Source organism: Marinimicrobium hydrolyticum, assembly GCF_030848505.1.
GTDB lineage: Bacteria > Pseudomonadota > Gammaproteobacteria > Pseudomonadales > Cellvibrionaceae > JAVDDU01.
This window is the reverse complement of the sequence record NZ_JAVDDU010000002.1, coordinates 403,701-461,371: the sequence shown is the minus strand read 5'-3', so window position 1 is coordinate 461,371 and position 57,671 is coordinate 403,701. Positions and strand designations below refer to the sequence as shown.

The 57,671-nt window shown below is 54.5% G+C and carries 47 protein-coding genes and 1 tRNA gene (2 of these 48 cut by a window edge); 35 read left to right on the top strand and 13 right to left on the bottom strand.

Going from position 1 to position 57,671, the window contains the following annotated elements; all coding sequences use genetic code 11:
• The 6 genes from RBH33_RS05220 to RBH33_RS05195 form a co-directional block, all read left to right on the top strand.
• Positions 1-171 carry the 3' portion of an oxidative damage protection protein gene (locus tag RBH33_RS05220; protein WP_306731084.1) on the top strand. The gene continues 102 nt to the left of window position 1, outside the view, so 171 of the gene's 273 nt are visible here — the last part of the coding sequence; its start codon lies off the left edge, out of view; the stop codon is at positions 169-171.
• A gap of 92 nt (positions 172-263) precedes the next feature.
• Positions 264-339: transfer RNA gene (locus RBH33_RS05215), tRNA-Phe, on the top strand.
• A gap of 196 nt (positions 340-535) precedes the next feature.
• Positions 536-1,783 (top strand): tyrosine-type recombinase/integrase, encoded by a 1,248-nt coding sequence (locus tag RBH33_RS05210; RefSeq protein WP_306731083.1) that lies wholly within the window; start codon positions 536-538, stop codon positions 1,781-1,783.
• Positions 1,784-2,084: 301 nt separating this feature from the next.
• Entirely contained in the window at positions 2,085-2,924 is an 840-nt protein-coding gene (locus RBH33_RS05205) for a hypothetical protein (RefSeq protein ID WP_306731082.1), read from the top strand.
• Positions 2,925-3,269: 345 nt separating this feature from the next.
• Positions 3,270-3,569, top strand: coding sequence for a hypothetical protein (locus RBH33_RS05200; protein ID WP_306731081.1), 300 nt, complete (start codon positions 3,270-3,272; stop codon positions 3,567-3,569).
• A gap of 438 nt (positions 3,570-4,007) precedes the next feature.
• Entirely contained in the window at positions 4,008-6,920 is a 2,913-nt protein-coding gene (locus RBH33_RS05195) for a DUF927 domain-containing protein (protein ID WP_306731080.1), read from the top strand.
• A 24-nt stretch (positions 6,921-6,944) separates the two neighbouring features.
• Here RBH33_RS05195 and RBH33_RS05190 read toward each other — a convergent pair whose 3' ends face one another.
• Positions 6,945-7,277 carry a hypothetical protein gene (locus RBH33_RS05190; protein WP_306731079.1) on the bottom strand — a complete coding sequence of 111 codons (333 nt, stop codon included), beginning with the start codon at positions 7,275-7,277 and terminating at the stop codon, positions 6,945-6,947.
• 61 nt (positions 7,278-7,338) lie between these two features.
• The gene (locus RBH33_RS05185; RefSeq protein WP_306731078.1) at positions 7,339-7,662 is read right to left on the bottom strand and encodes a hypothetical protein; all 324 of its coding nucleotides are present in this window, start codon (positions 7,660-7,662) and stop codon (positions 7,339-7,341) included.
• Between the two features lie 297 nt (positions 7,663-7,959).
• Here RBH33_RS05185 and RBH33_RS05180 point away from each other — a divergent pair, with 297 nt between their 5' ends.
• From RBH33_RS05180 to RBH33_RS05150, 7 genes are all read left to right on the top strand, one after another.
• Entirely contained in the window at positions 7,960-8,112 is a 153-nt protein-coding gene (locus RBH33_RS05180) for a hypothetical protein (RefSeq protein WP_306731077.1), read from the top strand.
• 9 nt (positions 8,113-8,121) lie between these two features.
• Positions 8,122-8,748: a hypothetical protein gene (locus RBH33_RS05175; protein WP_306731076.1), complete on the top strand. Its 627-nt coding sequence runs from the start codon at positions 8,122-8,124 to the stop codon at positions 8,746-8,748.
• A 1,268-nt stretch (positions 8,749-10,016) separates the two neighbouring features.
• Positions 10,017-10,691 (top strand): signal peptidase II, encoded by a 675-nt coding sequence (gene lspA / locus RBH33_RS05170; RefSeq protein WP_306731075.1) that lies wholly within the window; start codon positions 10,017-10,019, stop codon positions 10,689-10,691.
• A gap of 136 nt (positions 10,692-10,827) precedes the next feature.
• On the top strand, positions 10,828-11,751 hold the full coding sequence (gene pbpG, locus RBH33_RS05165; protein WP_306731074.1) for a D-alanyl-D-alanine endopeptidase: 924 nt from the start codon (positions 10,828-10,830) through the stop codon (positions 11,749-11,751).
• A gap of 240 nt (positions 11,752-11,991) precedes the next feature.
• Positions 11,992-12,198 carry a cold-shock protein gene (locus RBH33_RS05160; RefSeq protein ID WP_306731073.1) on the top strand — a complete coding sequence of 69 codons (207 nt, stop codon included), beginning with the start codon at positions 11,992-11,994 and terminating at the stop codon, positions 12,196-12,198.
• A 114-nt stretch (positions 12,199-12,312) separates the two neighbouring features.
• Positions 12,313-13,701, top strand: coding sequence for an ATP-dependent RNA helicase DbpA (dbpA, locus tag RBH33_RS05155; protein ID WP_306731072.1), 1,389 nt, complete (start codon positions 12,313-12,315; stop codon positions 13,699-13,701).
• Between the two features lie 69 nt (positions 13,702-13,770).
• Entirely contained in the window at positions 13,771-13,971 is a 201-nt protein-coding gene (locus RBH33_RS05150; RefSeq protein ID WP_306731071.1) for a DUF2905 domain-containing protein, read from the top strand.
• Positions 13,972-14,630: 659 nt separating this feature from the next.
• On the opposite strand, the gene nirD is transcribed toward RBH33_RS05150, so the two are convergent.
• Genes nirD through cobA form a run of 3 tightly spaced genes read right to left on the bottom strand, consistent with a single transcriptional unit; the run spans position 14,631 to position 18,399 of the window.
• A complete protein-coding gene (nirD, locus tag RBH33_RS05145; RefSeq protein ID WP_306731070.1) occupies positions 14,631-14,999 on the bottom strand; it encodes a nitrite reductase small subunit NirD in 369 nt (122 codons plus the stop codon).
• A 30-nt stretch (positions 15,000-15,029) separates the two neighbouring features.
• Positions 15,030-17,567, bottom strand: coding sequence for a nitrite reductase large subunit NirB (nirB, locus tag RBH33_RS05140; protein WP_373568228.1), 2,538 nt, complete (start codon positions 17,565-17,567; stop codon positions 15,030-15,032).
• 10 nt (positions 17,568-17,577) lie between these two features.
• Positions 17,578-18,399 carry a uroporphyrinogen-III C-methyltransferase gene (gene cobA, locus RBH33_RS05135; protein ID WP_306731069.1) on the bottom strand — a complete coding sequence of 274 codons (822 nt, stop codon included), beginning with the start codon at positions 18,397-18,399 and terminating at the stop codon, positions 17,578-17,580.
• Positions 18,400-18,844: 445 nt separating this feature from the next.
• Between cobA and RBH33_RS05130 the strand changes: the two genes are divergently transcribed.
• The 3 genes from RBH33_RS05130 (at position 18,845) to moaB (ending at position 23,259) form a co-directional block, all read left to right on the top strand.
• Positions 18,845-21,568, top strand: coding sequence for a nitrate reductase (locus RBH33_RS05130; RefSeq protein WP_306731068.1), 2,724 nt, complete (start codon positions 18,845-18,847; stop codon positions 21,566-21,568).
• A gap of 129 nt (positions 21,569-21,697) precedes the next feature.
• The gene (gene moaA / locus RBH33_RS05125; RefSeq protein WP_306731067.1) at positions 21,698-22,723 is read left to right on the top strand and encodes a GTP 3',8-cyclase MoaA; all 1,026 of its coding nucleotides are present in this window, start codon (positions 21,698-21,700) and stop codon (positions 22,721-22,723) included.
• Positions 22,724-22,752: 29 nt separating this feature from the next.
• Entirely contained in the window at positions 22,753-23,259 is a 507-nt protein-coding gene (gene moaB / locus RBH33_RS05120) for a molybdenum cofactor biosynthesis protein B (RefSeq protein ID WP_306731066.1), read from the top strand.
• 8 nt (positions 23,260-23,267) lie between these two features.
• On the opposite strand, the gene RBH33_RS05115 is transcribed toward moaB, so the two are convergent.
• The 3 genes from RBH33_RS05115 to nudE form a co-directional block, all read right to left on the bottom strand.
• Positions 23,268-23,477, bottom strand: coding sequence for a hypothetical protein (locus RBH33_RS05115; RefSeq protein WP_306731065.1), 210 nt, complete (start codon positions 23,475-23,477; stop codon positions 23,268-23,270).
• Between the two features lie 154 nt (positions 23,478-23,631).
• On the bottom strand, positions 23,632-24,459 hold the full coding sequence (gene cysQ, locus RBH33_RS05110; protein ID WP_306731064.1) for a 3'(2'),5'-bisphosphate nucleotidase CysQ: 828 nt from the start codon (positions 24,457-24,459) through the stop codon (positions 23,632-23,634).
• Positions 24,452-25,000 (bottom strand): ADP compounds hydrolase NudE, encoded by a 549-nt coding sequence (gene nudE, locus RBH33_RS05105; protein WP_306731063.1) that lies wholly within the window; start codon positions 24,998-25,000, stop codon positions 24,452-24,454. The genes cysQ and nudE overlap by 8 nt, the downstream gene beginning before the upstream one ends.
• 36 nt (positions 25,001-25,036) lie before the next feature.
• Between nudE and yrfG the strand changes: the two genes are divergently transcribed.
• The 3 genes from yrfG to hslO all read left to right on the top strand — a co-directional run bounded on the left by yrfG (position 25,037) and on the right by hslO (position 27,077).
• Complete coding sequence (gene yrfG, locus RBH33_RS05100; protein ID WP_306731062.1) at positions 25,037-25,702, top strand: GMP/IMP nucleotidase; 666 nt, start codon at positions 25,037-25,039, stop codon at positions 25,700-25,702.
• Positions 25,703-25,710: 8 nt separating this feature from the next.
• The gene (locus RBH33_RS05095) at positions 25,711-26,100 is read left to right on the top strand and encodes an RNA-binding S4 domain-containing protein (protein ID WP_306731061.1); all 390 of its coding nucleotides are present in this window, start codon (positions 25,711-25,713) and stop codon (positions 26,098-26,100) included.
• A gap of 98 nt (positions 26,101-26,198) precedes the next feature.
• On the top strand, positions 26,199-27,077 hold the full coding sequence (gene hslO, locus RBH33_RS05090; RefSeq protein WP_306731060.1) for an Hsp33 family molecular chaperone HslO: 879 nt from the start codon (positions 26,199-26,201) through the stop codon (positions 27,075-27,077).
• A 326-nt stretch (positions 27,078-27,403) separates the two neighbouring features.
• Here hslO and RBH33_RS05085 read toward each other — a convergent pair whose 3' ends face one another.
• Positions 27,404-27,679, bottom strand: coding sequence for a hypothetical protein (locus RBH33_RS05085; protein WP_306731059.1), 276 nt, complete (start codon positions 27,677-27,679; stop codon positions 27,404-27,406).
• 372 nt (positions 27,680-28,051) lie between these two features.
• Here RBH33_RS05085 and RBH33_RS05080 point away from each other — a divergent pair, with 372 nt between their 5' ends.
• Positions 28,052-29,191, top strand: a complete 1,140-nt coding sequence (locus tag RBH33_RS05080; protein WP_306731057.1) for an AGE family epimerase/isomerase — start codon at positions 28,052-28,054, stop codon at positions 29,189-29,191.
• 8 nt (positions 29,192-29,199) lie between these two features.
• On the opposite strand, the gene RBH33_RS05075 is transcribed toward RBH33_RS05080, so the two are convergent.
• Both RBH33_RS05075 and RBH33_RS05070 read right to left on the bottom strand, forming a co-directional pair.
• Positions 29,200-30,198, bottom strand: a complete 999-nt coding sequence (locus RBH33_RS05075) for a LacI family DNA-binding transcriptional regulator (RefSeq protein WP_306731056.1) — start codon at positions 30,196-30,198, stop codon at positions 29,200-29,202.
• A 193-nt stretch (positions 30,199-30,391) separates the two neighbouring features.
• Entirely contained in the window at positions 30,392-31,978 is a 1,587-nt protein-coding gene (locus RBH33_RS05070) for an MFS transporter (RefSeq protein WP_306731055.1), read from the bottom strand.
• 383 nt (positions 31,979-32,361) lie between these two features.
• Between RBH33_RS05070 and RBH33_RS05065 the strand changes: the two genes are divergently transcribed.
• The 4 genes from RBH33_RS05065 (at position 32,362) to RBH33_RS05050 (ending at position 37,987) form a co-directional block, all read left to right on the top strand.
• Positions 32,362-34,233, top strand: a complete 1,872-nt coding sequence (locus tag RBH33_RS05065) for a sodium:solute symporter family protein (protein ID WP_306731054.1) — start codon at positions 32,362-32,364, stop codon at positions 34,231-34,233.
• 69 nt (positions 34,234-34,302) lie between these two features.
• Positions 34,303-35,484: a 4-O-beta-d-mannosyl-d-glucose phosphorylase Mgp130 gene (mgp130, locus tag RBH33_RS05060; protein WP_306731053.1), complete on the top strand. Its 1,182-nt coding sequence runs from the start codon at positions 34,303-34,305 to the stop codon at positions 35,482-35,484.
• Positions 35,484-36,698, top strand: a complete 1,215-nt coding sequence (locus tag RBH33_RS05055; RefSeq protein WP_306731052.1) for an AGE family epimerase/isomerase — start codon at positions 35,484-35,486, stop codon at positions 36,696-36,698. The genes mgp130 and RBH33_RS05055 overlap by 1 nt, the downstream gene beginning before the upstream one ends.
• A 137-nt stretch (positions 36,699-36,835) precedes the next feature.
• The gene (locus RBH33_RS05050; protein WP_306731051.1) at positions 36,836-37,987 is read left to right on the top strand and encodes a glycoside hydrolase family 5 protein; all 1,152 of its coding nucleotides are present in this window, start codon (positions 36,836-36,838) and stop codon (positions 37,985-37,987) included.
• A gap of 348 nt (positions 37,988-38,335) precedes the next feature.
• Here RBH33_RS05050 and RBH33_RS05045 read toward each other — a convergent pair whose 3' ends face one another.
• Positions 38,336-40,057, bottom strand: a complete 1,722-nt coding sequence (locus RBH33_RS05045) for a bifunctional protein-serine/threonine kinase/phosphatase (protein ID WP_306731050.1) — start codon at positions 40,055-40,057, stop codon at positions 38,336-38,338.
• Positions 40,058-40,118: 61 nt separating this feature from the next.
• Positions 40,119-41,594, bottom strand: a complete 1,476-nt coding sequence (locus tag RBH33_RS05040; RefSeq protein WP_306731049.1) for a NarK family nitrate/nitrite MFS transporter — start codon at positions 41,592-41,594, stop codon at positions 40,119-40,121.
• A 513-nt stretch (positions 41,595-42,107) separates the two neighbouring features.
• Between RBH33_RS05040 and RBH33_RS05035 the strand changes: the two genes are divergently transcribed.
• The 11 genes from RBH33_RS05035 to RBH33_RS04985 all read left to right on the top strand — a co-directional run.
• A complete protein-coding gene (locus RBH33_RS05035) occupies positions 42,108-43,880 on the top strand; it encodes an SLC13 family permease (protein ID WP_306731048.1) in 1,773 nt (590 codons plus the stop codon).
• A 398-nt stretch (positions 43,881-44,278) separates the two neighbouring features.
• Positions 44,279-47,749 (top strand): TonB-dependent receptor, encoded by a 3,471-nt coding sequence (locus tag RBH33_RS05030; RefSeq protein ID WP_306731047.1) that lies wholly within the window; start codon positions 44,279-44,281, stop codon positions 47,747-47,749.
• Positions 47,750-47,937: 188 nt separating this feature from the next.
• A complete protein-coding gene (locus RBH33_RS05025) occupies positions 47,938-49,479 on the top strand; it encodes a tryptophan halogenase family protein (RefSeq protein WP_306731046.1) in 1,542 nt (513 codons plus the stop codon).
• Entirely contained in the window at positions 49,476-50,930 is a 1,455-nt protein-coding gene (locus RBH33_RS05020; protein WP_306731045.1) for a tryptophan 7-halogenase, read from the top strand. The genes RBH33_RS05025 and RBH33_RS05020 overlap by 4 nt, the downstream gene beginning before the upstream one ends.
• A gap of 24 nt (positions 50,931-50,954) precedes the next feature.
• Positions 50,955-52,472, top strand: coding sequence for a tryptophan halogenase family protein (locus tag RBH33_RS05015; RefSeq protein ID WP_306731044.1), 1,518 nt, complete (start codon positions 50,955-50,957; stop codon positions 52,470-52,472).
• A gap of 244 nt (positions 52,473-52,716) precedes the next feature.
• Positions 52,717-53,877: a Re/Si-specific NAD(P)(+) transhydrogenase subunit alpha gene (locus tag RBH33_RS05010; RefSeq protein ID WP_306731043.1), complete on the top strand. Its 1,161-nt coding sequence runs from the start codon at positions 52,717-52,719 to the stop codon at positions 53,875-53,877.
• 14 nt (positions 53,878-53,891) lie between these two features.
• Positions 53,892-54,176, top strand: coding sequence for an NAD(P) transhydrogenase subunit alpha part 2 (locus tag RBH33_RS05005; protein WP_306731042.1), 285 nt, complete (start codon positions 53,892-53,894; stop codon positions 54,174-54,176).
• A gap of 12 nt (positions 54,177-54,188) precedes the next feature.
• On the top strand, positions 54,189-55,595 hold the full coding sequence (locus RBH33_RS05000; protein ID WP_306731041.1) for an NAD(P)(+) transhydrogenase (Re/Si-specific) subunit beta: 1,407 nt from the start codon (positions 54,189-54,191) through the stop codon (positions 55,593-55,595).
• A 140-nt stretch (positions 55,596-55,735) separates the two neighbouring features.
• A complete protein-coding gene (locus RBH33_RS04995; protein ID WP_373568227.1) occupies positions 55,736-56,734 on the top strand; it encodes a TRAP transporter substrate-binding protein in 999 nt (332 codons plus the stop codon).
• A gap of 8 nt (positions 56,735-56,742) precedes the next feature.
• On the top strand, positions 56,743-57,255 hold the full coding sequence (locus RBH33_RS04990; RefSeq protein ID WP_306731040.1) for a TRAP transporter small permease: 513 nt from the start codon (positions 56,743-56,745) through the stop codon (positions 57,253-57,255).
• 60 nt (positions 57,256-57,315) lie between these two features.
• Positions 57,316-57,671: the 5' end (the start) of a TRAP transporter large permease gene (locus RBH33_RS04985; protein WP_306731039.1), read on the top strand. Its footprint extends 946 nt past the window's final position; the window shows 356 of its 1,302 coding nt (coding positions 1-356); it begins with the start codon at positions 57,316-57,318; its stop codon lies off the right edge, out of view.

The following is a 57,671-nucleotide window of genomic DNA, read 5'->3' as shown; positions in this document are numbered from 1 at the left end:
TCCAAAAAAGCTTGGGAAGAATGGCTGGCTCACCAAACCATGCTCATCAACGAAAAACACTTGAACATGATGGATATGGGCGCCCGCACCTATTTGGGAGAGCAGATGACCAAGTTCCTCTCCGGCGAGGATTACGACCAGGCCGAAGGCTACGTACCGCCCAAAGACTAGCCCCAGCGCGGCCTGCAGGAATTTCCGCCCCGGTCTTGACTCCCAGGGCTTGAGCAGGTTTAATACGCGCCTCTTGCGCCCCAGGTGCAAAAGCCCAGATAGCTCAGTCGGTAGAGCAGTGGATTGAAAATCCTCGTGTCGGTGGTTCGATTCCGCCTCTGGGCACCACATTCCAAAACGATACAATCCTATATCGTCCTGAAGCCCGCGTAACAGCGGGCTTTTTCGTTTATACTTCGTCTAAATCAATCCTATGTAGCCCCTCCAAATCGGGGGTACTTGTGGGGTACTTTTGGGGGTACTTTCTAAAAGCGTCGCTCTGGCGCCCTGTTTGTACCCCCAGCCAGGCTGAGAGGTAGACACCATGCCGCTTGCAGACACTCGGGTTAAGAAGGCCAAACCGGCAGAGAAGGATTACAAGCTCTCTGACGAGAAGGGGCTTTACCTCTTGGTGAAGGCCAACGGGCGAAAGTATTGGCGCCTCAAGTACCGGCTAGGCGGCAAAGAAAAGCTTTTGGCTATCGGTGTCTACCCTGATGTGTCTTTAAAGGCAGCTCGGGACGCTCGGGACAAAGCTCGGGAAATGGTAGCTCAGGGCCTGGACCCTAATCAGGCAAAGAAAGAGCGCAAGGCCGCTACCTCTGCTGGCAACCTCTTTGAAGCCATAGCCCGCGAATGGTACGCCAACCAGTTCCCCACCTGGGCAGATGCCACAGCCAAGAAACGCTTGGCGTTGCTCGAAAATGATTTATTCCCTTGGTTGGGTGCACGCTCTGTTAGTGATATCACGTCCTTGGATCTGCTGACCTGCCTTCGCCGTATCGAAGCGAGAGGTGCTAACGACACCGCCCACAATGCCCGTCAGGTGTTTAACCAAATATTCCGCTATGCCCGCATTACCCAGCGCACCACCAATGAACCAGAGCGAGACTTGCAGGGCGCTCTGGCTCCCAAGGGGGTGAAGCATAGGCCGGCCATTACCGATCCGGAAAAGTTCGCTCGGCTACTTCTCGCTATAGATAACTATCGCGGTAGCTTAGTGGTGCGTTCCCTGCTGGCGCTTTGTCCCCTGCTGTTCCAGCGCCCTGGTGAAATGATCGCTATGGAGTGGGAGCAACTCGACCTAGAGGCAGGGGAATGGCGATACACACCCCCAAAAACTATTCATAAAGTGAAGTGCCCCGATGGCATCCCCCATATAGTGCCGCTGAGCACTCAAGCCGTGGCTATCCTGACGGACCTTTATCCGTTGTCCGGTCATGGCCGCTTTGTGTTCCCCAGCCAGAGGCGCGAGGGCGGACACGCCAGCGCTGGCACTATCAACAAGGCATTGCAAAACATGGGGTATGACACGGCAGTCGAGCACTGCGCGCATGGCTTCAGATCCAGCGCCCGAACCATGCTTGATGAAGTGCTGGGCTTGCGAGTGGAGTTGATAGAACACCAGTTGGCACACGCTGTTAGGGATGCCCTAGGCCGTGCTTACAATCGCACCAGCCACTTGCCGCAGCGGCGGGAAATGATGCAGCAATGGGCCGATTATTTGGACGTGTTAAAGCTTCAAGCGCAATCGCCAAAGGTGGTAACTGGTACGTTTCGCAAAGCCAAATGAGGGGCCGCTCAGCGGCGCTTGTCCGCCATCGGACAGGTGCATTTTTGAGTGTGGCGTCCAGGTTCACAGTTTGGCGGTGGGAACACTGGGAATACTGGGAAGAGGAATAAAAAGTCCCTTATATTCAGATGGTTACAGATCCGGAAACTGTTCCCAGTAGCGGTTGGGCTACTGGGAACACTGGGAATGCTGAGCGGCTTCCCTGGGGCGATAAATTGAGAATAATGAGACGCATTATTAACGAATCGCCCCTTGATGTAACTGCTTTCAAATCACTAACAGAAGCTGGGAATCTAGAATTGTGTTCAGCAATATCAATGAGTTCGCCACACTGAGCGGCCTGGAAAAAGATCCCGTTATCATCCTTGAGCCAGAAGGTATTGAGGTTCAGGCTAGAGAAGCATGGGATTGGATTCGCAATTCTGAAGAGTGGGAGGAGGTGTGTTCGTCTCTCAGTGAGATAGGTTTGGGAAACGATTTTCGTTCATTTCTGAAATATTGGGAGGTGCCTGCTTCGGAAGGCACTACAAGGATACTTGGGGAGGCGGTTCGAAGCGCCGCTTTAGCAATAAGTGGCCCTGATTTATTTGGTCCCTACCTTCACTTCTTTAAGTCTAAGCTCGTTGCGGCCCGGTTAAATGGTGACTTTGCTTGGCTTGAGGGTCACTTGAGGATTGTCGAGGAGCTGCTAAATTCACGGCTTGAAAGAACCTGTTTGGATGAATACTACATGCAGAAGCTCCCCCCAGATTTTATTTTAGGGGTGCTTGTGGGCCAGCTTCAGTTGGTGATAGATGAAAAGGGCAAGGAGAGCAGTTCATATAGACCACTGGCAATTCTGACAGAATTCGCCAAGCACGGAATAAAGCAATCGGTTTCGCGTGAACGGGGCAGACAGCGGCATAAATGGGCAGAGGGGCTGCGGTCTTGGCTGGAAGGCAAAGTTTGGACAGAGTGCATCGGAGCGGACGGAAAACTAAAACGATCTATTCGTGAAACCGCCTCGAGAATAAAAATTGAAGCTATGGAGTACAGGAAAGCCAACTACGAAAGCGTATGGCCGACAGAGCAGGCCGCTTTTGAATGGCTACAAAAGGCAATAAGCAAAATAATAAAAAGTGAGCGGCAAGATACGCTCTAGCTGCTAAAGCATACCCCAGCAGCTAAGCATCTATTTTCACCTGTGTCCTATACGGCACGATGATGACCATCTAAACACAGCCCTAAGGAGGCGTCAGATGGTCGCACACTCCCAGTCCGAAAGTCGAACAAGTGAAATTGGCTTTTATCGTGTCCCCCAAATTACCCAGCTGTTGAGTATTTCCCCCAGTACCTGGTGGCTCCGGGTGCAGAAAGGCCGTGCACCAAGGGGCCACAAGCTGTCCCCCGGCGTCACAGTTTGGAAACGCTCCGATATTCACGCATTTATTGAACAGCTCGCGTCCGAATCGGAAGGCGAAGACACTCCCACACCGCCGGGGGCCGCATGATGACTACTCGCCAATATGCCTTTTACTCAGATCGAGAAATTGTAGCGCTTTGCCAGCCGGTAACGTTGGGCGAGCTGCTTGCGCGTGGTGTTGACTCTAATGATCTGATTTACCGGGAGTTCGAAGAAGCCCACAAAAGCCACGCTGGTGCGCTGGTGCTGGAATGGCCTGATGGTGTGCTGGTGTGTGTTGTTGCCGCTGATCCGGTGGAGTTTGAGCAACTGGCGCCGGGGCACAAGATCGGTGCCTATCACCAGCGGGCAACCAACAAAGAGCTTTTCTATTGCCTCGATTAATGGGGGTGCCATGCAAAAGGCTTTTGATTTTGGGGCGCCCCCACCAGTAACCAGCAGCCAGCGAAAGCGGCCGCTCCTGGTGTCGGAATTGGCCGGCCTGTCACAAGCCGGAGTTGCTTTGAATTCATCGGCGCACTGGCTATCGAAGCAGTTGCTTTCCTGGATCCAGCGAGAGGGCGGCTTTGCAGTGCTGGCGCTTTGGCATGACGGCAACTGGTGCTGGCTCTACGACTACAGGCGCCCATACCGTTCTGTTCCCCCTGGCTTGGCCGAGGCTGCTTATTACGGGAGCCTTGAAAACAAGCACTTTTTCCCGATGGAAGGGCGCCCAGAAGCAGGGCCTCAATCACCCCCATAGCGTTCTGTTGCTGTGTTGCCGCGCGCTGTATGTAGTGCCTCTAGGGGCCGGGGTGAAGGTGAAAAATAAAGAGAGAAACTATGGCTAAATTAGATTTTGAATTGGTCAAGAGCGCCGCTCTGGATCGAGCCGAGGAAGTATGCAGTAGCTGGGCACCGAACGGAAAACGGCAGGGGCCGGAATGGGTAGCGCTAAATCCTACTCGCTCCGACAACAGCGCTCGAAGCTTCAGCGTTAACTTGGCAACCGGCCTTTGGTCTGACTTCGCCACCGACGATACAGGCGGGGATTTGATATCCCTGGTGGCCTATATCGACAGAGTGAGCCAAGGGGAGGCTTGCAAAAAACTGGCGAGCTTCTTAGGTGTTCAGCCAGGCACAGAGCAGCCCACACCCCCAGCTAAATCCAAGCCACAAAAGCCCGCCTTTGAGCCCTACTATCCTCCCCCTCCCGATGCTGCCAAGTCATGCCCCAAGCGGCATTACAAGCTAGGGGAGGCAAGCACCTATTGGGATTATCTGAGCGAGTCCGGCGCTCTGCTTATGCGCGTGGCCCGCTTTGATCGAACCCGCACCAATGGTGAGCGGGCGAAGGAATACCGGCCTTGTAACTATGGCCGCAACAAGGGCTATACAAAATGGCACTGGCTCCAGCTACCGGATAACCGCCCGCTATACGGCCTAGAAACCTTAGGCAGCTTCAAGGCAGATGTTCCGGTTTTGCTTACTGAAGGCGAGAAGGCGGCAGACGCCGCGCGCCTCTTGTTTCCTCACCATCCTTGCTTAACGTGGAGCGGGGGCAGTAAGGCCATAGGGAAAACGGACTTTAAGCCGTTGGCTGGTCGCGCGGTGTGGTACTGGCCCGACAATGACGAGGCAGGGGAGAAGAGCGTAAGCGCGATTAGGGGCGCTCTTGAAGCGGTTGGAGTGGGTGCACTGCATGTGTTAGACCTAGGAATTTTCAAGCGGTGTGTACCAGATAGCAGCGGCAAACCAAAGGAAAGCGCCGATGCTCGCTGGCCCGAAAAGGCGGATGCTGCCGACGCGGTAGAGTTTGGCTGGAAAGCTGAGCACTTCAGCGCCTTGGCGGCGTCTGGTTCACTACTGAAGGGCGCCGACGTTCCCGCCAGCGAGAACGCAAGCGCCCCCACTGATACTGAAGCCCAAAGCAACCAACCCGCCTTTGGCTACCGGGTCAATGATGGCGGGGTCTACTGGTTCGACCCGAAAGCCGAAAAGCAGCGCCGCATCTGTGCCCGCCTTGATGTGCTGGCGCGCTCCAGGGATGGAAACGGTAGTGGGCGCAACTGGGGCTTACTGGTGCGCTTCTCTGATTTCGACGGAGTCGAGAAACAATGGAATATTCCCATGCGCTTATTTGCCACTGAAGGTGGTGCCGATGTAGTGCGCGGCTTGTTTGACAGGGGGCTTGATATCGACAGCCATAGAGAGGCCAGGCGCAAGGTGCTGGATTACCTGCAAGGAACCGAGCCAACCGAGCGGGTGGCACTGGCTTATAAAATGGGATGGCATAGAGGCGCTTTTGTGTTGCCTGAGCGCACCTTGGGGGAGACGAGAGAACCTGTGCTCTACTACTCGGAAGGCGAGCCATTGTGCAAGCTCACAGAGCGCGGAACGCTGGAAGGCTGGCAAGAGAACGTATCCCGGTACTGTGCTGGCAACCCTCTGGCTGTGTTTGCCGTATCGGCGGCTTTGTCTTCGCCAATGGTGGAACTGCTGGGCTATGAAACCATGGGCTATCACTTCTTTGGCGATTCTAGCTGGGGCAAGTCTACGCTGCTCAATATTGCCTGTTCCCTTTACGGCAAGCCCGATGATTACAAATGCACCTGGCGCTCAACAGATAATGCTTTGGAGGCTCAAGCGGCGGCGCACTCTGATTTGTTGTTGGCGCTGGATGAAATTAACCAGGTAGACCCGCGCATTATCGGCGATGTAGTTTACATGCTGGGCAATGGCCAGGGTAAGCACCGCGCCAATGATCGAGGGCAAGGGGGCGGCAACCAGCACCGCTGGCGCTTGACGTTCTTGTCCAATGGTGAAAAAACACTGGAGCAATACTTGGCTGAAAGTGGGAAGGCTCAGACCGGCGGAATGGAAATGCGCTTTATTGGCCTGCGCTCCACGTTCCAAGAGTCGGAAGAGGGCCGCAAAAAATACGGGATCTTTAACGAGGTGCACGGCTTCAGTGGGGGTGCTGAGTTATCCGAATACTTGCGGGACGCCATGGCCGAAAATCACGGCACAGCATTTCCGGCTTTCCTAGAGGCGCTGTTAAAGAATGTTGCTGGAGACAAACGGGCGAATTTCGCTGAAAAGCTATTGGGAAAAATCGGAGAATTTAAAAGAGCGCACCTTAGTGGCAATGCGGGGGGCCAGGTAACGCGAGCGGCTTCTAAGTTCGCCTTGGTGGGTTGGGCCGGCGAGTTGGCCACTAAATGGGGGGTAACGGGTTGGCCTCCAGGTGAGGCGCTTAGAGCGGCTGACGCTTGCTTCAAGTCCTGGCTGGAAACACGCGGCGGGGAGGGTAACCTAGAAGATCGGCAGATGTTGGATCATGTGCGCCAGCAACTGAGCAAGTACAGTGAATCGCGCTTTAAGCGTTGGGATGCGGACCACGACAGCAAGAACGCCGTGGTGGATTCACACCAGCCAATCACGGCGGAAGCCTGGGGCTATCGTCGCGAAGAAGTGGACCCGGACGCGCTGGAAGGGGATAGCTCAGACGTGGTGTTCTATGTGTTTACGCAAGCGTTTCAGCGGGATATATGCAAGGGCTGGGACGCGAATCGAATTGCCCGCCTCTTGCGAGATATAGACGCCTTGGAGTTGCGCGATAGCGAGCGTCGGGAAGGCCGCTTGGCGACCAAAGAACGCTTGCCACGGATGGGAAAAAAACCAGTACAAGTGTATAAGATCCGTATGTCGGCATTGTATGGGAGCGAGAGCAGAGAGCAGGCGGAGGCGGCTTAGCGGCCCCGCCTGGATACCACTGCCTTAGCTGGCTTCGCTGCTTGGGAAGCTGACTTTAGGCTGCTGCAATACGTCCAGCAATGGAAGTGAATTGTTAATTGGTGCGGTGGTTAAATCCTCTAGCAGTTCGAGCAGGGACAATTGCTTATTTGCCGCGTCCCTCACCAGTTGCTTAAGCTGCGTTGCATAGAACGGAGTCAGGTTGCCGATACTCCCATCCCATCCTTCACTCCCTTCTAGTAGTGTTGCCGTATCCGCAATGAATGTAGCCGTTTGCATGATCTCGCTGACAATCACGCTGAATCGATCCAGGTCCTTCATTGAAATTAGTGTTTCTTGCTGAGCGCTATGGTTCATTGTTCATCCCTCTTGTAGTTAAATGACCGGCAGGAGACCGAGTATTTAAGGTGGTTTTTTGCTAGCTCTTAGGTTGCGCGCCAGCGAGTCTTTCGGAGTGGGGGAAGTTATCGGAAGGCCGCTGTAGAACGTCCAGCAAATTTACCCCGCTGTTCATTGGTTCTGCTGTTAAGTCCTCCAGGCTTTCAAGCAGCGATTGTTGTTTCTTGGCTGCATCCTGGACCAGCTGGGTCAGCTGCTGGGTGAAGTAAGGGCTGGGTCGCTTCTCCCAATGCTCCCAAGCCCCCCTGTTTTCTAGCATAATCGCCGCGTCTTCAATGAAGCCAGCCGTTTGCAAAAGCTCCATTGCAAGCATGCTGAATCTTTCGAAGTCTGTTATTGCCACTGGGGCTCGGTTTGTCTTAGTCATGCTGATAATCCTTAGTTCTAATGGGAAGAGCTGGGGAGGGCGGTGGCCCGTAGTGTTCCACATTAGAACAAAAGAGTTCCTTTATCAATCTATTTTAGATGAAAATATATCTATTTTAGTATTGTTGTGTAATATATAAGATTGATTCTGTTCCAATTTATAACAAAGGGTTGGGCAATGGTAGACCTAGTAAGTGGCGCTCAAATACGGGCTGCGCGGGGTGCGTTGAAGTGGAGCATAGCTGAGCTTGAGCGGCGATCCGGCGTAAGTTCAATGACGCTTAAACGAATGGAAGGGGTTGACGGTGTGCCCAGTGCGCGGATTGAAAATATACAGGCGGTGCACAATGCCTTTGTGACTAGTGGCAAGGTGCGCTTTGAAGGGGAGGACGGACTTTACTTCCTCATGACTACTACTGAACGCTAAGAGGGCGTTATGTCCACACATGACAAAGAAGACGGCATGAGTAACCCAGGTGGCCGTTCCTGGCGGATGATTGGGGTATTGGCTGGCGCCGCGCTCGTGGGGGTGTTGGGGTTTTATTGGTTCTCGTTCCGCAATCATCCTCGCAGCTCCAACCCAGAAATGTGGGCCGCTTTTGGGGACTATATGGGAGGTGTGCTTGGCCCGGTGCTTGGATTGCTGACAATTATTCTTTTGGTCCAGACGCTGAGACAAACTGATGCGTCGCTGGCTCAATCCCGCGAAGCGCTCAAACAATCGAGGGAAGAGCTGGAGTTGACAAGGGCAGAGCTTCTAAAAGGTCAACAAATACAGAGGATGACCGAGGAGGCATTGTCGAAACAGATTGTGCTGGCACAGCGACGGAACGACTTTGACTCTGCAACTACGCTGATTCGATATTATCAGGAACGGATACCCGAGCTGAATGAAAGAATAGAACAAGGGCGGATGGGCCGTCCCTATGGTGCTGGTTTGTCCGATGTGGATCTCAAGGATCGGGTCAAAGAAAGGAACAAAATGCTAGAAGATCGCCGAGACCTCTTGACTATTATCCAAAAAGAGAGCGCTCGTCTAGTGAAAACATATTGCGATCAGTGAGTTTTTGCTTTGAGTTGTTCCCAGTGTTCCCAGTGCCCCAGGGACTACTGGGAACAGTTGGCCCCGCTCTAAGCTGTTGAATTAAAAGAAATTAATTCCCCCGTTCCCACTGTTCCCAGTGTTCCCACCCATAACCGGGAACGCTGGACTCTCCCCCCGCTCCCCTAGTTGTGGTCGAGTCCGCGCGAAGGCAGGCGGTGCCTGGCTCCTGGCCTGATCAAAGATGCTTGCAGCCCTATAGGGCGGACGCTTTTATGGTGAATCTATGGGGCGATGAAGCACCATGCAGCTAGGGGAGGGGTAGGTTCCAAAGTTGCAGCGGCCTGTCCCGGACACCGTCCCCCCAGAGCAGTTTTTCTATGCAGTAAATTGAAAAGGAATTCACCACTGTTTAATCCCGGTAGTAGGTGGGGGGGTGGCTTGAATCACTCAGGGCACGCGGCTCCCTGACCGGTGGGGTAACCTTCTTTACAAGAGCGGGAGTTTCTAAGGGGGGGTATAGCCCCCCGTGTTGGGTCCTTCTGGTAGGGTGAGCCATGCGGAGCGCGAACCCGCGTTTTCTCGTCAGAGATACAAACCTTAGGGGGGTTGTGGTGGTAGAGGCGGGGGCACACTTCTGGTGGAAATGCAGGTTCAATAACTGGGTTGTCGGTGTGGTCTGGGGGTACTTTTGGGGGTATCTAAATTAGAAGTTTTTACGGAACCCATGGGGCGTTAGGGCTCTGGCCGATCTTACGAAGAAGCCTCTGGCACCATAAACAAACCCTCGGCCTGAAAAGGCCGGGGGTTTTTTTATGGTGCCTAGGGGTGGGATGGAAACCACATCGGTTCGACAAAATTGTCGGGAACAATTTTGGACGCCCGAAGGGCGGGCCGTAGGCCGAGCCCCAAGGATGGGGCGAGCATTGACTCAGCGCATCCCTGTGCTTCGCCCTTCGGGCAGCTTCGCTGTCAATCGCGGCTATCCTGCCGCGCTTTCCGCCTCTGGCTGGATGGAAACCACACCGGTTAAGGCATCCTGCCTTTGGGTTAGAGAAAAGAATGCCCATAGTCTAAGGCTACTGGGGGTGTGCAGGGTGAGTGTTCAGCAAGCCTCAAAAGAGGGACCTTTTGAGGCAGTCCCCAGGGAGGGGTTTACGACGTTTGCTGAACACTCATCCTGCACGGCCCGGGGGCTAGCTTACGGAGTGGTTAATTCGACTATTTATTCCAGACAACAGTGCGCGAAGACGGGAATCCATGAGCAACTGGCTGAGGATCGGCTATATATGGGTCCCCGCTTGCGCGAGGACAACAGGGTCAGAGGCGACGCCTACCTAGTAGAGGAGAGCCTAAACGCCCAGAACTCCCCATCCCAAGCGCTGTCCCATAGCCGCTTACAGCGCTTTCCCTTTCGGACGCCGACAGTTAATCTACCCGCCGTGTATTTCGAAGCCGTTAGAGACAAATCCATGAAAACCAGTGCAAGAATCGCCTTGATCGCGGCCATATCCCTGCTGACCGTCGGTTGCGATCAAGTCACCAAGGTATTGGCGGCGGAATACCTGCCCCGGGGCGAGGTTTATAGCTTTCTGTTCGATACGGTACGGATTGGCTATGCCGAGAATAGGGGGGCCTTTCTCGGTTTGGGGAGCAATCTCTCGCCGGAGCTGCGTTTCTCGCTTTTTGTGGTGATGGTGGGGGTGTTTTTGCTGGGGTTGGTGGCCTATATGCTGGCAAGCCGCCAGTTGAATCGCGCGTCAATTGCCGGCTTATCTCTGCTCTTTGCGGGTGGCCTAAGCAACTTTTACGATCGGCTGTTCAATAACGGCGCTGTAATTGATTTTATCAACATGGGGTTGGGCCCGTTGCGCACGGGTATTTTCAATATTGCCGACATGGCGATTTTGCTCGGTTTAGTTATTGTGATCTTCTCTCGCCCGCGTGAAACACCTCCCGCCTGATTGCATCGCAGTGTGATCTTGCACCACTTCTTTTAACCCTTTTTTGGTTTATGCTTCGCCTGCGCAAAGGAGACGTGTCGTAAAAATCCCGGGATTGGTATAACCTGCGAAGCAGTTTACATTTAGGGTATTTGAAGTGAGCAGATTCTTTCTTTGGGCCTTGCTGATCAGCGGCCTTTCCACCGGTTCCGTTTTTGCCAGCGAGCGCGACGCAAACGCCTTGCAACTGGCCTCCGTAAGCGCAGCAGTTGCGCGACTGGGTTCGGATGAACCAGAGTTTTCAAAGCGTGGCGATTGGGTGATGCCCATCGCTTCCATTACCAAATTAATGACGGCTCTGGTCGTGCTCGAATCGGAACAGGATCTTGATGCATGGCTGCCGGTGGTTAAACGGGCTCGTCCTGCTCCGGTGAATGCATTCTCCCGAATTCGTTTGGAGTCCGAGGCCACACGGCGTGATCTTTTGCACTTGGCGCTTATGTCATCCGAAAATCGCGCCGCTTACCTTTTAGCTCGCCATCACCCAGAAGGTTATGAAGCATTTATTGAGGCAATGAACGCGAAAGCGCGCGCTTTGGGCATGAATAACACGCATTTTGTAGACTCCACGGGCTTATCCGACGCCAACGTGTCCACCGCCAGCGACTTGGTTAAGTTGGCTAATGCCGCTTACGAGTATCCGCTTATTCGTGAACTCTCGACCAGCTCTGGCCGGTGGGTTCAGTTTCGCGGCCCCCGCTATGGTTTACAGTTTGGCAACACCAACCCCTTGGTGCGCAGCGGCCGTTGGGATGTGTCTTTGAGCAAAACCGGTTACCTGAACGCCTCTGGGCGATGCCTGGTCATGATCGCGGAAATGGGCGGCGAACCTCACGTTGTTGTCCTGTTGGACTCTCTGGGAACGCGCACTCCACTGGGTGATTCTGGTCGTATTCGCCGTTGGTTGGAAACCGGTGTGGGGGGCAATGTTGCCGCTGCTGCTTTGAACTATGAGCGCCAACGCGCCTCTGAAATCGCCGCTGAACTCGAAGTGGCGTCGCCGCAATCCGCGGGTCTTTGACCGCGGTCCTAGGCGCGGCGGCCTGTTCAGAGAATCAGCGCCGCCGCCAATTAAAAAAACTTGACAGGGCAGTAGAACGCGTTACTATGGGAACAGCTTGAAAGTAAGCCTGATATTTATGCAAAATCATTTCGATGTCCTACCTGTAGTTATCGTCCTGTACGTCATAAGTAGAAGCACATTTCTAGCACCACGACCTCACTTGAGGTCAACTCAACTTTTGATGAATAGGAAAAGACTATGTCTACAGTAACTGGCACCGTAAAATGGTTTAACGAAGCAAAAGGTTTTGGCTTTATCGAGCAAGAATCTGGTCCCGACGTTTTCGCCCATTTTAGCGCCATCTCTGGTTCAGGCTTCAAAACCCTGGCCGAAGGCCAAAAAGTTACCTTTACCGTAACTCAAGGTCAAAAAGGTCCTCAGGCCGAAAACATCGTAGCTGCCTAAAAACAGCGCCGGGCTCACCAATGGTGAGCTCGATCGAGAAAGGGGTGGAGCCTTCGGGTTCTGCCCTTTTTTTATGCCTGATTCTTTATTGGTACCGCAATGAACGAAAATTCCATGAGTGAAACCGCTTTCGCCTCCCTGTCCCTAAAGCCTGAGTTACTTAAAAACCTCGACGCTCTGGGCTACGCCACCATGACCCCGATCCAGGCGCAAAGCCTACCCCATGTTCTGGCTGGGCGAGACGTGATTGCTCAGGCCAAAACCGGCTCAGGTAAGACCGCCGCGTTTGGGCTGGCGGTGTTGCAAAACCTGGACGTTAGTCGGTTTCGCATTCAGGCTCTGGTGCTCTGCCCAACTCGGGAGTTGGCAGACCAAGTGGCTAGGGAGCTGCGGCAGTTGGGCAGGTTGCTCCACAACATTAAAATTCTGACGCTGTGCGGCGGTACGCCATTCGGCCCGCAAATCCATTCCTTGAGCCACGGCGCCCACATTATTGTCGGCACTCCTGGACGTGTCGAAGAACATCTGCGCAAACAAACCCTAAGCCTGGAGTCGTTGACCACTTTTGTTTTGGATGAAGCGGATCGTATGTTGGACATGGGGTTTCAGGAATCCCTGGATAAGATCGCCGAGTATGTGCCGACGAACCGGCAAACGCTGTTGTTCAGTGCCACTTATCCTGACGAAATATCGGACATTTCAGCGCGAGTTACCCGCGACCCAGAGCGGATTACCGTGACTAACACACACACGGAAGCAACCATTCGTCAGGAGTTGTATTGGCTCAGTGACGACGCCGAACGCAGCGTGGCGGTACGCTTGCTTTTGCTGACGCTAAGACCGGAATCGGCACTGGTGTTTTGTAACACCAAGCGCGAAACACGCGAGCTGGCCGAAGAGTTACGCCGCAGCGGTTTTAAGGCTTTGGCTTTGCACGGTGACTTGGAGCAAAACGACCGGGACCGCACGCTGTCGTTGTTTACTAACCGCAGCGCCTCAGTATTGGTGGCCACCGATGTGGCCGCTCGTGGTCTGGATATTGAAAAGCTGGACGCGGTGATCAACTACCATTTAGCACGCGAGCCAGAGGTGCATGTGCACCGCATAGGACGCACCGGCCGTGCTGGCGGAAGCGGGCGTGCCTGTTCACTAGCGATCGAACGTGAAGCCGGCAAGGTGGAGCGGCTCGAAGCCTACTTAGGTGCACAGATCGACAAGGTGCCATTACCGCCACGCGCGTTGCTTGGCGAGCCCGCTTATTTACCGCCCATGGTGACGTTGCAAATTGGTGCGGGTAAAAAACAAAAGCTACGCCCCGGCGACATTCTTGGTGCGCTAACCGGAGCCGGTGGCATTAAGGGTGACCAGGTGGGGAAAATTGTCATCAGTGATTCCAGTGCGTTAGTGGCGGTCAGTCGGCGCGTCCTAGACGACGCTCTGGATAAGCTCAGTCAGGGTAAATTAAAAGGACGATCATTTCGGGTTCGTCGAGTGGACAGCTGACCCAATCGGTCCCGTGTTTCGATCGTGCTAGCATTGGCGTTGTCGAGTTAACGCAAAGAGGGGGAATGTATGCAGAAAGTTTTGGTCATTCTCGGAGTGACACTGATTTTGGTGGCACTACTCTGGCCATGGTTGAAGCACATTCCTCTGGGACGACTGCCCGGCGATATAATTATTCGCCGCGAAGGCTTTACGTTCTTTTTCCCCATCACCACCATGATTCTTGTTAGCGTACTTCTGTCTGTTTTGGCGCTCTTCTTCCGGCGTTAAAATCAGCTTTTAGCAGACGCTGTTGTCCGGAATAATTTAGGTAGATGGTGTAGGTCCACGAATTGCTTGGCCTTGCACCAGTTATGTAAATCAGAAACTCGAAGACCTAACTGCTGGCGATGCACTTCGTAAGGTCAATCCCAGGCGCTTCCCACGAGGCTTTTCGAAAACGCCGTGGACCCATCCCTGGGGGCTCTCCCACCGGAGCGCCGGCCGCAAGCTCCCTCTTGTGAGAGTTTCGAAAAGCCTCCTGCGAATCGCCTTCCTAACCGAAACTAACTCATTCTTACCTTGGACTCCCCGCTGTCGCTGGCAATGGGGTGGGAGACTGGAAATGAGCTCAATGGCCTGATGCAAGGTGGGACGCGTAGGGTGAGTGTTCAGCAAGCCTCAAAAGAGGGACCTTTTGAGGCAGTCCCCAGGGAGGGGGTTACGACGTTTGCTGAACACTCACCCTGCGCGGCCCGAGGACTGGCTTACGAAGCAGCTTAGTTCACTATTTGGACAACCGTACGCATTCAAAGGGGGTGACGGATTCTTACGCGGGGTGATAAGCCAATACATAGGGCAGCGGTTTTACGAGCGCACAAAAAAAGGGGGCAGCAAGCTGCCCCGGAGGTCGACTTCATGAAGCAATGAAGAAGAAGGGAGGGTAAACGTTAGATTTGTACTTGTACTTTCCCGTCAATCACCTGTACGGGATAAACGTTTACCTTGTGTTCAGGGGATTCCAGGCACTCTCCAGTGCGCAGGTCGAAGTGTTGCTTGTAAAGGGGCGAGGCCACCACCACCGCATCCCCAATGGAACCGATAATTCCGCGCGAAAGAACGTTGGCTTTACCGATGGGATCGTAGTTCCCAATGGCGAACACCTCATCCAAACGGCTGGAATACAAAAGGGCAATTTGCTGCTGATTGATCAACGCACAAATTCCGGTGTTGGGTGCCAAGTCTGTTAGCTCGCACACATCCACCCAGGGGGCTTCCGTGATGATCGCTTCAGCGGCAGCGCTGTTAACTGAGTTCATGTTCTGCTCCTTTAATTAAGGGTTCAACAATTAGCCGTTCAGTTCCACCAGAGGAATGTTATTTTTCCGTTCCTCTTCGGTAGCTGGTCGGCGTTGACCGCGCTCGGCGACGTAGGCCAGGTTGTTGTCTTGTTCATCGCTATTGATAAAGTGGCGGAAGCGCTTGAGTTTCTCCGGGTCTTCCAGAGTGGTCTTCCACTCGCATTGGTAGTTGGCTAAGTTACTGGTCATGTCGTCTTCCAGCTCTTGGCCGATCTTCAGCTTGTCTTCGATGACAACCTCGCGCAGATAGTCCAAGCCGCCTTCCAGGTTTTCCAGCCAGACAGACGTGCGCTGTAGGCGATCTGCCGTTCGGACGTAGAACATGAGGACCCGATCGATGTACTTGATTAGCGTATCGTCGTCGAGATCCGTCGCGAACAAATCAGCATGGCGGGGACGCATGCCGCCGTTACCGCACACGTACAGGTTCCAACCTTTCTCGGTGGCGATTACACCGATGTCCTTGGATTGCGCTTCCGCACATTCGCGGGTACAACCGGATACAGCAAATTTCAGTTTGTGTGGTGAACGTAAGCCCTTGTAACGGTTCTCAATGGCAATCGCCATATCAACACTGTCCTGAACCCCGTAGCGGCACCATGTGCTACCCACACATGACTTAACCGTGCGCACTGACTTGCCGTAGGCGTGGCCGGTTTCGAAACCGGCGTCCACCAGCTTGCGCCATATCTCAGGCAGTTCGTGCAACTGAGCGCCGAACAAGTCGATGCGCTGACCACCGGTGATTTTTGTATAAAGGTTGTACTCTTTGGCGACCTCGCCCAACACGACCAGTTTGTCCGGTGTGATCTCACCGCCAGCAATGCGCGGTACGATAGAGTAAGTACCGTCTTTCTGCATGTTGCCCAAGTAGATATCGTTGGTGTCCTGCAGGCCAATGTGCTTGTCATCCAGCACGTATTCGTTCCAAAAGGAGGCCAAAATGGAGCCGACAGTTGGCTTACAAATGTCGCAACCAAGCCCCTGGCCATGACTGTCCAGCAGTTCGTCAAAGGTTTTGATTTTCTTCACGCGCACGATATCGGCCAGCTCCTGCCGGCTGTACTGAAAGTGCTCACACAGGTGGTTGTTCACTTCCACACCCATGGAGCTTAGCTCCGCGTCCATGACCTGCTTCACCAGCGCAGTACAACCACCGCACCCGGTAGATGCGCCTGTGCAGGATTTGATTCCGGCCATGTCCGCGCAGCCACCCTGTACTGCTTCGCGTACGTCACCTTTGCTGACGTCATAGCAGGAGCAGATTTGCGCGGTGTCGGGGAGAGCATCCACGCCCATGACGGCGCCGCCACCCTCGGTTTGGGGCAGAATGAATTGTTCGGGTGATTCGGGTAGATCCATCTCGTTGACGCACAGCTGTTGCAAGGTGCCGTACGCTTCGGCATCGCCCACCAGTATGGCACCCAGCAATTTCTTGCCGTCGGCGGATACCACCAAGCGTTTGTACACTTCGGCAACGCCATCGCTATAGGTGTAGCACTGAGCGCCCGGGGTTTGCGCCAGAGCGTCACCGACACTGGCCACATCCACACCCAGCAGTTTCAGCTTGGTGCTCATGTCGGCACCCGTAAATTGTTCGGCGCCGCTAAGAATGTGGGACACAGCCACTTTGGCCATGTGGTAGCCAGGCGCAACCAGTCCAAAGATTTGGTTTTGCCAGAGAGCGCACTCACCAATAGCATAAATATCCGGGTGGGAAGTCAGGCAGTTGTTGTCGATCACAATGCCGCCGCGCTCGCCCATATCCAGGCCACAGTCACGAGCCAGTTCATCCCGAGGCCGGATGCCTGCAGAGAAGATCACCATGTCGGTTTCCAGGTGCGACTCGTCCGCGAAGTGCATGCGGTAGCGGCAGGTCTCGCCGGCTTCAATACGTTGAGTGTTTTTGCCCGTGTGAACATCCACGCCCAAGGCTTCAATTTTACGGATCAGCAGCTGGCCGCCGCCTTCATCCAGTTGACGCGCCATCAAGCCTTTGGAAAATTCCAATACATGGGTTTTCAAGCCCAGGTTCTTCAGGGCATGTGCCGCTTCAAGACCCAACAGACCACCACCGATAACCGCACCTACTTTGCTCTCACTGGCCGAAGCGGTAATGGCTTCCAGATCTTCAATGGTCCGGTACACCAAACAATGGGGTTGGTCGCCGCCGGGAATGGGCGGCACAAAAGGGTAGGAGCCGGTAGCCAAAACCAGTTTGTCATAGGTTTCAGTGCGGCCACTGGCGGTACTGACGCTGCGGTTATCCGGGTTGATGGCAACGACTTTGTCGTTAAGCGTGTAGATCACGCCGCGGTCACGGTACTCAGCTTCTGTGGTCAGCGACAGGTCATCTGCGGTTGACCCGGAAAAGTAACTGCTAAGCTTAACCCGGTCGTAGGCGAGTCGGGGCTCCTCGGAAAAGGTAATGATCTCAAACTGATCCTGCTCCGCGGTATCGAGCAAGGTCTCAATAAACTTATGACCGACCATGCCGTTACCGACAACAATAATACGCTGTTTCATCAGTGACTCCTCAAGCTGAAAGACGTTGCTGCTGGTCATCGAGATTCATCATCGAGAGCCAGTGTTCCGGTTGCAGTTGCGCTCGCAAGCTAACCACTTCGCCAACGATAATTAGGGCGGGTGATTGCACTGCCTGCTCGGCAACTGTTTGCGCAAGCTGCGCTAAAGTGGTTGTAAGTACGCGTTGATCTTTGCGGCTACCTTTTTCGATAATGGCTACCGGTGTGCTTGCGGACATGCCGCCGCGCTTCAGCTCTGTAGCAATGGTGCTTGCACGGGTCACACCCATGTAGAACACCAGTGTGTGATCCAGTTGTGCCAGCGCACGCCAGTTCACATTCAATTCTTTGTCCGCGTGGGCAGTGACAAACGTGCAGCCTTGGGAGAGGCCTCGGTGCGTCAGTGGAACGTCCGCGCTAGCACTGCATCCCGAAGCGGCGGTAATGCCAGGAATGACTTGCGCCTCGACACCGGCTTGGCGCAGCACCAGAAGCTCTTCGCCACCGCGACCAAACACGAAGGGGTCACCGCCTTTGATTCGGCATACCTGCAACCCCATTTTTGCTTGATCCACCAGTAGTTGGTTCAAGTCTTCCTGCGCGATGCTGTGGTGATTTTTGGCTTTGCCTACATAAAGAGCCGGTACACCCGCCGGGAACAATGCGCGAATGTCGCCACTGACCAACTGATCGTAAAAAATAATGTCCGCTTGTTCGATCGCACGCACAGCCTTCACGGTTAGCAGTTCTGCATCACCTGGGCCTGCGCCAACCAGCCACACCTTGCCGGCATCACGCTTTGCTTCTCTGTGTGCTGAAAGATCACTGTGCATGGCTAAAACTCTCGTAGTGGTTTTGCTGGATATGATTGGTAGGGAGCAAGGACAATGCCAGAAGCGGAAAAACATTTTTAAAAAAATTTAAATTTATAAGTTTCAATAACTTAACTTGCGTACCCGTCTGTAAAGCCCACTTTTAAAGGGGGGGCTGCATTGCTGGCTGGGCACTAATGAAGTGCACGTGCGCACTTTTTTAAAGCAAACGAGTGTTGGCGGCACCCGTTTGGTATGCATCATCCTGGTTCAAGTGGTGGTGCACGAGCACCGCAAGTGTGCAGGCGTCGCCTTTTTGGGGCTGCTCAGGCCGAAATCTTTGAATTCCAAGCTTTAGGTCCCAAAGTTTTGCCTGTTGGAGGGAGTTGGTTTGGTTATTGCAATTACCGGTAATACAAAGGCGGTGCGCTTTCAGCGCGGGACCATTGATCCGAAAGGTTGAGTCATGACACATCAAACATTAGTGCCTACTGTGAACCACTATGACCCGGAAGACGGATGGACGAAAACTACCTGTGCTTATTGCGGCGTCGGTTGTGGGGTTGAGGTAAAGGCGAGAGCGAACAGTCGCGTGCTGGATGTGCGCGGGGACCAAAGCCACCCTGCCAACTATGGGCGCCTGTGCTCGAAGGGGTTAGCGCTTGGGGAAACGGTGGGTGAAGAGGGGCGATTGCTGCATCCGAGCATTGAGGGTGTAAGAACGTCGTGGCCGGAAGCCTTGAGTCACGTTGCCGATCAGTTTAACGAAGTCATCCGCCAACACGGAGCGGAGTCGGTGGCATTTTACGTGTCTGGTCAGCTATTGACGGAAGACTATTATGTGGCCAACAAACTGATGAAGGGATTTATCGGCAGTGGAAACATCGACACCAATTCCCGCTTGTGTATGTCTTCCAGTGTGGCCGGCCACAAGCGGGCATTCGGAAGTGACACGGTGCCAGGTTGTTATGAGGACCTTGAGCAAGCGGATATGCTTGTGCTGACCGGATCCAACTTGGCTTGGTGTCATCCCGTGCTGTACCAACGTATCAAAGCGGTTAAACAGCAGCGGCCCGATTTTAAAATTGTGGTGATCGACCCCCGACGCACCGACACCTGTGACCTAGCGGATTTGCATCTGGCCATAGCGCCGGGTACCGACGTGGCACTGTTCAATGGCTTGTTGGCGCATCTGGCGCAGCACGGAATCGTGGATGAGGATTACATTCAGAGCCACACGGAAGGTTTCACTGAAGCTCTGGTAACCGCCATGGGACATGCGAGCAACCGACGCACTCTGGCCACTCGTCTGGGTGTGGATGACCATCAGTTGGAAACGTTTTTCCAATGGTTCGCCGATACTCCAAAAGTGGTAACCGTGTACTCCCAAGGAGTCAACCAATCCAGTGCTGGAACTGATAAGGTAAACAGCATTATTAACTGCCATCTGGCGACGGGTCGCATCGGGCAACCGGGCAGCGGGCCCTTTTCAGTCACTGGCCAGCCCAACGCCATGGGTGGGCGGGAAGTGGGCGGCTTGGCCACGACGTTGGCCGCACACATGGAATTTGATAACCGCGAGCACGTGCAGCTGGTGCAGGATTTTTGGGGCAGTGAACGGCTGGCTCGCGGGCCGGGCTTGAAAGCGGTGGATATGTTCGATGCCATCGAAAGCGGGAAGATCAAGGCCGTGTGGATCATGGCCACGAACCCAGCCATGAGCTTACCCAACGCGGATAAAGTCCGGCGCGCCTTGGAGAAGTGCCCTCTGGTGGTCGTATCCGATTGCATGGCGGATACGGATACGGCGCGTCTGGCGAATGTGCTTTTGCCGGCAACCGGTTGGGCAGAAAAGTCCGGCACCGTGACTAACTCCGAACGCAGGATTTCTCGCCAACGCGCGGCGCTGCCAGCCTTGGGGGAAGCCCGCCCGGATTGGTGGATTATTACCCAGGTTGCGCAGCGCATGGGGTTTTCCGAGGCGTTTGGCTATCAAAGCGAAGCCGATATTTTTCGCGAGTATGTGGCGCTGACCGCGTATCGCAATGACGGCACCCGGAATTTGGATTTAAGTTTTTACCAAGGGCTGACAGACGCCGAGTATCAACAGATGCTGCCTCGGCAATGGCCCGTGCGGAAGGGGGCGGATATTGGGCGTAACGCCAAGCGCCTGTTCGGTGATGGGGTCTTCTCTACGCCCTCCGGCCGAGCGAATTTTGTAACGGTGAGCCATCGCCCGCCGAAAACGCAGGTAGACTCAGAATACCCGCTAGTGCTTAACACCGGGCGTATACGGGATCAGTGGCACAGCATGACCCGTACCGGTCTATCGGCGCGCCTTTCTGGCCATAGCCCAGAACCTTTTGTAAATATTGGCGCGCAGGATGCGGCGCGCTACCAGTTGCAAGACGGCGCTTTGGCCGATGTGACCAGCCACTGGGGCAGCGTAAGGGTGCGCGTACAGGTCAGCGACCAGTGCCAGAAGGGGCAGATCTTCATGCCCATGCATTGGAACGATGTGTTCGCCAGTAAGGCCCGGGTCTGCGCGTTGATCGGTGAAAATTTAGACCCGATATCCGGGCAGCCGGAAAATAAGTTTACGCCGGTTAAGGTGTCGCCTTGGCAAGGTAAGTCGGAAGCGATTCTGGTTATGCGCGATAGGCGACCGGATCTGGATTGCGATTACTGGGCGGCACAACCCATTGAGGGCGGTACCTTGTACCACATTGCCAGCCGCCGCTCTCCGGCCGAGTTGGACGCCTATCTACAAAGCCTCTGTCCTGGCTCGGCGGAATCGGCACAGCACCTGACTTTTGGGCATCCAGAGCAGGGTGAGTTTCGCCATGCGGTGCTTCGCCAGCAACAGCTGCTGGCGGCTTATGCCCTGGCAAAAAGTTTTGGCGATAAAGAGTTCAGCTGGTTGGGGCAATTACTGACCCCCGCGTTGGATGGAGGCGCTTTGGGCGCCCTGTTTAAAGGCGAACCAAGCGCGAGTTTGGCTGGTGGTCGCCTGGTTTGCGCCTGCAAGCAGGTGGGTTACAAAACCCTCTGTGACGCGATCCGAACTCAGAACCTGGGATCGGTGTCGGAGCTGTGCGCCGTGACCCAAGCGGGCACAGGCTGCGGCTCTTGCCTGCCTGAGCTTGAGCAGATTGTTGCCGAGGAAAAGGCCGATGCCACAGCGGCTTAGCCGACGCTAAAGTGGTCAGCTAATGCGCTTTGTGTGTGCGTTGCATTGCCACGCCAGGGATGTCATTCTTTGTTGGTTAGCGAATTATCCCGTTGCGACTCCGCTTGGTGTCGCCTGCAAGGTTAAAGCATGACGTCTGAAACACTTCCGTCTTCGGCTGCCGCTAGTTCTCAACTCGTGGATGGCTTTGGCCGGCGTATTACCTACGTCCGCCTATCGGTAACTGACCGGTGCGATTTGCGCTGTCGTTACTGTATGGCGGAAGACATGACCTTCCTTCCCCGTCACGAAGTACTCAGTATCGAAGAGCTGGCGCGCCTGGGCACAGTATTCACTGAATTGGGCGTCAGTAAGATTCGCGTAACCGGCGGCGAACCATTGATCCGGCGTGGCATCGTTGATCTGATGGACTCTCTTGGTCAGCTGCCAGGCCTGAACGATTTGTGCATGACCACCAACGCCACCCATATGGCCCAGTACGCTCAAGCGCTAAAAGACGCGGGTGTAAAACGCATAAACATCAGCCTAGACAGCCTGAATCCGGAGCGCTTTCGCTACTTGACCCGACACGGCGATTTGGCGCAGGTGCTGGAAGGTATTCGTGCTGCTCAGCAGGCGGGATTTGAGCGAATCAAACTGAATTGCGTAGCCTTGAAAAATTACAACGCTGATGAAGCGCCCGAGTTGGTCAGGTTTGCGCTCAACGAAGGCTTGGATATCAGTTTTATTGAAGAGATGCCTTTGGGCCAAATTACCGACCACGGCCGGGCGGCAGAATTTGTCAGCAGCGCCGAGTTGCGTGAGTCCATCGAGCAAAAGGTGACTTTGCGCGCTACGACTCATGACAGCGGCGGTCCAGCTCGCTATTGGCAAGTGCCTGGCTACGATTCCCGCATCGGTTTTATATCCCCCCACAGCCAAAACTTTTGTGCCAGCTGCAACCGGGTGCGGGTAACCGCCACGGGCCGGTTATTGTTGTGCCTGGGGCAGGAAAACAGCGTCGACTTGCGCGCACCTCTACGGGAAAGTTCGGGCACCGAGCAGGTGCGCCAAGTTATCGTAAACGCCATGGCGCAAAAACCCAAAGAGCACGATTTTACTCACCAGCAGGATGAACCCCAGATTTTGCGTTTTATGAACGTCTCTGGGGGCTGACCGCGAAGCCATTGAATAGAAGCGTTTTTATGAGCAGTAGCAAACAGTTTACCGCCTTGAATATCTGTGTCCTCACCGTGTCGGATACCCGCACTCGGGAGCAGGACACCTCGGGACAAAAACTGCAAGATATGCTGGAAACGGCCGGACACACTCTGTACCAGCGGGAATTGATTCGCGATGAGGTGTATCAGATGCGCGCCGTGGTGTCGGCCTGGATAGCGGACCCTAAGGCACAGGTGGTGCTGATTACCGGCGGGACCGGGTTTTCCGGACGCGACAGCACACCCGAAGCCATGGCGCCGCTGTTTGATAAGACCATCGTGGGATTTGGCGAGCTGTTCCGGCAGATTTCCTATGAAGAAATCGGCACGTCTACGATCCAGTCCCGGGCGCTGGCCGGGTTGGCAAACCGCACGCTTGTTTTCTGCCTGCCGGGCTCAACGGGCGCGTGCACCACAGCGTGGGAGAAAATCATTAGCCATCAGCTCGATAGTCGACAAGGCCCCTGTAACTTTGTGGGGCAACTGCTTTAAGTCTTCGGCTAAAAGGCGCGCGGTAACTTCTCAAGCATACTGCGGCGCGATTGAATCAGCTCTTTGTAGGTCTGAATCATGCTGAAGTCTACGCTCTGCTCGTGCAGGTCGGTAGAGTCCAGCTGACGCTCAAAGCCGGTGATTTCCGCGATCAGCTTTTCCTGCAGCTGTTCTGTGGGGTTGAAGTTGACGCCGAGGGCGTTCTGGGGCCGGATCATGCTGTTCTCCTTCTGACTATGCCCTTATTGTTCCTTTAGCATAGCTCACTGCCAAGCCCTAAATATGTGCCCCGCTAGACAATTTTGTTTGTTAAGGCGCTCTGAATGCGGATTTCGCCGTGTTCCGGTTATATAACAGTGAAACGTGCGCCCCTTATGCATCAAGTAACTGGGTCCACTGGAATTTCGGGTCTCCAAGGGCATAAAAATCCGGGTTGAGTAGGGATTCTTTGGTGTTGTACTCAAGCGGCTGAAAATCCGTCCCCACGATAGCCCCGCCAGCCGCGTTTAATATGGCGTGGGGCGCTCCTGTATCCCACTCGCTGGTTGGCCCCAAACGGGGATAAATATCGCCCAAACCTTCTGCCAAGTGGCAAATCTTCAGAGCGCTGCCCATGGGTTGGGTTTCCACCGGCGCGCTCCAGCGTTCAGCCATTCGCTGCAGCAAGGGGGCCACGGCCGCTTGCCCGTGGCGGTGACTGGTCAGGGCCACCAATGGCCGGTTCAGTTGCAGCGATCGGGCGCGAACGGGCACTGGCTTGCCTCGTGCTGGGTACTTCCAGGCGCCCAGCTGAGAACTGCCCAGGTAACTGTCGCCGCTGACCGGCGCATGCACCACGCCGAGATAGGGCGCATTCCTCTCCATTAAGGCAATATTGATGCAAAATTGATCATTGCCGGCGATGAATTCCTTGGTGCCGTCCAGTGGATCGATCAGCCAGTAGTGCGACCATTGCCGGCGTTCGGAGAAGGGGATGTCGCAGTCTTCTTCGGAAACGACGGGTATAGAAAGCAACTTCGGCAAGCCCTGCGCCAATACCCGGTGAGCGGCCATATCGGCGGCGGTAACCGGGGAGTCGTCGGCCTTGTGTTCCACTGATAAGTCCAGCCCCTGGCGGACCTCCATAATAGCGGCGCCCGCTTCCCGTGCCAGAGACAGCAAGGCTTCACCCAATTGGGCATCGTCAAACTGGTTAACCATGTTTTTGCATCCACTCCCGGGCGAGAAACAACGCCGCGATGGTGCGGCCTTCAGAGACGTCCTCTTGCATAACCAGCGTTAACAAATCGTCAAAATCCCAAACCTCCACTTCGATAGGCTCGGGTTCATCTCCCGGCAGCCGCTCGGGGTACAGATCCCTTGCCAGCACCACATTGATACCGTGCTCCATGTAGGCGGGCGAGAGGTCGAAGCGCTTTAAAAATTCAAGGCGACCTGCGCCATAGCCGGCTTCTTCCTTGAGTTCGCGGTTGGCGGCGTCCAGCAGCGACTCTCCCTGGTCAATGGCGCCCTTGGGGAGGGCTAGGTGATAGTCGTGAATGCCCGCGGCGTACTCGCGAATCATTACCACGCGATTGTCGTCCAGAACGGGAATGATCAATACCGCGCCGGGGCCACCCTTGCACAGCTTCTCGTAAATTCGCTCTTCGCCATTACTGAAGCGCAAATGCAGTTCATCGGCGCGAAACAGGCGGCTGCGCGCTACGGTATGACGCTTTAATATCTCGGGTTTTGTGGGCATACTGGGCTTCTTCTTCATTAGCGACTCACTGTGCCCATGATCAATTGGCAACAAATCGACACAGTACTACTGGATATGGATGGTACCTTGTTGGACCTCCATTTCGACAATTTTTTTTGGCTCGAGCATTTGCCCAGGCGATACGCGGAGATTCACGAGCTGGATGAATCCACCGCCGCCGCGCACCTGCACGAGCTGATTCGGCGCCGCCGCGGCACACTTGAATGGTACTGCCTTGAGCATTGGTCCGAGGCGTTGTCGGTGGATGTTCGCAAGCTGAAAGAAGAAATCAAGGACAAGATCCAGATCCGCCCCCACGTGGAAGACTTCCTCACCCGCCTGCGTCAGCTGGATAAGAAATTGGTGCTGATTACCAATGCCCACCCGCAGAGTTTGTCCCTGAAGTTGGATGTCACGGCCATTGATCGTTGGTTGGACATTGTCATTTCCTCTCACGAGTTCAAAGAGCCGAAGGAGGTGCAAGCCTTCTGGCATGCGCTGCGTGAGCGTGAACATTTTGACCCCGCGCGCACTCTATTTATTGATGACACCACGAGTGTGCTGGAGTCGGCCAAAACTTACGGTATCGGCCACTTACTGTGCATTCATCAGCCGGACAGTAAAACCAGCCGCACGGTGGAGGGTTATCCTGCCATCCACCATTTTGACGAAATCATGCCTCCCGGGCTACTGGGGCGCTAGGGTTACCGATGGACAAGGTTCGAATCGATAAGTGGCTGTGGGCGGCGCGCTTTTTTAAAACTCGCAGCCTGGCCAAGCAAGCGGTTGACGGGGGCAAGGTCCACTGTGATGGTCATCGAGTGAAACCCAGCAAGGACATTACTGTGGGCTTAACGCTGCGCATTCGTCAGGGCTTTGATGAGAAAACTGTGCGTGTGGCTGCGCTCTCTGATCAACGCCGGGGCGCCCCCGAAGCGGCGCTTTTGTATGAAGAAACTCCTGAAAGCATTGCCGAGCGTGCGGAGCAGGCAGCTCGCCGCAAAGCGGGTATGAGCGCGCATCTGGTGAGTGATCACCGGCCCAACAAAAAAGAGCGACGGCAGATACACAAGTTTCAGCGCCAGCAGGGAGAGGAGTAAGCCGCTGTTTGCTCGCCTAATATTTTCATTGGCCTGTTCGCGACAGTTTGATTATAAGGCTCGCGCTCACCTCCAAAGCTTACATAGTGAAGTAACCCATGACTGACAAAGATGTACTACACAGATTTTTATTCGATGACTGCGATGTGCGCGGCGAGATCGTAACTCTGGTCGACAGCTATCAAGAAGTGCTCAGTAATAATCATTACCCGGCCCCAATTCAGCGCTTGCTGGGTGAGTTTCTTGCGGCCGCCAGCCTGCTGTCCAGTACGCTGAAGTTCGATGGTATGATCAGCATTCAAGCCAAGGGCGACGGGCCGGTGGCGATGATCATGGCCGAGTGCAACAAGCACCGGGACTTGCGCGGCATCGCTCGTCTCAACCCGGATGCGCCCCAAGTTGCCAACGAGGAACACAGCTTGCGTGCGCTGCTGGGGCAAGGCGTTATCGCCATCACCATAGAGCCCGATAAGGGGCAGCGGTATCAGGGGCTGGTGCCCATGGAGAGTGACACTCTGGCCGGTTGCCTGGAACACTACTTCTACCAGTCGGAACAACTCAAAACGCGCCTTTGGTTTGCGGCGGATGACCAAGTGGCATCCGGCTTCCTGTTGCAAGCCCTGCCTCGCCAACTGCACGGCGACGAGGAAGAGAACCAAGATCATTGGGAAACCCTGTGCGCACTCAGCGATACATTGAGCCGAGAGGAAATGTTGGGGCTGGACCAAAAAACACTGCTGTACCGACTGTTCCACGAGCAGCCCTTGCGTCTGTTTGATCCCGCCAATTTGCGTTTTTCCTGCAACTGCTCTCGTGAACGCAGTGCCCAGGCGCTTTTATCCTTAGGGCGGGAGGACGTGGAAGAGCTCCTGGTGGAGCGGGGCAGTATCGATATTGACTGTCAGTTCTGTAATCGCCACTACCATTTTGACGCTGCAGACGTGCGGGCTTTAGTGGGTGGCGATACCCTCCATTAGTCGAATATTCATTGTTCAAATGAAGACGTACAGTCCTGGGTGGCGATTTAGCCTGGGGTAGGAGCGGCATAAAAAACTTTGTAGTCATATTGACAATATGGCGCCGATTGCCTTATGATCACTTTTACTATAAGTCGGTTGGCCAAATTTCCTACCTTTGGCCGGTCCATTCAGGGGTCTATTGGGAGGCTGCTGAGTGGGGATACTGACTTATAGGGATTGTAACGAGTGAAGCTTGTTGTGTTCAGAGCTCTCCATGTTTTCCCGGGCCAGCGGTCTAACCGGCACTGGCCCGGGCTTTTATGTCTACTTTTCCCTTGCCCTTCCTATTTGTTTCCCCAGATTTTTGCCACCGCCCGATCACTTCCTAGAAATCCCACAACCAGCGCCACAAGTCCCACCAGTCCGAAAATCACTACCGGAGCCCAGTAACCGGTTTCAGCATCCGCCGGTTTGAACCATGCGACGGCCCCTGCTAGGACAACAAAGATCGCGCCCATGGCCAACAGTATTGTGCGGTTCATCGGTCGATAGGCGTAGGGCTGATCCCCGCCTTCAAACCAGATCAGGATGGGATTAAAAAGCTTGCGCAGCAATGACATAGGCTAGAGCCTCTCGGGTTGAGGGGGCGAGAATGAGGGGTCCGATTATACCACTGGTGCTGACTCGCGACATTGCAGGGTCTTACCCCAATGTCTGAGGCCTCCTCTAAGACACAAAAAAAGTTTGCCGAGTTGTTGAAACCGGTTACATTTTGCGGCATGATGCAGTCCTGCCTGGGATTTATTCCGGGCGGAGAGTTGTTTGTGGCTTTTCAGGGTGACAAGCCGCGGAACTCTAGCCCAAGCTGTTGTTGCCCCGGCAGGTTCTGCCGGGGCTTTTTTGTGTTTGGTCCTCCCATTGAAACCAGCGATAATGGCTGCCCTCTCCACCACACACAAAGACCACCAGAAAGGTTTTAAAAGGACAATTGAATGACGCATTCGCTGAACGAGCTCGCCCGCCGGTTGGAAGAATGGACGGTCCGGGACGCCCTGCCACTCTGGCAGCGAGTGGGTACGCATCCGGAACGCAAAGGCCACTATGAGAGCCTAAACGAAGACGGCAGTCCGGCCGTAGATTCAAATGTTCGGGTTCGGGTCCAGGCACGCCAAGCTTTTGTGTACGCCATTGCCTCCTACCGAGGCTGGTGCCGGGGCGAAGAGATGGCGCGCCAGTTGATTGCCTTTATGGAGGATCACACCGCTCACCCGAGCGCGGGTGGCGGTTTTACACACCTGTTAGACGCCAACTTTACCGTCATCGATGCGCGCCAGGATTTGTACGACCACGCCTTTGCGGTCCTCGCCTATGCCTGGGGTTACCGCGCCTTTGGGGATCTGAGCTATCTCGCCAGTGCGGAAGCGTTGGTGGCCCACTTGGATGCACGCTTTGGAGCGGATTTTGGCGGCTGGTTGGAGGGGGATTACCGTTACACCTACCGGCGACAAAATCCGCATATGCACCTATTGGAGGCCATGTTGGCGCTCTACGATGCCACGAGCCAAGCCAAGTGGCTCGCGCGGGCAGGTGAGTTGGTGAGTCTGTTCGAAAGTCGCTTTTTCGATCCCGACCGACAGGTGCTGTTCGAATTCTTTGAGCCCGATTGGAGCCGAAGCGACTCCCAGGAGGGGCAGCAGGTGGAGCCGGGCCACATGATGGAGTGGGTATGGCTATTGGATTGGTACAGCCGCCGCTCGGGTCGTTCGGTGGACACATACACGCAAGCCCTGTATCGCAAAGGCTTGGAGATCGGTTTAAGCGAGAGCGGTCTAGTCTACGATGCCGTGACGCCGGATGGGCAAGTGCTGAAGGGCACCAAGCGTTGCTGGGGAATCACTGAATTGATTAAAGCCAGTCTGGTGCGAGCCCGAGCTGGCGATCCTGATGCGGAGCAAGTGGCGGCCCGCGCGCTGCACAACCTGTTCGAATACTACCTGTGCGCTTCAACCCCTGGAGCCTATGTGGACCAGCGGGATGAGCGGGATGAGATTAGCGTGAGCACCGCCCCTGCCAGCACCCTATACCACTTATTGGTGCTCTTGGCAGAGGTGCAGGATTATGTGCACAGGTGACGCAACGGTTAGGAGGACCGTGCTCTCGCCGTACTTTTGCGCACAATAAACTCTGACGGCAGAATGCATTCGGGTTGGTTAAGGGTCTCACCGCCAATCAGTCGCACCAGCATGTCCACGGCCAGCTTACCAATGTCCCCGGCGGGCTGGGAAATGGTGGTTAAGTTCGGGTCGCAATATTTAGCGTAAGGAATATCGTCGAAACCGGTCACGGATATGTCTTCCGGCACCCGCAAACCCTGGGCTTTGAGGGTCTGGATGGCACCAATGGCCATCTCGTCGTTCATACAGAAAATAGCGGTCGGCCGCTCTTTCATGCCGCAAAACTGAAGGGCACAGTTAAGGCCGGACCACATGGTGAAGTCCCCCTCGGCCACCAACTCTTTTTCAAACGGGATGCCCGCTGCTTCCAAACTTTCTTTGTAACCTGCCATGCGATCGATGGAGTGTGGGTTGTCCGTAAGCCCGGAGATCACTCCAATACGTCTGTGTCCGAGCGATATCAGGTAGTCCACCATGGTTTTGGCGGCGCCGCGGTTATCGATACGGATGGACGGCCCGGCGGTGTCCTCACAACCGCACGCGTTGACGCTGGCCAAATCGGGTGGGATCACATCGTGCATCTTGCTGGAGTGGGGGCGCAATTGAATCAAGCCGTCCGCCAGTCGGGTTTCTACCCGCCGTATGTATTCCAACTCCCTTTCCGGCATACCGCGCGTATCTCCTAAAAGTACCGCATAGCCTTTTTGCTGGGCTCGATCTTCTATGGCACTGATCACTCCCGAATAAAACGGGTTGGCAATGTCTGGTACCAGAACCACTATGGCGTAAGAGCGAGTGGAGCGGAAATTCCGCGCCAGCATGTTGGGCCTATAGCCGACTTTGGCAATGGCCTTGTGGACCTTATCCAGGGCTTTGGTAGACACCTTTTCTGGTGCACTTAAAGCCCGAGATACAGTGGCAACGGATACACCCGCCTCGCGGGCAACGTCTCGTATATTGGACATGGATGGAACTCTTTAAGAGTTTTGTCGTTGGCGGATAAAGATACCAAGTTACTACAGGCTGGCCTGACTGGCTAGCTGTACACGAGGGTTAGAACAACAAGTTGTGTTCTTCTGAAGTTTTGTTTCAGGCTCACAAACAAAAAGCGCCCCCGAAGGGGCGCTTTTTTCGTTACGTCAGTGTAAACCAGCCAACTTAGCTGGTGGCTACACCGGCTTGGGCGCGGCGAGCCAGCAAGTCCGCTTCGATTTCACCCATGCGCTTGGTGTTCAAGGGGTAAACCACCAGCAGTGCAATGGACACGAAGGCGAATATGGCTGGGATCCAGCTCATAAGTTGGATCATGCCAGTCGTGGCCTGGGCAATTGTGGCAGGATCCGTTCCCACGTAACCGTAGGCGCTCAGAACAATCAGTACCAAAGCGCCGGCGAAACCACCACCGGTTTTCTGAATGAAAGTGCCGGCGGAATAGAACAGGCCAGTAGCGCGACGGTTGTGTTTCCACTCGGAATAGTCGGCCGCATCGCCCAGCATGCTGAAAATCAACACCGGCATAAACGCGGCAAAGAATTCAGCAGCGCCACCAATGATGAACACATAAAGAATGTCTTCTGGGCCCGCAAAGAACAGAAGGCTCGTGAGTGCGCCGCTCGCCACCAGAGAAATGGTGAACAGCGTTTTCTTGCCCATCATGCGGGTGAGATAACCGGCCACCAGAGCCGCAAAGATGGAGATGAGCAGCAAGACGATGAAGTACCAGCCCGCCAACGTCGCCTGGCCTACGTAGTGGGTGAAGTAGTAAGCGATCACGCCGTACTTGATGCCATTGAACATCATGGTGAGAAAGCCTAGGCCCAAAATCATCAGCCAGGGCTTGTTCGTCAGTAGGTCGATCAGGTCGCGTTGGGACGGCGTGGTGTTGCTCTCAGGCGTTCTAATCAGCTTCCGAATAAAGTAACCGGTAATGAAGAGCACGATGGCGCACACTATGCCGGTGTAGTACGGGTTCAGCCGGATCTCAGCGGTGGGGGATTGGGTTGCGCTGTAAAAGAACACCGCGATCGCCAACAATGGCACGATAATCAGGGGCAGGTTTTTGCTAAGGTCCTTCAACTCCTGGCTGAACGGTGCCTGACTGGCCGTGGACTGTACCCGCTCGCGCGTAGTGAAAAAGGTAATCATGCACAAGGCAACCAGTAGCGTCGCAAATATGTACATGGTGTATTGGTAACCTTGGGCGGTGTCGCCCTGGCCAAAGAACGCTACCAACTGCGGTGTAAAGCCCATCACCAGCACGCCACCTGCGAAGGCGCCCGCAAAGCGGTAGCCTGACAGTACGCTACGCTCTTCGTGGCTGGGCGTCATGACGCCCATCAACGCTGAATAAGGCACATTGTTGACGGTGTAGGCCAGCGTCAAACCGATGTAGGTAAAGTAAGCCCAGACCAACTTCATCTCAGTACTGACATCCGGCGCGGTAAAGGCCAGGATCATAAATAGGGCCAGCACAGGCGCTGACCAGAGTACCCAGGGGCGGAACTTTCCATGCCGCGACTTTGTGCGGTCGGCCACCATGCCCATAATGATATCGGTCACACCGTCGGACAGTCGCACGACGAGCAGTAACGCGGCGGCTGCGGCGGCTGAGATGCCCAGGGTGTCGGTATAAAAAATGGCGAGATAGGCAAGAGCGCCGCGCCAGACCAGGTTGGCGGCCGCATCGCCCATGGCGTAGCCGCTTTTTTCCAAGATGGATAGTTTGTGTTGGGAAGCTGCTGACACAGAGCACCTCGTTCTAATTTATTATTGATTGGGAGAAATCGGCGCCTAGAATAATGGGCCGAACCCTAAAAGTACAGGAGATTTCGGTACCTTAGTCTGCGCAGAGCTAGCAATGACGCGGCTGGCGCGAAGTGTTTGACAGATTTCCGTCGAGGCCTAAGCGTATGGCGGTGCGATTTCCACTACCGGTGTCCTTGTCGAGTTCGGTGTTTCTTCTGGGCCTGAAGATATTGCAAGGCGCCATGTAACCGATTACACTTTGCGTTTTCGCACGCCAGGCGCTTTCGATCCCCCGTCTTGGCAGGGAAGCGGAACCGGAAGACAAAAAGCTCGTTGCCGGACCGTAATTGGGCGACGCCACGATAATAGTCGGAATTCATTTCATGCAGCTTGATCTCGCCTTTATAGATATCGCTATCATTGTGCTCTACGTGGTGGCGACGCTCGTCATTGGTTTTTGGATTTCAGCCCGCGCCTCCAAAAACATTCGCAGCTACTTCCTGGGTGGTAACAAGCTGCCCTATTGGACTCTCGGCATATCCAACGCCTCGGGCATGTTCGATATCAGTGGCACCATGTGGTTGGTCTATCTGCTGTTCATCTATGGTCTGACCAGTGTTTACATCCCCTGGCTCTGGCCGGTGTTCAACCAAATTTTCCTGATGGTGTTTCTATCGGTGTGGTTACGTCGCTCCGGCGTAATGACCGGCGCCGAGTGGATCACCTTCCGTTTCGGTGAAGGCACCGGTGCTAGGCTGTCCCACCTTGTGGTGGTGGTGTTTGCACTCATCAGCGTGATCAGTTTCCTCGCCTACGGTTTTATTGGCATCGGCAAGTTTGCCACCGTGTTCTTGCCCTGGGAGTTGTCAGCGGACCCCTATTGGAACGAAGTACTCTACGGTCTGATTATTACCGCATTGACTACCGTGTACGTGGTTAAGGGCGGCATGTTCAGCGTCGTGTTCACGGAAGTGCTGCAGTTTTTCATCATGACCGTTGCCTGTATCGCCGTAGGTGTCATCGCCATGAAGCTGGTCTCCCCGGAAATGCTGGCGGCGGTCGTGCCCGATGGTTGGACCAGTATATTTTTTGGCTGGGAATTGGATTTGGACTGGAGCGGCACCCTGGAGGCGGCCAACGTCCGAATCCTGGAGGATGGCTATTCCTTGTTTACCATCTTCATCATGTTGGCGTTGTTAAAAGGCATTTTGCAGAGCATGGCGGGCCCCGCACCCAACTATGATATGCAGCGGGTGCTGTCCGCCAAGTCGCCCACGGAAGCGGCCAAAATGAGCTGGTTCGTAAACGTGGTTTTGCTGTTCCCCCGCTATATGCTGATTGCCGGTCTGACGGTGTTGTCACTGGTATTTTTCATACCTGAGCTGCGGGCCATGGGCACGGATGTCGACTTTGAGCAAATTCTTCCTCTGGCCATGCGCGAGTTTATGCCAGCCGGCTTCCTGGGGCTTCTGATCGCGGGCTTGCTGGCAGCCTTTATGTCCACTTTTGCGGCCACTACCAACGCCGCCCCCGCTTATGTGGTTAACGATATTTACAAGCGCTACATCAATCCGGATGCCGACCCTAAGCGCTATGTATATATGAGCTATATCGTCTCCGTTTCGTTTGTCGTGTTGGGGGTGATAATCGGCCTGTTTATTCCCAACCTGCATACCATCATTCAATGGATTGTGGGCGCGCTATTCGGAGCTTACGTGGCCTCCAATGTGCTCAAGTGGTACTGGTGGCGATTCAATGGTTTCGGCTATTTCTACGGCATGGTTACGGGCCTGGCCATCGCTCTTCCCATGGCGCTGACGGATCTTTCACCCTTACACACCTTTCCCTACATGTTGGCGGCCAGTTTGTTTGCCTGCGTGGCGGGCTCCTTGCTGACCAAACCCGATGATATGGAAGTTCTCAAACGCTTCTATGTGAAAGTTAGGCCTTGGGGCTGGTGGGGGCCGGTGCGCGAAGCTGTGCAAGTGGATTACCCGAACGTAAAGGCCAATACCGATTTCGGACGTGACGCGGTGAACGTCTTGGTCGGCATGGTCTGGCAGACGGCACTGGTGGCTGCGCCGATCTTTATGGTTATCAAACACTGGCCGGAATTCATGATTGCTTTGTTGGTCATCGCGATTACCAGCCTGTTCCTGTGGCGTAACTGGTGGTGCAAGTTGCAGGACTACCCAGACGATATGCCGGCGGAGCTCGTGGAGCAGGCCGACGCTGCCATTATTTCAAAACACTGAGTCTCCGCCCCGCGGAGTCACTAAGGCTGCAGTACGCAAACAGTTATTGAACACAGAGGTATCTGATCAATGAATGAGTTTAAGCAATCCATTCAAACGCTGCTCAGCGAGCAGGAAGCGCTGCTAAAAAGAGAGAACAAACCCGCAGCGGGTGGCAACGGTGTTTATAGCCGCTGGCAAAACCCGGTGCTGACGGCGGCTCACGCTCCGGTTATCTGGCGTTACGATTTAAATCCGGACACTAATCCGCATTTAATGGAACGCCAGGGTGTCAACGCCACCTTTAATGCCGGCGCCTTGTACTGGAATGGTCGTTACATTGTCGCCGTGCGAGTGGAGGGCGACGATCGTAAGTCATTTTTCGCCATTGCGGAGAGCCCTAACGGCGTAGACAACTTTCGTTTTTGGGATTACCCGATAACGCTTCCCGAAACAGATCGGCCAGATACCAATGTGTACGACATGCGTTTAACGCAACATGAAGACGGCTACATCTACGGCTTATTTTGCACTGAACGCAAAGACGAAAATCACCCGGACGATCTGTCCGCCGCTGAAGCGCAGTGTGGTATCGCCCGCACTAAGGATCTAGTGGCCTGGGAGCGTTTGCCCGACTTAATTACGCATACCGGCCAGCAACGCAACGTGGTTTTACATCCGGAATTAGTGGACGGCAAGTATGCGTTGTATACACGCCCGCAGGACGGATTTATCAGTGTGGGTAAAGGCGGCGGCATTGGCTGGGGCCTCAGTGACACTATGGACGGGGCCGAAATTAAAGAAGAAGTGATTGTGGATGGCAAGGCGTACCACACTATCAAGGAAGTCAAAAATGGTCAGGGGCCGGCGCCCATTAAAACCGATCACGGTTGGTTGCATCTGGCGCACGGCGTACGTAACACAGCTGCGGGATTGCGCTATGTGTTGTACATGTTTATGACTGAGTTGGAACGTCCCTGGGTGGTTAGTCACCGGCCTGCTGGGCATTTCATTGCGCCGCGTGGAGATGAGCGTGTGGGAGATGTATCCAACGTTGTGTTCACCAACGGTTGGATTGTTAACGACAAAAACGAAGTCTTTATCTATTACGCTTCATCGGACACTCGGCTGCATGTGGCGACCTCCACCGTCGACAAGCTGGTCGATTATGTCACCAACACCCCGGAAGATGGATTGCGATCCGCCGCTTCCGTGGCCAAACGCAATAAATTGATCGCCGCGAACCTGAAAATACTCAAGGATTTGAGCTGATGACGGCACCAAGCGTGGCAACGCAATCGCACATGGAGAGACTGAAAGCCGACTTCAGTTCCGAGCTGAACAGCATCGCGAACTGGTGGTTGAAGCACAGCATAGATCACGAGCGCGGTGGTTTTTACGGCGAGGTGGGCGCGGACAACCTACCGGTCCCGACAGCCGACAAGGGTGTCGTCCTGAATACCCGAATATTGTGGTTCTTTGCTGAGCTGGCGGCGCAAGACCGGGACCCGCGCTACCAAGAGACAGCGAAACGGGCCTTTGATTACCTGCGTGCACATTTTATTGACAGAGAGCACGGCGGCGCTTACTGGGCAGTAAACTGTGCTGGCGAAGTGATTGACGGTAAAAAGCAGGTTTATGCTCAAGCATTCGCCATCTACGCTCTAGTGGCTTACTACCAACTGACGAATGATGCCGAGGCACTGGAGGAAGCCCTGCGCTGTTTTGAGCTTTTGGAACAGCATGCCCGCGACCGAAGCAAAGGTGGCTACCTTGAAGCCTTCGCCAGGGACTGGAGTCCACTGGAAGATGTGCGTCTAAGTGATAAAGACCTGAATTACCCCAAAACCATGAACACCCACCTGCATGTGGTGGAGGCGTACACGACTTTGCACAAAGCGGCACCTAAGGCGGAAGTTAAGGAGGCGCTGCATTATGGTATAGAGTGTTTCGAGCGCTATCTGATCAATAAAGAAAACTTTCACCTGCGTATGTTTCTCGACGAAAACTGGCAGGATTATTCCCCCGGTTATACCTATGGCCACGATATTGAATGCAGCTGGCTTTTGGCCAAAGCGGCTGATTCATTAGGCGATGAAAAAGTTACGGAGCGCCTCCAGGACAGTATTCTAGGCTTGGCGAACGCTTGTGTGAACGAAGCTATGGGCGATCATGGTGAGTTAGTCGACGCGTACGATTTTTCCTCACAATCCTGCCACGTGGAACGCATTTGGTGGGTGCAGGCTGAAGCGTTAGTCGGCTTCCTTAAAGCTTATTCGCTCAGCGGAGAGGGGCGCTACCTAACCGCCGCTGAAGACGTGTGGTCGTTTATCAAAGCCTACCAAATTGACACCGAGGGCGGAGAGTGGTTTTGGCTTTCCACGTTAGATGCTCAGCCGGAGATCGTTCCTTACAAACTTGGGTTTTGGAAAGGGCCCTATCACAACGGTCGCGCTATGATAGAAGCAATAAAGCTCCTAACTTAGTCACCTTTGTGGAGACGAGCACGGTAAGGAGCTGCATGATGAAAAATTACGCCTAAAATGAACATGGCGACGAAAACAATAATACGCCGAAGCCCCAGTATCGGCATGACTTACCAGAAATCACAGGTGGTGCGAGTATGCAAGCGATTAAAAAAGTATTGGCAGGGCGGTTACAAATACTTTCGGTGTGCTTGGTGGCGACCATCGGTATAGCAGCCTGCGGAAGCTCCGGATCCACCACTCCTGAACCATCCAGCAGTAGTTCGTCCTCATCGAGTTCGTCCAGCTCTTCGGTCAACGAGGAGCCCGAATGCGTCGAACTGGCGGGCGAAATTCCCGGGTTTTATGTGCAAGGGAGCACCTTGTACGACGTCAACGGTGAGCCCTTTGTCATGCGGGGCGTTAACTATCCTTACGCCTGGTACACCACACGCGACACCGAACAACAGTTTGCCGATATGGCGAGCGTCGGTGTGAATACGGTACGGGTGGTGTTGGCCAATGGCGCCCAGTGGAATCGTGTCAACGGTGCGGCCGTAGCCGATATTGTTCGCTGGTCCACAGAGAACAATATGGTGGCCATGCTGGAGGTTCACGATGCCACCGGTTGGCCAGAAGGCGGCTCGGCAGCTCATCCGCAAACAGCGGTGGACTACTGGCTCGACGACGATATTCGCGCCGCTATCGAGGGTCACGAAGACACGGTCATTATCAACATCGCCAACGAGCCTTTGGGTAATTTTTCTAACGCTCAGGAGGACGAGGAAAACTGGATTGAATTTCATACCGAAGCCGTAGAGACACTTCGCTGCGCGGGTTTGCGTCATGCCCTAGTGGTAGATGCGCCCAACTGGGGCCAGGACTGGACCAACACCATGCGCGATGGACCAGGTGCGCAGCAGATTTTCGATGCCGATCCGGATGGCAATGTGATCTTTTCGGTGCACATGTACGACGTTTACGACAATGACAATCGAGTTGACGATTACTTCGATAACTTTCTGGCCAAGAACCTGCCGTTAATCGTGGGTGAGTTCGCGGCGGATCATGGCGATCGCGGCGTCGTGGCGGTGGACCGAATCCTCGAGCTGGCGGAACAACACAGCGTTGGCTACCTGGGTTGGTCCTGGTCCGGAAATACTACGGCCGGGGGATTGGATTCTCTGGATATTGTGGTGGGCTTTGACGTGAACCAATTATCCGAGTGGGGCGAGCGGCTGATCAACGGCGAAAATGGATTGAGAGCTACTTCGGAGACCTGTTCTTGCTTGTTGGATGACGAAGACTAAGTTGCTGGGTGCTAGCGACGGAGATAGAGACCAAGCCTTCTTATTCGCGTTAGGTGCCAGCGATGGAGGTTGCGGGAGTGGTACCGGGACACGCCGTGAATCCCTCCATGGAGGCTCTGCGACAACATCCCTGTTGCCGAAGGTCTCGATACCACTCCCGAACCAGCGTCACTTCGCACTTAAAACAGAGCACCGAGTACTTGTCGCCAGCACTTAGGACTCGGTGGCGGGGTTTTACATTGGTGCCGGTTAAAATCAACACTCTAACCCTTTTTTTGCTGGTTCAAAGTGGGGTGGTCGGAAGTAGTATCCCAATCGCCATCGCGGGCACCTAAGGTAGAAACCAGTTCAACTAAAAAGCATAAAGGCCAGCAGCACCGCGAAGCCCCAGCCTATGGCAGCGACTGCTTGCCATACTTGCTCCGGATCTCGCTCAAGCAGCGGCTGCTGCCCAGGTGAAGCCCATCGCGGGTTGGGCCTCTGCAAATCCTGCAACCACTCCGACAGAGCATCGTAACGGTGATTGGGATTGATGCTCAGAGCTTTCTCCAGCGCTTTGTCCAACCAAAACGGCACCAGAGGATTGATTCGGCTTGCCGGACGGTAACGCAACTTCTGAAAACTCTTTAGATCCATGGCTTTGCCATAAGCGCTGCCAAAAGGGCTTTTGCCCGTCAGCATTTTATAGAGCAGAACCGCTAGAGAAAACTGATCAGAGTGAGGGCCAGTCTCGCCACCGTAACGGTATTCCGGGGCGGAATAATCCAGTGTGCCTAAAATTTTGTCCCGCAAAATAGGTGTTTGAATTTCCGCCACGCCGGCTACCCAGCAAGAGCCAAAGTCCACGATTACTGGACCATTGCGACTCAGCACAATGTTGTCCGGTTTTAAATCCTGATGCAGAGTCTCCTTGCGGTGAAAAGCGCGGATGCCCCGAATTAAGTATCCGATCATTTCCACGGCATCGGGAATATCCAGTTTCCCCCGTTCGCTCAGCATTTGTCCAAGAGTGGGACCTGGCACATACTCGGTTAAGTAGTACAGGCTGGAGCGAGCCTGAGGGGGAGTTACCACCCTAACCACGTAAGGACTGTGAATGCGCGCGCCGATCCAGGCCTCCATGACAAAGCGCTCCAGGTAGGCGGGATCATCGTCATGCAGGCGTGATGGGGTTTTCATAATGTGCGCACGACCGGCATCATCCTCCACCAGATAAACCTGGCTGCGGTTGGACTCGTGCAGAATTTTCTTCACCGTCAAACCGTCCAGGCTTTGGCCGGGCTCCAGAAGCGGTGGAAAGGGCAGGCGCGAGAGTACCCGTACGGCGTCGTCCTGACTGGCATGGCCCGTCTGCTCAATGCGGGCCGCTTGAATACTCAGATTATCCGTACTGCCCGCATCCAGAGCGCGAGCAATCCCCTGAGCCACTAACGCTTCTACATCTTGCTGGTGATCATTCACCAGTTTGCTCAGTTCTGTGGCAGACAGGCTGTCGTGAATGCCATCGCTGGTCAGCACAAACACATCGTTGGGTTGCAGCTGGACCGAATGCATATCCACTTCCAAGTTGAGGTCGGCCCCCAAGGCCCGACTCAAATAGACGGTGTCTTCATCAATGCGTTGGTTGTGGTCTCGGGTAAGCAGTTCCAGTTCGCCGTCTCGCAGCAGGTAAACGCGCGTGTCTCCCACATGAAAAATAAAACCGGTATCGCCTTTCAAAATCAATGCTGAAAAAGTGGTGAGATAGCCCTGGCCCAAAACGCTGTTCCGGCTCCGCCCCCAAAGGCTTCGATTCAGTGCTTGGATCACCTGGACCGCTGACGGCCCCGTGCGCCAGGTGTCGGGAGTAGCGTAATAATCGGTGAGAAAACCGATGATCGCCGTTTGGCTCGCTTCGCGGGCGGCGTCGCTACTGCTAACGCCGTCAGCGATCGCCATAGCGATACCCTTGGACGTGAGTTGCTGGTCTTCCGGCAGGCGCGCGCCCAGAGTGTCCTGATTTTCCGGCTTACGACCAGCTTCGCTGCGTTGAGCGAAGGCGATCCTGAGCGTCGATTGAAGATGATCCATGGGAGGTCCGGGCAGAGTCTGCCGATAGCGACCACTGGTGGCTATCGGCAGGAGCTATTTTTTAGGTCAGTTCGATTTTTTGCAGCGTACCATCATCCATCATCTCGCTCATGTGACCCTTGGGCTCGGTCAACTGTTGAACCAGAATCAAGCCGATAGCAGCCGACGCGGCGATGATCATAAAGAATGTGGACGTATCCACGAAACTGTAGATGGTGAGGTAAGTTACCGCGCCGACATTGCCATAAGCGCCGGTCATGCCCGCGATTTGGCCGGTCATACGTCGTTTTACCAATGGCACCATGGCGAATACAGCCCCTTCACCGGCCTGTACGAAGAACGAACAGAACATTACCGCCATGACGGCGAGCCAAATGGGCCAGCCGGAACCCACTTGGGACAAGATCAGGTAACCAATCGTCAGTCCGGTAATGAAAATGGACATGGTTTTCCGGCGTCCGAAGTTATCGCTGAACCAACCTCCGCCCGGGCGTGCCACTAGATTCATAAAGGCAAAAGCGCCCCCAAGCATGCCGGCCTGGGTCAGAGTTAGGGAGGTAAAGGTCTCCAGAAAAAACGCTGGCAACATGGACACCACGGCCAACTCCGAACCAAAAGTAACGAAGTAGGCCCAGTTCAAAATGGCCACCTGTTTGAATTCGTATTTGTCATGCTCGGGTACACCGTGGCGGAGCATGTCCCGGTTGACCCGGTAAATCTGGCTGAACTGTATGGCGAACAGGACCACCAGTACCACGTACAACAGGTAAGTGGTGGTTTGATTTAGCAAGCCAATGTAGGCCGGTGACAGGCGCCAAGCCAGTACGCCCAAGATAATGTACATGGGAATGTTCATGGCCACGTACATCCAAAAGTCTTTTTTGCTGGAGACTTCCAATCCACCCGAGCGCTTCGGCTTGAAGTAGGTGGAGCCTTTGGGGGTATTGCGAGCGCGCCAGTAGAACACCAGTCCGTAGGCAATGGCGATTAGTCCGGTGCAGGCGATGGCATAGCGCCAGCCGCCCAGGCCACCAAAGACACTCACCGCCAATGTAGGAAGAATAAAAGCGGCAGCCGCTGAACCGAAGTTGCCCCAGCCACCGTAGACGCCCTCCGCCAGGCCCACCTGCCGGGCCGGAAACCATTCACCCACCATGCGTATGCCAATGACGAAGCCGGCACCCACGAACCCTAGCAAGAAGCGCAAAAAGGCCAATTGCTCAAAGCTTTGCGCCGAAGCGAAGGCCAAACAGAGCAGACCAGCAGCACACAGCAGGCAGCTGAACACCAGGCGTGGGCCAAACTTGTCCACCAATATACCAACCACGATCCGGGCCGGAATGGTCAGCGCCACATTGAGAATGAGTAGCGCCTTCCATTGATCCGAGGTCATGTTAAACGTCTCTACGATCAGAGGCATCAATGGTGCATGACTAAACCACACCACAAAGGACAGGAAAAACGCGAACCACGTTAGATGCAGCACACGAATGTTGGGTTCAGAAACATTCAGTACATTCAGGTTGTTGGAACTCATAAAACATCATCCATACGAGGGCGAGTGGGTGGCCGCTTGTGGTGCGTAGGTTTCGCTCATTGGTGTTCACTGTTTGTGCAAAGCGAAACTGATAGGCACAAAGTTGGCGGTCTCTGGACTCCGCTCCTGCAAGGCATGTGCCATCGATTAAAAATGGTTTAAGTGATTGTTTTTTATAAAGATATTTTAAGATTGTCGAATTGAAAGGACGTGACAGCGCGTTTGAACTGCGCACGATTAGCGCCCAGCGTCCCAAGCTGGTGCGTTGATTGTTGATGCATAGGACATGACTTGAGGGCGCGCACCCAGCTTGAATTGGCATTTTTTTCAGCTGACCCTCTGGCTGCGCTAAACCAGTGCGGTCGTTGAACGAAAGAAGTTGCTCAAAATAGACTGTACTGATGGAGCAGTACCATATGCCTTCCTGTTATATAGGTAGAGCCAATAACTATTTTGCCGCGCCTGGCGCATTGGTTAAGCTGCCGAGCTTCTTCTTATAGATGGATATTCAGTATGGAATGGCAGGGGTACTTGTCCTTGGCGCTCTCCGTTGGTGCGCTGGCCATTTTGGTTGCCACTCGTATCGGCGCCCATTTGGTGATGACCGGGGTGCTGATTGTGCTTTTGGCAACTGGCGTGCTCACCACCGGAGAGGCTTTTGCCGGGTTCAGCAATCCCGGGCTGATTACCGTGGCGGCCATGTTCGTGGTGGCGGCGGGAATTCACGGCTCGGGCGGGGTGGACCTCTTGGTGAACTCCCTACTGCGTACCCCAAAAAGCGAGCGTGCGGCGCAACTGCGTATCAGCGCGCCGGTCGCCCTGCTGAGCGCTTTCCTAAACAACACGCCTGTGGTCGCCACCATGATTCCGGCCATTCGCAGCTGGTCGAAGCGCATTGATATAGCGCCTTCCAAGTTGATGATTCCGTTGAGCTACGCCGCGATACTGGGTGGCACGCTCACGCTGATTGGCACCAGTACCAATCTGGTGGTCAACGGCCAGTACCAAGTGATGACCGGCGAAGCCGGTTTTTCCTTATTCTCTATTACGGCCGTGGGCCTACCAGTGGCGGTGGTGGGGCTGACGTTTATGCTTTGGCTGTTCCCGCGGGTGCTGCCGGATCGCCGCGATAAGAGCATGTTCGGCAATTTGCGGGAGTTTACCCTGGAGGTGGCGGTCGCGTCGGACGGGCCTCTTGTGGGGCAGACGGTGATGGAAGCGGGACTTCGTAACCTTAAGCGCATTTATCTGGTAGAGATTGAGCGCGCCGGCGCCATTGTGCCCGCCGTTGATTCTGAGGAACCCCTGCAGGCGGGTGATCGGTTGGTCTTTGCCGGCGACACCGAAGCGGTTTCCGATCTGTTGCGGATCAAGGGCATAGTGCCTTCTACTAACGGTGATGAGCCCACACTCGGCAAAGAACACCGGGAGCGTCGGCTGGTCGAGGCGGTGATCTCCCCCCACAGTAATTGCATCAACCAAACCATTCGCGACTCTCAGTTTCGCGAGCGCTACGGGGCGGTGGTCTTGGCCGTGGCCCGCAATGGTGAGCGGGTGGTGGGCAACTTGGGCACAATTAAGCTTAAACCGGGTGATACCCTGCTGCTGGAAGCCCGGCCCGCTTTTGTCAGCCGTCAGCGTTACAACAAGGACTTTCTGCTGGTGAATGACTTGAACACTGAACCCCCGCGGCACCAGCGCGCCTATTTGGCCTGGGTGATTCTCGCGGCGTTAATTCTCAGTGCGGCCACGGGGCTGACCACCATGCTGAATGCGGCTCTGTTGGGGGCGGCCGCCATGCTCATTACCGGCTGCTGTTCAGCCGGCCAGGCCCAGAAAAGTCTGGATCCGGTGGTGTTACTGACTATTGCCTCTTCGTTTGCCCTGGGGGCAGCTCTGCATAAAACCGGTGCGGCCCAAGTGTTGGCGGAAGGCACCATTGGTTTGAGTGGCGGTCATCCCTGGCTGATCCTGTTGCTCACCTACGTGGTGGTGTCGCTACTGACAGAGTCGATCACCAATAATGCGGCGGCGATTGTTATGTTGCCCATTGTTCTGGAGATGACCGAGAAGGCCAGCCTTAACCCTGAACCTTTTGTTTTCGCGATCATGATGGCCGCTTCGGCCAGCTTCGCGACCCCGTTGGGTTACCAAACCAATCTGATGGTTTATGGTCCGGGTGGTTACCGTTTTACCGATTTTCTTAAAGTGGGGCTGCCCATGAATTTGGTGGTGGGCCTGACTACGGTGGCGGTATTGATTATTGGCTGGCCATTGGTAGCCTAATTGGCGAGGGATTGCAGCTGTTTAAGATATGACCGCGTGCTGGCTGAGGGTGGGCGCAACTAGTTGATAGGAAAGGATTTTTTGGTTTCGCTATGCTCCGGGAGTTGACTTTTAGTCGGCGCGCGAGGCGAATCTTGGATGGTTTTTGATCAGGAATGGCTTGGTTGGTGGCTGCGAAGATGGGACTGAACAAGTCTCGCGCGGCCCACTCTTTCTTTCTCACCTATTCTGTTTGACTATTAGATCTGTATCGAGCATCATTCGGGGTCAGTGAGGTTTCGTCTTGCAGGCCGGCCTGGGCGCGTTCGCCCAATAAGAGCTGGTGCTAGGATTCTAGAGCGCAAGCCCACGCCGACACGAATAACAATATGTCCATAAATATAAAGAGATCACGCTATATGACTATTCCTACCCAGAAACCCCGAATGAAGTCCGGGATCGTCTCTCTCGCATCTTCGCTACTGGTTTTGTCCAGCGTTGTTGCCTCCGCTCAGACGGACGGAAATGCAGAAAGTTCAGCGGCGCTGGAAGAAATCCTGGTTCAAGGTACTAGGCAGAGCCTGCAAAACGCTCAGGACATAAAGCGTGATGCGGATACTTTTGTGGATGCCATCTCCGCTGATGACATCGGCTCTCTTCCGGATCGCAGCGTGTTGGAAGCTATGCAGCGTCTCCCTGGCGTCTCTATCGAGCGCTTCGCGGCCGCCAACGACCCTGACCACTTTGGTGTAGAAGGCTCCGGCGCCGTAGTGCGCGGTATGTCTCAGACCCGCAGTGAATTTAACGGTCGTGACTCCTTTACCGCCAACTCCGGTCGTGGCCTCAGCTTCCAGGACGTTCCCCCTGAGCTGATGGGTGGTGTGCAGATCTTTAAAAACCAAACCGCCGACATGATTGAAGGTGGTATTGCCGGTACTATCAACCTGATCACCCGTAAGCCTTTCGACCAGCCCGGTCGCCGGATGTCTTTCTCCGCCGACGTCACCTATGGTGACATGATGGGCGAGTGGACTCCTACGTATTCCGGTTTGTTCAGCGATCGCTGGGAAACTGCTGCTGGTGAGTTCGGCTTCCTGATCAACCTGGCTCACTCTGAGCTGAAAGCTAGCTCGCACGGTATTCAGACGGACCGCTATGACTTCCGTCCAATCGAAAATGCCGATGGTGATCCGGTGATGAACCCCATTACCGGTGAGCCCGCTTTTGCTAACGTGGCTAACCCTTATGTCTACGACGGTACCTTTGTAGACGCGCCAGCGGGCGTGCAGGTCGGCCAACGAGGCGTGCTGGTTCCCAACGGTTCCAACTTGACCATGAAGGAAGATACCCGTGAGCGTACCGGTATCGCCCTGGCTACCCAATGGCGCAGCAACGATGACGCCTGGTTGGCCTCTTTGCAGTTTATGCGCTCCGACGCCACTTTGGCGTGGACCGAGAATGCCATTAAGTACCAAACTGGTTACAACCGTAACAGTACCTACCCCGGCCCCGGTGAGCAGTACCAGTTTGACGACGATGGTGTATTTGTCAGCGGTGCTCTGACTGACATTGGTGACTCCGGTGGCTGGCGCATGGGCAGCAACCGCATTCCCAGTCGCGGCACCGCCGGTCAAGCTGACTATATGCCTTATTTCGGGCATCGTTTCCAGACGGACAACCGTTTCAAGAAGACCCGCACTATTGTGGACGACTACGCCTTTAACCTGGAGTGGACGCCTACCGACAACTTGGGTATTAGCTTCGATCTGCAGCACATCCGCGCAGAAACAGAGGATGACGATGTCACCTTGATGTTTATGACCCACGCGATTCAGGGTTACAACCTTTCCGGCAGCACGCCCTCGGTCGATGTGGTTAGTCCCTGGTTCTACGCCAGTGACGAAGCCCTAGAGCACTATCGGGATGGCGACGGTGACGCGTATCCTGGCCACAGCTACGCGGTGGACAACTACTTCTCCGATCCCCGGTCGTACAACTACAACGCCGCTATGGACCACTTTGAGCGCAGTGAAGGTGAATCCACCGCTGTCCGCTTGGACGCCGTCTACTTTATGGATGGCTTTATCAGTGGTGTTCGCACGGGTGTTCGTTTCGCCGAGCGCGAGCAGACCGTAAGGTTCTCCCAGTACAACTGGGGTGCTCTGGCACCGATCTGGCAAAGCCCAGTGGGCTGGTTGGATTCCGATATTGTTCAGGAAGCAGGAATACATAACCAGCATCAGGTGATCGATTGGAGCGACTTCCATCGCGGTGGCACTGCCAATATCCAGGGTAATAATCTTGTTCTGCACCCAACCGATGCCTTGACTCAGGACTATCACAACTGGGGCAATGCCTTCGGTCCTCTGCAGTACAACTGTGAGGACTTCCGTCCGGCCGGCGAGCGGGTAGATCCCGATCCCAACAATCCAGACAACTGTATCCCGAGAAATATTCAGGACGGTTTCTTCCTGGATAACGAGATCAATACCACTACCGAAACCAACACCGCCGCATACGTGCGTGTCGATTTCGAGACCGAGCTGGGTGCTATTCCCATCAGCGGTAACGTAGGTGTTCGCTACGTGCGCATCACCAACGACACCACGGGTAATACCGTTTATCCGCACCTGCGTCCGGACCACGTGCCACCGGAAGGCTGGGATCCGTACAACTTTGATCCTCTAGACTATCCGTTGCTGTTCGACGAGGATGTACAGGACGAAGGCGATGCGGCCTTCCTGTCTGACCCGCTCAACTATGTTGATCCGGCATTCCGTCAGTTCGGTAATGGTGTGTCCACCTTTAACGAAAACCAGCGCACGTACTACGATACTTTGCCTAGTTTGAACCTGAAGGCGGATTTGACTGACGAATTGATCGCACGTTTTGCGGTATCTAAGGCCATTGCTCTGCCGGACATTGGTGACCTGCGTAACTACACCAATATTGGCAGTCAGGGTTTCAACGTTAACCGGTTTAGCTACTACAACAACGAGAATCCGCACCCCGAATCTCCCGCAGCGATGGATCCGGAGCATGAGGACTATGATCCGACCATCTACACGCCGCTGAACGATGATGGTGATCCGTTGGCGCAGACTCGTTTGGTAGACCCAAACAGCATCACCCACAATGGCTGGACTGGTTCAGCGGGTAACCCCAACCTGATGCCCATGGAGTCCATCCAGTACGATGCGTCTCTTGAGTGGTACTTCGCTGACGTTGGTTCGTTGACGTTCTCTGTGTTCCATAAGGACCTGAAGAACTTCTTTATCAACGGTGCCTTTGATCGCCAGTTCGTAAATCCCGTATCGGGCGTGGCTCAAACCGTTCGTGTCGCTGGTCCCACCAACGGTGATACCGGTACTATGAATGGCTTCGAGGTTGCGTATCAGCAGTTCTACGATATGCTGCCGGCACCTTGGGACGGCTTGGGTCTGCAAGCGAACTACTCTTACATTCGCGCGCGCGGTGTGCCCAACCCGAACCTGGATCCGACAGCACCGGTTGACGAGGCTGCCGAGAACACTTACGCGTTTGGCGATTCAGTGCCGTTGCAAGGTCAATCAGACCACACGGCTAACCTGGTAGCTATGTATGAGAAGAACGACTGGAGCTTGCGTCTGGCTTACAACTGGCGTTCTAAGTACCTGTTGACTTCTCGTGACGTTATTACCGGCTTGCCGGTATACAACGACGATGCAGGCTTCCTGGACGGTTCTATCTACTACGACATTAACGACAATGTGTCGATTGGTATGAAGGCTGTAAACTTGCTGAACACCCAGACCAGAACCTATCAGCAGGTTGATGGTGATCTGCAGCTGGGTCGGTCCTGGTTCATCAATGACCGTCGTTACTCTCTCGAAGTTAGAGCTAACTTCTAACATCGGTTAGTAGCAAGCTAGATAAAAGGGCGCACCTTCGGGTGCGCTTTTTTTTGCCTGTAACTTGCGTCCGTGCCGGTAATATCTGAGTATAGGGATTGCATCCCATCCGCACGCCACGGCCGTTTTCGGGTCGGCGTTTTTGCTCGCGAGGGCGACACTGCTACCTCGGTTACGCTGTATTAGCTATGAACAATAATCTCAGAAAAATAGTCATAGTCGGTGGCGGTACAGCCGGGTGGATGACGGCCGCCGCCCTGGCTCGCGTGATTAATCCCGCGCTGACACGTTTATGCCTTGTCGAGTCTGAACAGATTGGTACTGTGGGGGTGGGGGAAGCCACTATCCCGCACATCCGGGTGTTCAACGACATGTTGGGCATCAACGAGCATGAGTTCATGCTTAGAACTCAAGCGACCTACAAATTGGGTATCAATTTTCAAGGTTGGGGCCAGGCAGACAGCTCCTATTTTCATCCGTTTGCGGCCCAGGGTTTTCCTCTGGATGACGTGGCATTTCACCACCATTGGTTGCGTGCTGGGCGGCGGGTGGCAGATTTTGACGATTTTTCGCTGGCCGTATTGATGGCGAAACAAAAAAAGTTTGCCTACCCAAGTGCGGATCCAGCCTCCATATACACCAGCTTTTCTTACGCCTATCACCTGGACGCCGGTCTCTATGCCGCTTACTTGCGCGAGTACTGTGAGGCACGCGGCGTCGAGCGTATCGAGGGGCGGATTGAAGATGTTGAACTGGATCCTGAGACGGGGTTTATTTCCGCTCTACGACTTGAGGCGGGTCGCCGGGTAGACGGTGAATTGTTTATTGATTGCACTGGATTCCGGGCACTCCTGATGGGTCAGGCCTTGAAAGTGGGCTTCGAAGATTGGAGCCACTGGCTTCCATGCGATACGGCCTTGGCGGTTCCCAGTGAATACACTCAGGAGCCGAACCCCTACACGATTTCTGCCGCAGAATCCGCGGGTTGGCGCTGGCAAATTCCGCTGCAGCATCGCATGGGCAATGGCCATGTTTACGCTTCCGGCTATGTGAGCGATGAAGCAGCCGAAAAAACGCTAATGAATAACTTGCCTGGCCAGGCCTTAGCTGAGCCGCGCAAAATTTCGTTCAAAGCTGGCATGCGTCGCAAAGGCTGGTACAAAAACTGTGTCGCCATTGGCCTTTCCAGTGGCTTTCTTGAGCCGCTTGAGTCCACCAGTATCTACCTGATTCAGGTGGGCATCTACAAACTGATGGAACTACTCCCTGACTCTGATTTTAATCCTGTCAACGAACAGGAGTTCAATCGATTGGTGAGTGATGAATATCAAAAGATTCGAGATTTTCTTGTTCTGCACTACCGCTTGAATCAACGCGAAGACAGCGACTTCTGGCGCTACTGTGCCCACATGTCGCTCCCTGCCACCCTCGAGGAGAAGATCGATCTTTTTCGAGCCAGCGGAAAAGTGGTGGAATACCAAAATGGCTTGTTTATGGCGCCGAGCTGGCTGGCAGTTTATCTGGGGCAGGGGTTGCTCCCCGACCATCTGGACCCGCGCCTGGCGAATTCCAGTCCTAGTGAGAGCAAAGCTCAGTTAGAGCAAATGAGCACAGCCCTCAAGCAAAGCGTCGCAAAGCTGCCCAGCCACGCAGAGGCACTTACCGCTTTGGGCAGGGGGTCACAAAATAACGCTAAACCCACAATGAGTCTGTACGGGGGGCGCTCATGAAGGTGATGCCCCCTGAGAGCTTAGTCATAGTGGGCAACGACGTAGCCGCCTGGCTAGCGGCTGCGGTGCTTTCAAAAACTTACGGGAAGGGTACCGAGGTGATTCTCTGCACGGATCGTGAGCACCCTTGTGCCCCGGCACGGCAGCCCATGCTCCCGGACTTCCAGATCCTGGCGCAGACTCTGGGGGTCGATGTACCCCAGTTTGCTGCCCGCTGTGCCGCCACGTATAAGCTGGCAGATCGAATCTGCGCTTGGAGCTCAACAAACGCCGACTTTTACCATGCGATGGGGGACTATGGGGCGACTTTCGGTGCGGTAGAGTTTCATCAAGCGCTGTCGCGGTTGCGGGAGGCAGGTAAGGATGTGAAGCCACTGGAAGCCTATTCTCTAGCGGCGACCAGTGCTCAGCTAGGCAAATTCTCAGCACCCTCGCCGGATCCCAGCTCTATCCTGTGCACCCTGAAAGTGGGTTGCAATCTGGATACACAAGCTCTGCGTTCCTGGCTGCAGGACCTTTGCCGCCAAAGCGGAGTCCAGTTGATCGATCAGGTGGTTACGCAGGTCAATATCCATTCGGAGGTATCGACCATTGACAAACTCACCCTGGACAATGGCCAGTCGCTGAGTGCGAATCTATTCGTGGATACGACACGAGAGCAAAAGTTGCGCAGTAGTCTGCCGGGAGAAAGGCGCTCCTACGAGTCGGACCTTTTGGCCCGAATTCGATATGACTACTCTTTGAAGAGTGTGGAGGACGCGCCCATTTCCACAGTATCTGCCTTGGCTAAGGGTTGGCAGAAAAGCGTGCCGAGTCAAAACGGAATCACTGTCAGCGCTTATGGGGCGAGCGACGACGTTCTGAAAGAGGTGGGCGAATGTGTCGTTGAACAGGCCGTGCCGTGCGCCGCTGTGTTGCAAGTTCAGCCTTGGATGGGCAATTGTATCGCTGTGGGGCCAGCGGCCATGCAATTGGCTTCGCCATGCGTTTCTGAGCTGGATTTGGCATGGCTGGGGCTCTCGCGGCTCTTGGACCACTTGCCGGATGCACAAGCGCACGCGGCCTTGGCGAGAGAATACAATCGTGTGGTGGCTCAGGGTTATGCGCACGTGCGCAATTCGACTCGACTTTACTTCCAACTAAGCACCCGCACGGAAGCGTTTTGGACTGACAGCCGCAAAGCCGCTTTGTCCGACGAGTTACATTATTCTCTTGCACTCTTTAAACATCGAGGCAAATGGCCGTTTTTTGAAAACCCTGTGCTGCCAGCAGCGTGGCATGTCTATTTATGCCTGGGGCTTGGGCTGTGGCCCGAACGTGTCGATCCACTGGCCATGGCGGCATCCGTGAGTGATATTGAACAACTTAATTTGAAGATCCAGAAGGCCGTGGTAACAGCTGCGGCTAACTTGCCCGAGCATCGTGCGTTCTGGCGCGGCGCAAATGACTGAATATAACGAGTAAAGGTGAAGTCCGTGAAGAACAGAAACATCCGTAAGATTGTCATTGTGGGGGGTGGTACCTCCGGCTGGATGAGCGCCGCTACCTTCGCGCGCTTTCTCAGCACCGAATACTGTCAGGTGACGCTGGTTGAATCTGAAGATATCGGTACCGTCGGCGTGGGTGAGGCCTCCATTCCACAACTGCAGGTGTTCAATCGAACGCTGAAAATTGATGAAGATGAATTCATCAGGCAAACCCAAGGTACCTTTAAGCTTGGGATTCAGTTTGTGAATTGGGGCCAAGTGGGCGATAGCTATTTCCACGGTTTTGGTGACGTGGGCCGGGATATGGAATCTTTGCCGTTTTACCACTTTTGGCTGAAGATGCGTCAGCAGGGTAAGGCGGATGCTCTTGAAGATTACAGCTTGAGCTCCTCGGCCAGTATTGAAAATCGCTTTATGCGTTCAGTGGACGCTGGCAACTCTCCTCTTTCCAATATCGCTCACGCCTTTCACTTTGACGCCGGCCTGTACGCCAAGTATTTGCGCGGCTACTCCGAAGAGCGGGGTGTCAAACGTATCGAAGGAAAAATTACCGACGTGCGTCTGCGGGAAACCGACGGCTACATCAAATCCGTGGTGTTGGCATCGGGAGAGGAAATCGAGGGCGACTTCTTTATCGACTGCAGTGGCTTTCGAGCGCTACTGATCGGCGAGGCACTTAAAGTAGGCTATGTGGATTGGTCTCACTGGTTGCCCTGTGACAGCGCATGGGCCGTTCCCAGTAAGAAGCTTGATCCGCTGCCCTCGTACACCCGCGCCACGGCTCATAGCGCAGGCTGGCAGTGGCGGATTCCCCTCCAACATCGCACCGGCAACGGCCATGTGTTCTCCAGCAAGTTCATGGATGACGACGAGGCTCGTTCCATTTTACTTAACAATTTGGAAACCGAGGCGCTTGCCGATCCGCGTAAACTGAATTTTGTTACCGGCAAGCGAGAAAAATTTTGGGAAAAGAACTGCCTGGCTGTGGGCTTGGCGAGCGGCTTTATGGAACCGCTGGAGTCCACCAGTATTCATCTGGTGCAAAGTTCTCTGGCTCGTTTTATGTCGCTTTTCCCGAGTGCGGATTTTACCGATATCGAAGTGGCGCAATTCAACAAGCAAGCGGACTTTGAATTTGAGCGTATCCGCGATTTCTTGATACTGCATTACAAGGCTACAGAGCGAGACGATTCCGAATTCTGGCGCTATTGCCGTGACATGGATATACCTGACTCCCTAAAGGAGAAGATTGAATTGTTCAAACTCAACGGACAGGTATTTCGCTACAACAGCGAACTGTTCAACGAGTTGAGCTGGGTGGAAGTCTTTTACGGCCAGCGAATCAAGCCCGCCGGTTATCACCCCCTGGTGGATGTGCTGCCAGACGATGAAACCGAACGCAGGCTCCAGCATGTTCGAAGTGTAATAAAAAGTTCCGTGGAGGCTATGCCGTCCCACCAGGAATTTATCGATTCCTGCTGTAAAGCCAAACCATTCAAAATGTAGTGGCTGGGCCTGGATTTGTGTTGGAAATTGGTTATAAAGCTTTATCTGATGGTGGCTGGACAGCGAAGTCTGGTAATTTCGGCTATAACTTCCATTGTGCGCTGCGTAAGGGGCGCCTTTGACAGCGTTGTCAGCTTGTCGAAGTCGCAAATGCGTTTTCGTTTGCATGTGCCACCGAGGGATCCTGCTGGTACTATAGGGTGACTTAAGGTACATATGACAATAAAACCAGGGGACCTTAGTTATGAAGATAGCCATACCAAAGGAGCGGCGAACCCATGAGCACCGGGTCGCGGCTACGCCCGATACGGTAAAAAAGCTCGTCGCCTTGGGCGCGGAGGTAATTGTAGAGGCCGGTGCTGGCCTGGCGAGTCGATTTAACGATGAGGCTTACAAGAGCGCCGGCGCTACAGTAGCTGCAGATCTACAAGCCGTTCTCGGCGACGCCGATGTGGTTCTAAAAGTGCAACGCCCCCTCTTGGCCTCGGACGAAGGCCCCGATGAGCTGGCCGCGATGAAAAAGGGCGCTGTGCTGGTTGGTAGCTTGTCCCCCTTTTCCGACCCAAATGCACTTCAGGCCTACGCTAAGGCCGGTGTGAACGCCCTTACCATGGAGTTTGTGCCTCGCATCACTCGCGCCCAAACGATGGATGTGCTGAGTTCCCAGAGCAACCTGGCAGGCTATCGAGCCGTGCTGGAAGCGGCTTACGTGTATGGGCGGGTGATGCCCATGATGATGACCGCGGCGGGCACTGTCGCGCCAGCCAGGGTTATGGTGTTGGGCGCTGGTGTGGCCGGGCTTCAGGCTATCGCAACCGCTAAGCGTCTGGGTGCCATTGTCTCCGCCACCGACGTGCGACCGGTCGCCAAAGAGCAGGTTGAAAGCCTGGGCGGAAAGTTTGTGATGGTGGAGAGCGAAGAAACCGCTGCTGCAGAAACCTCGGGTGGATATGCCCGCGAAATGAGCGCCGATTATCAACGCCGACAAGCGGAGCTGGTAGCGGACACTCTCAAAAAGCAGGACATCGCTATCTGCACGGCGTTGATTCCCGGTCGTAAGGCGCCCACGCTAATCAACGACGAGATGGTGCACAGCATGAAGCCCGGCTCAGTGATCGTCGACCTGGCGGTAGAGCAGGGAGGCAACTGCACCCTGTCCAAACCCGGTGAGGTAGTGGACGTCAATGGGGTGACCATTGTGGGGCACCTCAACGTTCCCAGTCGTTTGGCCACCGATGCCAGCGCACTTTACGCCAAAAATCTACTCAACTTTCTCACCCCTCTAATCAACGCTGAGAGCGGCACCCTACAGGTGAATTGGGATGATGAAATTGTCGCAGCCACCACGCTTACGCGCGACGGCCAAGTGGTTCATTCCGCATTCCAAAATAGCGATCCACAATAATCAGGAGGACGCCCATGGAAGCCAATTTTGTTTCCCAGTTGTTTATTTTTGTTCTGGCTATTTTTGTCGGTTACTACGTGGTCTGGAGTGTGACGCCAGCCTTGCATACACCCTTGATGGCGGTCACGAATGCCATCTCCAGCGTCATCATCGTCGGTGCGTTGATTGCCGCCGGCCCGGCGGAGGTGAGTCTGGCAAAGATTCTCGGCTTTATTGCTATGACTCTGGCAGCGGTCAACATCTTCGGTGGCTTTACCGTCACCCACCGCATGTTATCCATGTATAAAAAGAAAAAATAACCGGAGGGAATCATGTCAGAACTTCATGCAGATCTCACCTCGCTCGCCTACCTAGTAGCGGCCGTACTGTTCATTATGGCTCTACGCGGGCTGTCTTCTCCGGAAACCTCTCGAGCGGGCAACTACTTTGGCATGTTGGGTATGCTCATTGCCGTGCTCACGACGGCGTTAAGTCCCGAGGTGCAATCCTATAGCTGGATACTGGTGGCACTGGCCACGGGTGCAGTGATTGGTGTAACCATCGCCCGCCGTATTGCCATGACAGCCATGCCGCAATTGGTGGCAGGCTTTCACAGTCTAGTGGGTATGGCCGCCGTTTTGGTCGCTGGCGCAGCGTTTAGCAATCCTCAGGCGTTTGGCTTGTTGAGCGAAGCCACGGGAGAAATTTTTGTCGCCAGCCGGATTGAAATGGGCCTGGGTGCTGTCATTGGTGCGATTACCTTTTCAGGTTCCGTGATTGCATTTACCAAGTTGCAAGGGTTGGTTTCCGGCGCGCCCGTGTCGTTCAAGGGTCAACACTTTCTGAACGCTGTGGTGGGTTTAATAATTCTGGGGCTGATTGTATTTTTCGCCTTCGAGCAAACCCCCTGGGTCTTCTGGACCATGACCGCGCTCGCGTTCGTCATTGGAGTGCTGATCATTATTCCCATCGGCGGGGCGGATATGCCTGTAGTGGTATCCATGCTCAACTCCTACTCTGGATGGGCTGCTGCAGGTATCGGTTTTACCCTGCAAAACGATGCGTTGATTGTGACGGGTGCGCTGGTGGGCTCCTCGGGGGCGATCCTCTCCTACATTATGTGTAAGGGCATGAACCGCTCGTTTATCAGCGTCATTCTGGGTGGCTTTGGTGGCGACTCAAGCGCCGGCGCCGCTGGCGGAGCCGATGACCGTCCGGTGAAACAGGGTAGCGCGGAAGACGCGGCTTTTATTATGAAAAACGCCGGCAAGGTCATCATTGTGCCGGGTTACGGCATGGCGGTGGCCCAGGCGCAGCATGCGTTGCGGGAAATGGGTGATGCCCTAAAAGATGAGGGCGTTAAAGTGGTCTACGCCATTCACCCGGTGGCGGGCCGCATGCCGGGCCACATGAACGTTTTATTAGCGGAGGCAAACGTTTCCTACGATGAAGTGTTCGAGCTGGAGGATATCAACAGCGAATTTCAGACCGCCGATGTGGCCTTTGTGATTGGTGCCAATGATGTGACCAACCCTTCGGCGAAAACCGACCCGACCAGCCCCATTTTCGGTATGCCGGTCTTGGATGTGGAGAAAGCGCGCACGGTATTGTTTGTGAAACGCAGTATGGCTTCCGGCTATGCGGGCGTGCAGAACGAGCTGTTCTACCGGGACAACACCATGATGTTGTTCGGAGATGCGAAGAAAATGGTGGAAACCATATTAAGAAACTTAGATTAGCAAGTTAGCGAAAACTTCCCGGAGTGTAGCCCTGGCTACACTCCGTCTTATAAGAAATCAACCATCCAAAACGGACGGGTTGCTAAGTGCGCTCTTCAGAGTGATGGCTTACAGCACAGTCTGGCAATGAGTAATCAGTAATGCGTAAAAGTTGTTTATTCCGCTCTCGCCGTATGGGCGTCGCCGCCTATTTGGCGTTGCTCCTGGCTTTCACGGGCTGCGGGCAGCAGAGCGACGTAGTTGTACTGAAAATGGGGCACGACTTAGATCGGAGTACGCCGGTTCATCTGGCCATGGAATATATGGGAGCACGTCTGGAGGAGCTTTCCGATGGCACCATGCGGGTGGATGTCTACTCCAACGGTCAACTCGGCGCCGAACGTGAACTCATCGAACTGTTGCAGATCGGCAGCTTGGCGATGACCAAAGTCTCGGCGGGGCCCATGGAAAGTTTCGTTCCAAGGATGCAAATCTTCAGTATTCCCTATGTGTTTCGAGACCATGACCATTTTTGGCAAGTGCTGGATAGCGATATCGGGCGGGATTTGTTAGTCGCTGGTGAGGCTATGCGCTTGAGAGGGCTGGGCTACTACGATGCCGGTAGCCGCAGTTTTTACACCACCCGCCGACCCGTGTACAGCCCCGAAGATTTGGCCGGTCAGAGAATTCGAGTCATGGAAAGCCAGACGGCCATGCGCATGGTACGGGCACTGGGTGGTTCGCCAACACCGATTTCCTGGGGTGAGCTGTACACGGCTTTGTCTCAGGGCGTTGTCGATGGGGCCGAAAACAACCCGCCCAGCTTTTACATTTCCAAGCACTATGAAGTCAGTAACTATTTCACGCTTGACGAACATACCTATGTGCCCGATGTGGTGCTAATCAGCAGCTATATCTGGAACAATCTCACAGAGCAGCAACAGACCTGGCTTCAGCAGGCCATGGACGAATCCGTGGAGTACCAAAAGCAACTGTGGGCTGAAGCCACTGAGCATGCATTGCGCGCGGTTGAGGAGCACGGTGTCGAAATTATCTATCCAGATAAGTCCGAGTTTATGGATAAGGTCGCCGACATGCACGAATCTTACCGCGGCGAGCCTGTGTATGAGTTGTTGCAGCGTATCCAGGCAATGGATTAGGAGCCGATATGATTGATCGAATAATGGCAGCCATCGACAAAGCGCTGAGCTATTTCCTCGCTGGGTTACTGGCGATTATGGTTCTTGATGTCACTTGGCAAGTGGTTACGCGCTTTATTCTTGATGAGCCCAGTCCCTACACAGAAGAGCTGGCTCGCTTTCTACTGATTTGGATTGGCCTCCTTGGTGCAGCCTATGCTTACCGGAAAAAAGCGCACTTGGGTCTGGATCTGTTGATCACTAACCTACCGCCCAAGGGCCAGCAGCGCGCTGATGTAGTCGCAAATCTATGTTGCTTCGCTTTTGCAGCGTTAGTCATGGTTTACGGTGGCATCCAGCTAGTGGCGCTGACGTTGGACTTACGGCAGACCTCAGCTGCGCTTCAGGTCCCGATGGGCTACGTATACAGTGTGTTACCTATTAGCGGGGTACTGATTTGCGTGTATGCGTTGGACAACATTCGCAAATCCAGAGGCGAGTCTCTTGCCGAGCCTGGAGATAAGGGTCTGCCTGTGGACTGAGTCGGCCCGAAAGCCGAAGGCGTGAACTTTGCGAACAGAATAGCGAGAGATAAAAATATAATGGAAATTTCGATTCTAATTCTAGTGGTCAGCTTTGTTGTGCTACTGGCGCTCAATGTCCCTATCGCATTCAGTATTGGCATTGCCACTTTGTTGACCATGCTGTTTACCATCGATTTTGGACCTGCCATGGTGACTATGGCTCAGCGCTTGGCTGGGGGTATTAACAGCTTTGCGCTCTTGGCCATTCCGTTTTTTATTTTGTCGGGGCTGCTGATGGGGCAGGGCGGCATTGCGCGGCGTTTAATTGAATTCTCGAAGGTTTTCTTTGGCATGCTCCCCGGTGGCCTGGCTTTTGTGAACGTCATCAGCTGTACCTTGTTCGGTGCTATTTCCGGGTCCGCTGTAGCCGCCAC

Coding starts and splice junctions, on each gene's coding strand:
- RBH33_RS05210 (WP_306731083.1), top strand. CDS start 536: ATGCCGCTTGCAGACACTCGGGTTAAGAAGGCCAAACCGGCAGAGAAG.
- RBH33_RS05200 (WP_306731081.1), top strand. CDS start 3,270: ATGATGACTACTCGCCAATATGCCTTTTACTCAGATCGAGAAATTGTA.
- RBH33_RS05195 (WP_306731080.1), top strand. CDS start 4,008: ATGGCTAAATTAGATTTTGAATTGGTCAAGAGCGCCGCTCTGGATCGA.
- RBH33_RS05190 (WP_306731079.1), bottom strand. CDS start 7,277: ATGAACCATAGCGCTCAGCAAGAAACACTAATTTCAATGAAGGACCTG.
- RBH33_RS05180 (WP_306731077.1), top strand. CDS start 7,960: ATGACGCTTAAACGAATGGAAGGGGTTGACGGTGTGCCCAGTGCGCGG.
- RBH33_RS05175 (WP_306731076.1), top strand. CDS start 8,122: ATGTCCACACATGACAAAGAAGACGGCATGAGTAACCCAGGTGGCCGT.
- lspA (WP_306731075.1), top strand. CDS start 10,017: ATGGGTCCCCGCTTGCGCGAGGACAACAGGGTCAGAGGCGACGCCTAC.
- RBH33_RS05160 (WP_306731073.1), top strand. CDS start 11,992: ATGTCTACAGTAACTGGCACCGTAAAATGGTTTAACGAAGCAAAAGGT.
- dbpA (WP_306731072.1), top strand. CDS start 12,313: ATGAGTGAAACCGCTTTCGCCTCCCTGTCCCTAAAGCCTGAGTTACTT.
- RBH33_RS05150 (WP_306731071.1), top strand. CDS start 13,771: ATGCAGAAAGTTTTGGTCATTCTCGGAGTGACACTGATTTTGGTGGCA.
- nirD (WP_306731070.1), bottom strand. CDS start 14,999: ATGAACTCAGTTAACAGCGCTGCCGCTGAAGCGATCATCACGGAAGCC.
- nirB (WP_373568228.1), bottom strand. CDS start 17,567: ATGAAACAGCGTATTATTGTTGTCGGTAACGGCATGGTCGGTCATAAG.
- cobA (WP_306731069.1), bottom strand. CDS start 18,399: ATGCACAGTGATCTTTCAGCACACAGAGAAGCAAAGCGTGATGCCGGC.
- RBH33_RS05130 (WP_306731068.1), top strand. CDS start 18,845: ATGACACATCAAACATTAGTGCCTACTGTGAACCACTATGACCCGGAA.
- moaA (WP_306731067.1), top strand. CDS start 21,698: ATGACGTCTGAAACACTTCCGTCTTCGGCTGCCGCTAGTTCTCAACTC.
- moaB (WP_306731066.1), top strand. CDS start 22,753: ATGAGCAGTAGCAAACAGTTTACCGCCTTGAATATCTGTGTCCTCACC.
- RBH33_RS05115 (WP_306731065.1), bottom strand. CDS start 23,477: ATGATCCGGCCCCAGAACGCCCTCGGCGTCAACTTCAACCCCACAGAA.
- cysQ (WP_306731064.1), bottom strand. CDS start 24,459: ATGGTTAACCAGTTTGACGATGCCCAATTGGGTGAAGCCTTGCTGTCT.
- nudE (WP_306731063.1), bottom strand. CDS start 25,000: ATGCCCACAAAACCCGAGATATTAAAGCGTCATACCGTAGCGCGCAGC.
- yrfG (WP_306731062.1), top strand. CDS start 25,037: ATGATCAATTGGCAACAAATCGACACAGTACTACTGGATATGGATGGT.
- RBH33_RS05095 (WP_306731061.1), top strand. CDS start 25,711: ATGGACAAGGTTCGAATCGATAAGTGGCTGTGGGCGGCGCGCTTTTTT.
- hslO (WP_306731060.1), top strand. CDS start 26,199: ATGACTGACAAAGATGTACTACACAGATTTTTATTCGATGACTGCGAT.
- RBH33_RS05085 (WP_306731059.1), bottom strand. CDS start 27,679: ATGTCATTGCTGCGCAAGCTTTTTAATCCCATCCTGATCTGGTTTGAA.
- RBH33_RS05080 (WP_306731057.1), top strand. CDS start 28,052: ATGACGCATTCGCTGAACGAGCTCGCCCGCCGGTTGGAAGAATGGACG.
- RBH33_RS05075 (WP_306731056.1), bottom strand. CDS start 30,198: ATGTCCAATATACGAGACGTTGCCCGCGAGGCGGGTGTATCCGTTGCC.
- RBH33_RS05065 (WP_306731054.1), top strand. CDS start 32,362: ATGCAGCTTGATCTCGCCTTTATAGATATCGCTATCATTGTGCTCTAC.
- mgp130 (WP_306731053.1), top strand. CDS start 34,303: ATGAATGAGTTTAAGCAATCCATTCAAACGCTGCTCAGCGAGCAGGAA.
- RBH33_RS05055 (WP_306731052.1), top strand. CDS start 35,484: ATGACGGCACCAAGCGTGGCAACGCAATCGCACATGGAGAGACTGAAA.
- RBH33_RS05050 (WP_306731051.1), top strand. CDS start 36,836: ATGCAAGCGATTAAAAAAGTATTGGCAGGGCGGTTACAAATACTTTCG.
- RBH33_RS05045 (WP_306731050.1), bottom strand. CDS start 40,057: ATGGATCATCTTCAATCGACGCTCAGGATCGCCTTCGCTCAACGCAGC.
- RBH33_RS05040 (WP_306731049.1), bottom strand. CDS start 41,594: ATGAGTTCCAACAACCTGAATGTACTGAATGTTTCTGAACCCAACATT.
- RBH33_RS05035 (WP_306731048.1), top strand. CDS start 42,108: ATGGAATGGCAGGGGTACTTGTCCTTGGCGCTCTCCGTTGGTGCGCTG.
- RBH33_RS05030 (WP_306731047.1), top strand. CDS start 44,279: ATGACTATTCCTACCCAGAAACCCCGAATGAAGTCCGGGATCGTCTCT.
- RBH33_RS05025 (WP_306731046.1), top strand. CDS start 47,938: ATGAACAATAATCTCAGAAAAATAGTCATAGTCGGTGGCGGTACAGCC.
- RBH33_RS05020 (WP_306731045.1), top strand. CDS start 49,476: ATGAAGGTGATGCCCCCTGAGAGCTTAGTCATAGTGGGCAACGACGTA.
- RBH33_RS05010 (WP_306731043.1), top strand. CDS start 52,717: ATGAAGATAGCCATACCAAAGGAGCGGCGAACCCATGAGCACCGGGTC.
- RBH33_RS05005 (WP_306731042.1), top strand. CDS start 53,892: ATGGAAGCCAATTTTGTTTCCCAGTTGTTTATTTTTGTTCTGGCTATT.
- RBH33_RS05000 (WP_306731041.1), top strand. CDS start 54,189: ATGTCAGAACTTCATGCAGATCTCACCTCGCTCGCCTACCTAGTAGCG.
- RBH33_RS04995 (WP_373568227.1), top strand. CDS start 55,736: ATGCGTAAAAGTTGTTTATTCCGCTCTCGCCGTATGGGCGTCGCCGCC.
- RBH33_RS04990 (WP_306731040.1), top strand. CDS start 56,743: ATGATTGATCGAATAATGGCAGCCATCGACAAAGCGCTGAGCTATTTC.